Source organism: Micromonospora sp. KC207 (assembly GCF_004348615.1).
Classification (GTDB): domain Bacteria; phylum Actinomycetota; class Actinomycetes; order Mycobacteriales; family Micromonosporaceae; genus Micromonospora.
In genome coordinates this window covers 1-45,530 of record NZ_SMKJ01000010.1, presented here as the reverse complement: position 1 = coordinate 45,530, position 45,530 = coordinate 1, and the positions used below count along the sequence as shown (strand labels likewise).

Sequence of the window (45,530 nt, the reverse complement as noted above, 5' to 3'; positions counted from 1 at the left end):
GGTGATGTCGTTGCCCGCCGCCGACGCCCAACCTGCTGACCTGCAGGAATGGGCCCGCCTGGAATGGCACATCGAGAACCGGCTGCACTGGGTCCGCGACGTGACCTTCCACGAGGACGCCCACCGGCCCGCACCGGCAACGGACCCGCCGTAGCAGCGGTTCTACGTAACACCGCCATCGGATTCCACCGCGGCAACGGCGAGACCAACATCGCCAGAGCCACCCGACGCGCCAACCGCCGCCCCCACGACCTGATCACCACCGTGACCAGCAGCTACCCGACTACGCAATGACCCTGCTCCCTCCGGCGCCTCCGCGGCCACCGTCAAGTTTGGCAGCCCCTGCGACGACAAGGATCCGCAAACCTACACGGCGGTCGTGGGAATCGGGAGCGGCAGTTGTTACCAGGATGCGATCACAGCGGCGTCGAGCACCTATGTCGAGCTTCGGTACAGCCCATGGTGCCGAACCGCGTGGGCGCGGCAGACAGGAAGTATCGGTTACATGAGCGGAGTTTTGGTCCAGAGCTACTACACCGACGGACGCCTGCGCGCGACGTACGACAAAATCCCCGGGTACGACGGACCGTGGTCCAGCATGGCGGACGACAAGGGCCTGTGGCCCGCGCTTGCTGGCATATCTACGACTCGGAGATCGATCAGGTCAACGACAAGAAGACCATCGTGTACTGCACCAGCAAGTACTGATTTTCCCGGCGAGCGTTCCGATGGCGTGTGCAGTCGTCGGGACATCCGACCGTCCAGGTCCGCACGGCCTACGGCGGATCCACCGCCAACCCGCCGGGCCGGTTGCGCTCCCATGGCTTGACCATACACTTCAAGTCTCTTGACGGGCATCGAGCAGTGGCTATGATTGGTATGACCTTGGGCTAGGGTCGCACCAATACTGCACGGGGGCACGAATTGGAATTCGCATTCCTTGGTCCATTAACAATCAAGTCAGGATCATTGACACTGTCGTACTCAGGGCCACGTAACAAGAGTCTCCTTGCGGCTCTGTTGCTCGACGTCAACCGGGCGGTCTCCGTCGACCGGTTGATCGACGTCGTCTGGGATCACCCCCCGGAGACCGCGCGCCAGCAGGTCCAGAACCGGATCGGCCGACTCCGCACCCTGCTTGCGCGAACGCCCGGCCAGGGGATCCGCAACGCCGGGGGTGGCTACCTGTTGGAGGTCCGCGAAGAGCAGGTCGACGGGCTCAGGTTCCGCCGGTTGTGCGCCGAAGCCGACCAGGCCCGACGACTCGGCGAACTCGATCGCGCAGCCGAACGTCTCCACAGCGGCCTCGGTCTCTGGCAGGGCTCCGCCTTCCAAGACGTCAACTCCCTGACGTTACGCGGAGACGTGATTGGATGGGAGGAGGCCCGACTGAATGCCGTCGAAAGCCTGGTGGAGGTCGAGTTCAGCCGACAGCGACACAGCAGCGTCATAGTCGACCTGCATAACTGGGTTCAGCGCTACCCGTACCACGAGGGTCTGCACTGCCGCTTGGCCGAGGCGCTCCACGCCGGATCACGCACGGGCGAGGCCCTGCGTGTGCTGCAGCAGCTGAGGCTCCGTCTCACCCGGGAACTCGGCCTCGACGCCTGCGCCGCCGTCCAGAGCCTCCAGTGTCGTCTGCTCCGAAGGACACCGGACGCGGATGAGCCCGCACAGGCGCGGGCCGTCCACTTGGCCTCGCCGAATACGACGCGGGTATCACGGCTGCTAGGGAGCGCCATCCCGTTCGCCTGAAGGAGAAGCTCGGGCGGCGGGCCGAAGGAATTCGCACAGCCCGCCGCCCGATCAGGGTCAAACTTCGTCTCAGTACTTGCCCGTCCACCAGGTGGTCGGGCCGGCCGAGGCCTCGGCCCGAGCGAGCAGGCCAGCGTCATTGACCATCAGCGTGTAGTAGGATCCAGCGAATCCGCTGTAGGAGGTCCGGACCGCGCCGCTGGTGTAGTAGCTCCTGACCGTCGGGTAGTAGAAGTCCGAGCTGACCCGGGCCCAGGCCGTCCGGCATCTCGGGCTGTACCGGAGTTCGAGGTTGATGCCATCGGTGTTCGTTTCGGGGGAAGTGGCATCGTCAGCGCAGTAGTGGTAGCAGGTGCTACAGCCACTGTAGTAAATCTTGAAAGTTGCGGGATTCTTGCCATCGCAGGTGGAGCCGCAGCCGGTCGCCAACAGTTCGGCATCCGAGATCATCGTCCCCTCCTGCGGGTCGAGGCTCTCGGGGGTGACCACGGCGGAGCCCTGCGTCATACCGTGCGGCATGGACGTCGCGGCACTCGCCGCCGGTGGCGCGATCACTCCGGCCGAGAGACAGAGCGCCAGCACGGCACCCAGCTGAACGATTCTTCTTCCGAGCAAGGTGTACCTCCCAAGACGTCAACTGCCGCAATGCTGCCCCGGGCTCTCACCGGCGATTCATCCTTCTCTCACCGGTACCGCACGAACGGCGGCAGAAAGCGGAACGGCGGCCGACGTTAGGTCCGGCCGCCGTTCACGATGTGGTCACCCCTCAGCTACTCCCGTGTGCGGGGTACGAGCGTGGGCAGGTTGCCGCCTCCGCCGGGACCCGGGCCGGTCGGGTTACCGCCTCCCGGATCGGTCGGAGTTTCGGGGGTATCGGGATTGCCAGGGTTGTTGCCGGGGCCAGGGTTGTTGCCGGGGCCCCGCCGGCAGAAGATGTCCAGCGGGTTACAGTTCGGCTCTTCGGGGGCGGGCGGCGGGGCCGGCTCGGTGCCGTTGCCGGCATCCTGGTCGCCCATCCCGGTGGCAGACGGCAGGCTCTCCCTGTCCTTGCCGTTCAGGGCCGCGTTCATGTACCGCTGCCAGATGGCACCGGGCAGCTTGGAGCCGCCGATGTCATTGCCGTCCTTGTCGATGATCTGGGGCTTCTTCGGGTCCCTGCTGCCCACCCAGACGGCGGTGGCGAGCTGCGGAGTGTACCCGACCATCCAGGCGTGCGCGTTGTGCCTGCTGTCGTACTCCCAGGTGCCGGTCTTGGCGGCGGCCTCCCGGCCGCCATCCAGGGACCGGTTGTTGGGACCGGGGATCTGCTTGAGAACGCCCGTCACCTCCTTGGCGACGTCGGCGCGGATCCGCTGCTGCGGCTTGAGCTTCTCGCTCGCGACCATCTCCCACTTGCCGGTGTCGACGTTCTGCTTCTCCACCTTGATTACGAAGTGGGCCTTGTTGTACTTGCCGTCGTTCGCGAGCGTCGCCAGCCCGTTGGCGTGGTCGAGCACTGTGACGGGGTACTGGCCGTAGCCAATCACGCGGTCGAACTTGCTGGGCGCGAGATCCTTCGGGTCGTTCTTGTTGAGGTCGTACGCCTTCGGCGGGTCGACGGTCCAGATCGTGGAAACGCCAGCCTGCTTGGCCATGTCCAGCACGGTCGACGGCTTGATCTTCTCGGTGACGTGGAAGAAGGGCACGTTGTACGACTGGATGGTGGAGAACTCCAGCGTGCACCACTTGCCACAGGTGCGGCTCACGTCCCGGCCAGCGTTCTGCACCGGGGAATCGAAGCCCTCAGGCTTGAACGGGGTGGCGTCCCAGTGCGACTTCACCGAGATGCCGGCGTTCACCGCCGCAGCCAGAGTGTAGACCTTGAACGACGAACCGGGCTGGTGCCCGCCGACGAGGTCGCCGTTCTTGTCGGTGTTCTTGCCGGCGTAGTCGAAGTCCGCGCCGCTGTCACCGCCGTAGTAGGCGAGCACGCGGCCGGAGTTCGGCTCGATCGAGACGACCGCCGCCATCAGGTTTTTGGGCTGGTCACTGAGCTCCGAGTTCTTCTTGGCCCGCATCGCGGTGTTCTCGGCAGCGGTCTGGAGCTTCGGGTCGATCGTGGTCTGGATGCGGTAGCCGCCGTCGCGCAGCGCGTCTACGCAGCTGATCTTGCCTGCCGCCCCACTGTCGGAGCAGATACCCCACTGCTCCATTTCCTGCCGCACATAGTTGATCACATTGCCGCGAGGGGTCGCCACGCCGAACGCCGTCGAGCCGGCCTTCTTCGGGCTGAGCGTCTTCGGGTACTCGGCGTCGGTGGGCCGCTGCGGCTTGTTCGGCGCGTTGATCCAGCCCTCGGCGGCCATGCCGTCGAGCACGTACGTCCACCGCGACTTGGCGTCGACCGGGTTGACGGCCGGGTCGTACCCCTTGTGGGTGTCGCTCGCGACCGGTTGCTTGATCAGCGCGGCAAGCACCGCGGCCTGGGCCACTGTGAGCTGCTTGGTTTGCACGCCGAAGTAGGTTTGAGCGGCGGCCTCGATGCCGTACGCGCCGCGCCCGAAGTAGATCACGTTCAGGTAGTGCTCCATGATCTCGGGCTTGCTGTACTTCTCGTTCAGCTTGGAGGCGAGGATCGCCTCCTTGACCTTCCGGGCGTACGAATCTTCCTTCAGGTTCTCGTAGGCGTTACGGGCGTACTGCTGGGTGATCGTCGAAGCACCTTGTTTGTCGCCGCCGGAGATGTTGTTCCAGGCCGCGCGGGCGATGCCCTTGTAGTCGACGCCGGAGTGCCGATAGAAGTTGCGGTCCTCGGCCGCGGCCACCGCATCCTGCACGTGCTGCGGGATTTCAGTAATCTTGACAAGCTGACGGTTCTCGCTGCCGAGCTTGGCCAGGACCGTCTTGTTGTCCTTCGCGTACACGGTCGTGGAGAGCGGCAGGGGGACCTGTGCGGGCAACACCACGGTCGTCGAGTAGTAGGTGAAGCCGACGACGCCGATGCCGGCGAGCATAATGAGGACTGCGAAGCCGGCGATCATGATGTTGATCCGGCGACGCTTCTTCGCCCGCGCGCTCGCGCCCGGGTCGCCCGCGCCCCGGCCGCTCCGTCCGCCGCTTGGGCGCCCCGGCCCCCCAGGGCCAGCGGGACCACCGGGGCCGCCAGAGACGGAAGCCACCCCGGCCCGGCCGACGGAGGCCCGGCCGGCGAGCCCGCCGACGGCCGCCGAGCCGACGCTGGCCCGGCCCGCCGGCGAGACGGGTGCCGGGGAGACCGGCACCGAGGCGCGGCCCGCGCCGGCCCGGCCGGCTGTCGGCCCGCCCGGGGCCGGGGAGACGGGCACCGAGGCGCGGCCAGGCACCGCGCGCCCGACCGAGGCCGAGCCCACCGACGCAGAGCCCACCGATGCCGAGCCGGAGGCGCCACCGGCACGCGGCGGCACGGGTGCGGAGCCGCCTACCGAGGCGCGGCCCCCTGCGGCCGGGCCGCGGGGCGGGACGGAGGCACGGCCCGGCTGCGCCGGAGCCTCTGACCAGCTACCACGGGCGTCGTCGCCGCGACGGTACGCGTCGGCCGAGCCCGCGCCGGGGTCGCCGTTGGCGCCCGGTATCTGGGCCCGCCCGCGCGAGGAGCTGGGATCGCCGTACGAGTTCATTCCTCACACCCTGCCGGTCGCGGTGGGACGCGGTCGCGCCGCCACCGGGTTGCCGTGAGCTGAAACACGCGACGCCTCCGCCCGAACGGGTCGGGCCGAGCGCATCACTTCCGGATCAATCGGACCTATCAGGCCAAAAAGCTGTCGGTCGTCCCGCCTCCTCCACACCGGACCAACCGAGTCAGCTGGATTCACCGTTGCGCCTCTCGCCTCCGCCGAATGGCCGGACCGGTGCCCGGGGCCGTGGCGGCCGAAGCACCGGCAGCGCCGGGACCCGCCCCGTCCTCCGCGCCATCAGCCAGCCCGTCCCGGCCCAGCAGGAACTGCTCGACGAGGTGGTTCCAGCCGCAACCGAGGCACACCTCCACCACGAAGACCTGGAACTCACTCAGCGTCATCGCGAGAACGGGCAACTCGGCAAGGGTACGCGCCTGCCCGGCGGACTGCTTGAGTTCGTCGCCGTAGATGTAGTGGACGTGGGTGAGGTTCTCGCTGCGGCAGATCGGGCAGCGCTCCTCGGTGGGTTCACCGTGGAAGCGGGCTGCGTTCTTGAGGTACGGCGATGCGTCGCAGACGTCGTACGTGCCGACCCGGCCGGCGAGCAGCTCACGCAGCACCGCTCGCTTCCGAAGCGAGTAGTCGACGACCTGGCGCTGCGTACGCATGCGGAGAAGGGTACGCGGTCCGGCCCGGCGAGGCGACCGCCGTCACATTCAGTGACCCCAGGAATTCGGCGTGGGGTTTGCCCTGATCCTGGGTGAGCCGCTAACGTGCGATGTATCGGACCGATACATCGCGGTGGTTGCACCTCCGCGTCGAGGTGAGAAGGGATGGCCCGTGCTCGATCTCGCCATCCTCGGCCTCCTCCAGGAGTCCCCGATGCACGGCTACGAGCTTCGCAAGGAGCTCACGGCCAAGCTGGGCGCGATCCGTGCGGCGATCAGCTACGGCTCGCTCTACCCGACCCTGCGCCGGTTGCAGGCGGCAGGGTGGATCACCGAAGCCGCCGAGACGCCCGCGACCGCCGAGGAGGTTCCCGCACTGACCAGCCGACGGGGCCGGGTGGTCTACAAGATCACTGCGGAGGGCAAGGAACGCTTCGCCCAGCTCATCGCACAGGCTGGTCCCGAGACGTACGACGACACGGGCTTCGGCATGCACTTCGCGTTCTTCGCCCGCACGGACCAGGCGACCCGGCTCCGCATCCTGGAGGGTCGCCGCCGCAAGATCGAGGAGCGTCGCGAAGGGCTTCGCGACGTGCTGGGCCGGGCGGCCGAGCGCCTCGACGCGTACACCCTGGAACTTCAGCGCCATGGCCTCGATGCCTGTGAGCGCGAGGTCCGCTGGCTGGAGGAGCTCATCGCCAACGAGCGCTCCGGCCGTGCCCCGACGGTCCCGGAGAGCGGGACAGCCGGCGGCCGACGAGATAACGACAGCCCGCCTCCGCCTGGAGAGTCCAGGAAAGAGCGGCCGTGATGAAGAAGAAGGAGGCAGACGCTATGGGCTCCGTCCGCGTCGCCATCGTCGGTGTGGGGAACTGCGCCTCGTCCCTCGTACAGGGCGTGGAGTACTACCGCAACGCCGACCCGAACGACCGCGTCCCGGGTCTCATGCACGTCACCTTCGGCGACTACCACGTCTCGGACGTGGAGTTCGTCGCGGCGTTCGACGTGGACGCCAAGAAGGTGGGCATGGACCTCGCGGAGGCGATCGTCGCCAGCGAAAACAACACGATCAAGCTCTGCGACGTGCCGCCGACCGGCGTCAGCGTGCAGCGCGGCCCGACCTTCGACGGCCTGGGCCAGTACTACCGCGAGATCGTCGAGGAGTCGGACGCCGAGCCGGTCGACGTGGCCAAGGCGCTGCGCGACGCCCAGGTCGACGTCGTCGTCTCCTACCTGCCGGTCGGCTCCGAGCAGGCCGACAAGTTCTACGCCCAGGCCGCGATCGACGCCGGCTGCGCGTTCGTCAACGCCCTGCCGGTCTTCATCGCCTCCGACCCCGAGTGGGCCAAGAAGTTCGAGGACGCGGGCCTGCCGATCGTCGGCGACGACATCAAGAGCCAGGTCGGGGCCACCATCGTGCACCGGGCCCTGGCGAAGCTCTTCGAGGACCGTGGGGTCGAGCTGCTGCGCACGTACCAGCTCAACTTCGGCGGCAACATGGACTTCATGAACATGCTGGAGCGCAACCGGCTGGTCTCGAAGAAGATCTCGAAGACCCAGTCCGTGACGTCCCAGATCCCGCACGAGATGGTCAAGAGCGACGTGCACATCGGCCCGTCGGACCACGTGCCGTGGCTCGACGACCGCAAGTGGGCGTACATCCGCCTGGAGGGCCGCTCCTTCGGCGACACCCCGCTCAACGCGGAGCTGAAGCTGGAGGTGTGGGACTCGCCGAACTCGGCCGGCGTCATCATCGACGCCGTCCGGGCCGCGAAGATCGCCCTGGACCGGAAGATCGGCGGCCCGATCCTGTCGGCCTCGTCGTACTTCATGAAGTCCCCGCCGGTGCAGTACGCCGACCACGACGCGCACGCCGCCGTCGAGGCGTTCATCGTCGGCGAGGTCGAGCGCTGACGCGCTGACCACGCAGCGGGCCGGTGCCCGCACCAGCACGGCGAGGGCCGGGTCCGTCGGGACCCGGCCCTCCGTGGTCGTTCAGGCCGGCAATCTCCGCCGGGACGCGGCCGCCGTCTCCGCGCTTCGACGCAGGCCGTAGCGGTCAGGACCAGGCCCGGCGCAGAGCGACGCCGGCCTCCAGCTCCAGCAGCTTCACCTTGCGGGGCAGGCCGCCGCCGAACCCGACCAGCTTCGCCCCCGCGCCCACGATCCGGTGGCAGGGGACGATCACGGGGGCCGGGTTGCGGTTGCAGGCCATGCCGACCGCCCGCGCCGCCCCCGGGTCCCCGACCACTCGGGCCACCTCGCCGTAGGTCGACGTCTCCCCGTACGGGATGCGGGTCATCTCCCGCCACACCGCGCGCTCGAACTCGGAGCCCCGGCGCACCGCCACCGGCACCGTGAACTCGGTCAGCTCCCCCGCGAAGTACGCCCGCAGCTCGGCCACGGCCCGGCCGGACAGCTCGTCGCCGGGGACCTCGACGGCCGTCTCCACCCGCCCGAAGTGCGCGCCACACACGGCGTCGTCTTCGGTGGCCACGGAGAACTCGCCGATCGGGGAGTCGAGCACAGTCCAACGCATGCCCCATCCTCCCCCGCCGGTGCGACACGCCCGCGATCCGCCCGCCCGGCGAGATCCTTGCCTCGAGCAGCCACGCCCGCAATGCGACATCGTCGCCGCGCTCGGCGGCCTGCCACACCCGAGCCTCGGCGCCGGCGTCGTCACCGAGCCGTCCCACCGCGTGCGCTGTGGCAGAATCGCCGGGCGCGGCTCAATGCAGATGTGAATGTCGTTCAGCGAGGGAGGGCCGTGGCGAAGTGAGTCGAGAAGGATGAGCTGCCGGCCGGGTCGGAACCGTAGGAGAAACGCTAGTGGGGTCGACTGCATCACACAGCCTGGGAAAATCGCTCCCCGGCTATGTGGCAGCCGCTCTCGGCCTCGCGGGTGTCTTGTATCGGGCGATACTGACGGCGCTGGACGTTCCGCCAGCCAATAGCGACGAGGGTACTGCCGGTCTGGCCGCCCTGCACATCGGAGAAGGCCGGCACTGGCCGACTTTCTTCTACGGCCAGGACTACATGGGCACCTTCTACTCCTATCTTGCGGCCCCCTTGATCCAGGCTCTCGGAACACACTGGTGGGTACTTCGTCTGCCGGCACTCGCAATGTATGCCGCCTTCCTTGTTCTCGTCTTCCGGCTGACGCGCACCCTCTACACTCCCTGGTTCGCCGTCTTCGTCATGGCGGTCATGGCGTTCGGGTCTGACCGGGTGGTCAAAGATCAGATCATCGGAGCCGGCGGCTATTCCGATGTGGCCACCGCTGCCGCCGGGCTCATGCTGGCATCTGCACTTCTGGCTCTCCAGCCGGACAAGCGGAAGACGACATACGCCGTTTGGGGCCTGCTGGCCGGTTACATCGTCTGGACCCACTGGCTTGCCCTGCCGTATGTTGCCGCTGCTGTGCTACTCGTGGCATGGGCGGGCCGATCAGAGCTGACGATGCGTCGGGCATCCCTGGCAGTTTCCGGATTCGTCCTCGGCGCAGCGCCGTTGATCTGGTTCAACCTTCGCTCCGACCACCCCAACTCGTTTTCGGTGTTGCTGTCTCTCAGTGGCACGACCGAGTCGGCCGCGTGGTCGGACAGGTTGCACGGTGCGGTCCTCCTCGGCCTTCCTCTCAGTTCCGGGATGTGCGCGCCGAGTCGCTGTGCGGCCTGGCAGATGTGGTGGGGGCCGGCCTACCTGATTCTGCTGGTAGTGGCAGCGATCATCGCCGTCGTGGCGATACGGCGAGCCGACGCCGGTGAACGTCGTCTGCATGCCGGTCGGCTTGCGCTCGTCGCCGGCGCCGCGATGACCCTGGCCGCGTATACCGCGAGTTCCTCGTCGGCGACGACCCCAGTCGAGAGCGCCCGCTACCTTCACTACGCGATGGTGTCGCTGCCGGCAGTTCTCTGGCCGCTGTGGATCGGCACGAGTTCCCTGGTCGGCAGGGTGGGGGCCAACATCTCCGACGGCAAGGGCGCACCCCAACGAAGTGTGGCCGGCCCGAGCAGGCGTGGCGTCGTCCTGGCCGTCGGCTGTACGGCACTCACCTGTGCGATCTTCGCTGGCCTACTGGTCGCTACCGGGCAGTTGATCGCCCACCGCCCCCACTACGCTGCTGAAGCCGACGATGAACAGCGACTCTTGGACCATCTGCGCGCAGGTGGCATCACGCACGTCTATTCCGGGTACTGGACGTGCAACCGGCTTGCCTACCGCAGTCGGGAGCAGGTCCGCTGCGCGGTCCTCGACGAGAACCTCACGCCCGGGTTCGACCGTTACCGACCGTATCGTAACCAGGTCCGGCAGTCGGAGCAGGTGGCCTACGTCCTGCCTGAATCAAGCGCCATGTCGGACAATTTCGCCCAATCTGCCCGTCCACCGGGGGTCGAAGTGGTTTCTCGACATGAGATCGCGGGCTACCAGATATACCTCTGCCGGCAGAGGCCGGAGCGGAACTGACCAAGCATCTCCGATGGGCTGGCAGGGTGTGATCGCGACTCAACAGGCGGGTGACCGGCGACGAGGTCCACGGCGCTGACTCTGCACCACGCCGGATGACCTTGCGCAGCGTCGATACCGTGCAGGTCGTGGCCACGGGAACGCTCATCTTTCTGATCATCGGCGGGGCGGGCGTCGGCGTGCTGGCGCTGGCCCTGCTCGGCACCGAGCTGTTCCAGTTCAGTCATCCCGGCGTCGACGGTCCGGTTGCCCTGGAGACGGTCGCCGGGTTCGTCGGCGCGTTCGGCTTCGGCGCGGCGATCGTCAACGAGCTGCTCGGTTCGCGTACCCCCGGGATGGTCGCGGCGGCGGTGGCCGGTGGCGCGGTCGCGGCGGTGCCCACGGCGTGGGTCGCGGCCCGGCTGAGCCGGGCGGCCCGCACCATGCGCACCGACCCCACGCCCACCCGCCACCACCTCGTCGGCGCGCTCGGCCTGGTCGTGACCCCGATCCCCGTGGACGGCTACGGCGAGGTCCGGGTCCGGGTCGCCGGCCAGCCGGTCAAGCTCAACGCCCGCGCCGCCCGGCCGATCGGGATGGGCGAACAGGTCTTCGTGGTGGAGGCCCTGAGCGAGACCAGCGTGCACGTCGAGACCTACTGACCTACCGAACCCCCCTCCCTTTTCGCAGAGCGGAAGTCGCATGCCCCTCCTCATCGCCATCGGCGGCGCGGTGCTCCTCGTCGTCGTCCTCATCCTGTTCGTGCTGTCCCGGATCAAGGTCGCCGGACCCAACGAGGCGTTCATCGTCACCGGCCGCAAGGGTCGGACCACCGAGACCGCCGACGGCGGTCGGTCCACCGACATGTCCGGCCAGAAGGTCGTCCTCGGCGCGTCGGTCTTCGTGCTGCCCGTGGTGCAGAAGCTCCAGTCGCTGGACCTGTCCAGCCGGCGCATCGACGTCGGCATCAAGGGCGCGGTGAGCAAGCAGGGCATCCGGGCCGAGCTGCACGGCGTCGCCATCGTCAAGGTCGGCGGCACCGAGGACGCGATCCGGGCCGCCGCGCAGCGCTTCCTGCACCAGCAGGACGAGATCGACAACTTCACCCGCGAGGTGCTCGCCGGCGCGCTCCGTTCGATCGTCGGCCGCCTCACCATCGAGGAGGTCATCCGGGACCGGGCGGCGTTCGCCAGCGCGGTGGCCGAGGAAGCCGAGCACTCGATGACCAACCAGGGGCTGGTGCTGGACACCTTCCAGCTCCAGGACATCGTGGCCGAGGGGTCGTACCTGCAGGACCTGGGGCGGCCGGAGGCGGCCCGGGTGCTCAAGGACGCCGCGATCGCCGAGGCCCGGGCCCGGCAGCAGGCCGAGCAGGAGCGGCTGCTCGCCGAGGAGGCCATCGCCGAGGCCAACCGGAACCTGTCGCTGAAGCAGGCCGCGATCCAGGCGGAGATCGACGCCGCGAAGGCCAAGTCGGCGGCGGCCGGCCCGCTCGCCCAGGCCGAACGGGACCAGGCGATCCTCTCCGAGCAGCAGAAGGTGGCCGAGCGCAACGCCGAGCTGAAGCAGCGTCAGCTCGACACCGAGGTGCGCAAGCCGGCCGACGCCGCCCGGTACAAGGTGGAGCAGGAGGCCGAGGCGGCCCGCAACGCGGCGGTGCTCAACGCCGACGCGCAGCGGCAGGCCACCATCGCCGCCGCGCAGGCCGTCGCCGAGCAGTCCCGGCTCACCGGTGAGGGCGAGCGGGCCCGCCGGGCCGCGCTGGCCGAGGCGAACGCCATCGAGGGCGCCAAGGAGGGCGAGGCCGAGCAGCGCCGGCGTTCCGCGATCGCCGAGGCGGTCGAGCGGGAGGGCCAGGCCGAGGCCGCGGCCATCCTGGCCCGGGGCCAGGCCGAGGCCGAGGCGATGGCCCGCAAGGCCGAGGCGTTCGCCGCGTACGGGGAGGCTGCGGTGCTGGACCTGCTGGTCCGGGTGCTGCCGCAGGTGGTCGAGGCCGCCAGCGCGCCGATCGGCGCGATCGACAAGCTGACGGTGATCTCCACCGACGGGGCGTCCTCGCTGACGAAGTCGGTGGCGAGCAACGTGGCGCAGGGCCTCCAGCTCGGCACCGACCTGACGGGCATCGACCTGGCCGGCCTGCTCGCCAAGCTCGGCGCGACGCGGAACGCCGACACCGACCGGGCCATGGTGGACGGGACCGCCGTCGACCGCTGATCCGCGAACACGAAACCGGCCGGGCCCGTCGCGGGTCCGGCCGGCTTTGCTTTCGGGTCCGGGAGAAAAGGCCGGCGCCCGCCGGACCGTCCCCGATGTGGGGGCGGTGCCGACGGGCGCCGGGTAGTGCGTGGTCTGTCAGGCGAGCGCGATGGTGAACTGCTCCCAGGAGCTGACCGAGGTGCTCTTGGCGATCAGCGGCTTGCTGCCGCCGCTGTCGGCCTTGACGATCAGGCTGTTCGCGTTCGCGTAAAGGTGGACGGTGCCGTCCGGGTGGTGCCAGCCGACGAAGAACGCCTCCCAGTCGCCGACCGAGCCGGCCTTCGCCAGCAGCGGCTGGGAGCCGCCGCTCTGCGCCGTCACGTACTTGTTGTTGACCAGCGCGCGGAGGGCGACCCAGCCGGAGCCGAGGTCGACCAGCTCGTACTTCTCCCACGCGCCGACCGAGGTGCTCCGGGCCAGCAGCGGCTTGCTGCCGGCGCCGTCGGCCGCCACGAACTTGCCGTTCGCCTTGGCCTTCACGCTGACGACCGGGTTCGGCGCCTCCAGGTCGAACTTCTCCCACGCGCCGATCGCGGTGCTCTTGGCGATCAGCGGCTTGCTGCCCGCGCCGTCGGCCGCCACGTACTTGCCGTTGACCTGCGCCTTGAGGCTGATGCTGCCGTCGGTGTTGTTGACGAGCTGGAACTTCTCCCACGCGCCGATCGCGGTGCTCTTGGCGATCAGCGGCTTGCTGCCCGCGCCGTCGGCCGCCACGTACTTGCCGTTGGCCTTCGACTTGAGGGCGACCAGGCCGGTGCCGGCGGAGACGACGTCGAACTTCTCCCACCCGCCGAGCTGCCAGCTGCGGGCGATCAGCGGCTTGGAGCCGCCGCTCTCGGCCACGACGAGGGAGTCGTTGACCCGGGCCCGTAGGCCGACGTTGGTGCGGGTCACCGGGGCCGCGCCGACGTGCGCGAGCCGGTCGATGCTGCCCGCCGGGCCGAGCACCGCGCCGGAGACGCCGTTGGTGACGACGGCGTTGCGCACCTGCTGCGGGCTCCAGCCCGGGTTCTGCGCGAGCAACTGCGCGGCGATGCCGGCCACGTGCGGCGCGGCCATCGACGTGCCGTTGCTCGTCGCCGTCGCGGCGGTGCCGCCGATCCAGGTCGAGATGATGCCGACGCCGGGGCCGAACGTGTCCAGGCAGGTCCCGTAGTTCGAGAAGCCGGCCATCATGTCGACCCGGTCGGTCGCGCCGACGGTGATGGCGGCCGGCGCGCGGGCCGGCGAGTACGCGCAGGCGTCGTCGGCCTCGTTGCCGGCGGCGACGACGTAGCTGATGCCCTTGCCGATGGAAATGGCGATCGCGTCGTCGAGTGCCGGGTCCACGTCCCCGCCGAGGCTCATGTTCGCCACCGCGGGCTTCTGGGCGTTGTTGGTCACCCAGTCGATCCCGGCGATGACCTCCTCGGTCGAGCCGAAGCCCGCGCAGTCGAGCACGCGGACCGCGACCAGGTCGACGTCCTTGGCGACGCCGTAGGTGGTGCCGCCCACGGTGCCCGCAACGTGGGTGCCGTGGCCGTTGCAGTCGGCGGCGTCGCCGCCGTCGATCGCGTCGACCCCGTAGCTGGCCCGGCCACCGAAGTCCTGGTGGTTGATGTTGATGCCGCTGTCGATGATGTACGCGGTGACGCCGCTCGACGACGGGTACGTGTAGGACTTGCTCAGCGCAGGGGTGGTCTGGTCGATCCGGTCCAGACCCCACGACGGCGGGTTGGTCTGGGTGCCGCTCGCCGAGTACCTGCGGACCGGCTCGACGTACGCGACGTCCGGGTCGGCCGCCAGCCGCTTCGCCTGGGCGGGGGTGAGCTGCGCGGAGTAGCCGCGCAGGGCCCCGGTGAAGACCTTCCGCACCGTGCCGCCGTTGGCCTTCGCCAGGGCCTTGACGGTGCTGCGGGTGGTGCTCGCGCCGGCCTTGCCGTTCTTCAGCTTCACGATGTAGCGGCCCGGCACGACGCCCCTGGCCGCGGCGTCGCGCGACTGCGACCGCTTCGGAGCGGTCAGGTTCGGCCGTACCGGGTTGCCGGCGGCGTCCAGGTTGGACGCTTCCGCTCCGGCCGTCTCCGGGCTGACCTGGGGGGTCGGGTCGGCCATCGCCGCGCTGGCGGTGGTGGCGCAGACGATAGAGGTCACGGAGGCGAGAGCGAGCCCGGCCACCGCTGAGCGGCGCAGTACGCCACGACGAATCAAAGAGATCTCCCCGTTGCAGGCATCGGCCATCCATCCCGGATGGCCGAGGAACAATGAATCCGGCCTCACACTGAGATGGACAGGAGGCCACGATGATGTTGCATCATCATGGACGGCGGCCGAGCCGAATCGCCTCAACCGATCGGTCGATACGCTGCCGTCGCGTCGTCAAATTCCCGACTCGACGGGCGGATCGGAGCCGCCGCGCCCCGACGCACTCCGCTATCAGCCGTCGATGCCCTGTTCCCGGGCCCAGCGCAGCAACTCCGCCTCGGCCTCGTCGCGGTCCAGCGGGCCGCGCTCCAGGCGCAGCTCCTTGAGGTGCTTCCAGGCCCGCCCCACCATCGGCCCCGGCGGCACGCCGAGCAGCTCCATGATGGCGTTGCCGTCCAGATCGGGGCGGACCCGGGCGAGGTCCTCCTCGGCGGCGATCCGGGCGATCCGCTCCTCCAGCGCGTCGTAGTCGGCCGCCAGGGCCGCCGCCTTGCGCCGGTTGCGGGTGGTGCAGTCCGAGCGGGTCAGCTTGTGCAGCCGGGCCAGCAGGTCGCCGGCGTCGGTGACGTACCGGCGCACCGCCGAGTCCGTCCACTCGCCCCGGCCGTACCCGTAGAAGCGCAGGTGCAGGCCGACCAGCTTGACCACCTGGGCGGTGACGTCCTTCGGGTACCGCATGGCCTTCATCCGGGCCTTGGTCAGCCGGGCGCCGACCACCTCGTGGTGGTGGAAGCTGACCCGGCCGTCCGACCCGACAGCCTTGGTGGCCGGCTTGCCGACGTCGTGCATGAGCGCGGCCATCCGCAGGACGAAGTCACACCCGTCGGTCTCGTACGACACGGCGTTGGCGACCACGGTCAGCGTGTGCTCGTAGACGTCCTTGTGCTGGGCGTGCTCGTCGATCTCCAGTTTGAGCCCGGTCAGCTCGGGCAGGAAGCGCTCGGCAAGACCGGTGTCGACCAGCAGCCGCAGGCCGGTGATCGGGTCCGCGCCGCAGAGCAGCTTGGTGAACTCGTCGCGGATCCGCTCCGCGGTGATCCGGTCGAGGTCGGCGGCCATCGCGGCCATCGCGGCGCGCACGTCGGGGTGCACGGCGAAGCGGAGCTGGGCGGTGAACCGGGCGGCCCGCAGCATCCGCAGCGGGTCGTCGCCGAACGACTCGGCGGGGGTGCCGGGGGTGCGGATCACCCGGGCCGCCAAGTCGTCGAGGCCCCCATGCGGATCGGTGAACCGGTGCTCGGGCAGGCTCACGGCCATCGCGTTGATGGTGAAGTCGCGGCGCCTGAGGTCCTCGGCGAGGCTGGTGCCGTACTCCACGATCGGGTTGCGGCTGACCTGGTCGTACGCCTCGGCGCGGAAGGTGGTGATCTCCAGCCGGAGCCCGTCGCGCTGGCAGCCGATGGTGCCGAACTCGCGCCCGGTCTCCCAGATCGACTCGGCCCAGCCCTTGACGATCCGCAGGGTCTGGTCGGGGTGGGCGTCGGTGCAGAAGTCGAGGTCGTCACCGAGGCGCCCGAGCAGGGCGTCGCGCACCGAACCGCCCACCAGGTGCAGCTCGCGGCCGGCGTCGGCGAACCGGCGGCCCAGCTCGTCGGCGACCGGGGAGACGCGGAGCAGTTCGGCGACGGCGTTGCGCTGCGCGGCGGTGAGCTCGCGGCTGTCGGCGGCGTGGGGTGCGGAGGCTTCGGACATGGGAGCGCCAGCCTATCGGGCCCGCCCGGGGCCTGGTCCGCCGGGCGCGGATGACAGGCGGTTGTTGACTATGGTCATGGGGTGCGGGCCGGTGCCCGGCTCCGACGTACCCGGGAGGCTGGAGATGAGCGGCGGTCTGTACCGCAGCGCGAACGCCGCGCAGGGCGGCGGCCGGCCCCCGGGCGACGACGCCACCTTCATCTCGGCGGAGCCGCTGAACCAGCCCTCGATCGAGTCGACCGCGCCGCCGCAGGAGCAGGTCGCGGAGGCCAGCGCCGCGACGAACAGCGCGGTGATGGCGGTCGGCAGCCTGGTCAGCCGGGGCACGGGCTTCCTGCGCACGCTGGCGCTCACCGCCGCGCTGGGTGGTGCGCTGGTCGGCGACGCGTACACCACGGCGCAGATCCTGCCGGGGATGGTCTACGAGTTCCTGCTCGGCGGCATCCTCACCAGCGTCCTGATCCCGGTGCTGGTCCGCCGCCGCAAGGCCGACGCGGACCAGGGGCAGGCGTACGCCCAGCGGCTGCTGACCCTCGCGGTGCTCACCCTGGCCGCCGCGGCGCTGCTCGCCGTCGTGGGCGCGTCGCTGCTGACCTCGCTGTACGCGAGCGACAAGTCCAGCGGCGACTACCAGAAGCTGGTCACCGCCCTGTCGTACCTGATGCTGCCGATGATCTTCTTCACCGGCCTCAGCGCGCTGATCAGCGCGGTGCTCAACACCCGGGGGCACTTCGCCGCCCCGATGTGGGCACCGATCCTGAACAACATCGTGGTGATCTCCACCGCCGGTATCTACATCGCCGTCTTCGGCGCGGAGATCGTCGAGCCGGAGGAGATGACCACCGGGCGGGTCCTGCTGATCGGCGGCGGCACCCTGCTCGGGGTGGCGGTCCAGGCGGCCGGGCTGCTGCCGGCCCTGCGCAAGGTGGGCTTCCGCTGGCGGCCGAGGTTCGACTTCCGGGCCCTGGGCCTGGGCGAGCTGGGCCGGCTCGGTGCCTGGATGTTCTGCTACGTGGCGGTCAGCCAGGTCGGCCTGATCGTCCTGTTCAACCTGCTCAACCGCGCCGGCCGGGAGAACGCCGCCGGCCCGCTGATCTACAACAACGTCTTCCTGCTGCTGATGATGGCGCACGGCATCATCGCCGTGTCGATCATCACGGCGCTGATGCCCCGGATGAGCGCCGCCGCCGCCGACGGCCGGTACGCCGACCTCGCCGCCGACCTGTCCCGGGGCACCCGGACGGTGACCGCGGTGCTCGCCCCCATCGCGGTCTGCTACGCGGTGCTCGCCGGCCCGCTGTCGGTGGCGCTGTTCCGCTACGGCGCGTTCAGCGACGAGAACGCCACCGCCACCTCGCTGGTCCTGCTGGTGGCCGCGCTGGCCCTGGTGCCGTTCGCGATCAGCCAGCTCTTCACCTTCGCCTTCTACGCGCTTCCGGACACCCGCACTCCGGCGCTGGTCAACATTCCGGTGGTGGCGCTGCGGATCGGCGTGCAGATCGGGCTCTTCGCCGCCTTCTCCGCCACCTTCGCGGCGGCCGGGATGATGATCGGCAACGCGGTTTCCTACCTCGCCGCCGCCGTGTTCTCCGCCATGCTGCTGCGGCCCCGGATCGGCCGGATCGGGCTCGGCGGAATCATGCGGACCCTCGGCAAGGTGCTGGTGGCCGCGCTGGGTGCCGCGCTGGCCGGCCTGCTCGTGGTCAACCTGCTGCCGGGCGGCGACACGCTGAGCTGGTTGCAGGCCGCCTTCCGGCTGGTTGTCGGGGGCGCGGTAATCGCCGGGACGTACCTCGGGCTGGCCATGGTGCTGCGGATCGGCGAGATCACCGAGGTGGTCGGAATGGTCCGCCGCCGCCTCGGCCGCTGACCGCGGCCCCGGGGCCACCCGATCGACCGGCCGCCGAACACGGAGTGTGACCAATGATCACCAGGCTGGGGATACCCCTGTGGATAACTCAGCGATTCGCCGGCCAGCAACCGTAAGGGCCTGTGGACAACCAACCGTAAAGCTGAGCATGGCGGTCCGTTCGGCGGGAATCCGGCGACGTCGCCCCCGGTCGCCACACCGGCGGGCCCCTGCAACGACTACTTGCCGTCAACCTCTAGATTGGCTAGTACATGTGCCAGCAACGCGGCTGACAACGGTCGTAACCGGACAAGCGCGGCCAGTCCCGGCACCTCAGCCGGGTACGCCGGGAAGATGACATGTCGGGGAGACCGGCAACCCGGGTAAGGTCGCTCTCGACGGGTACGGCTGACTCCGGCGCTCCGCGTCGACACCGTCGGCCGGTACTCAACAGGCAGAGCGGGAAGCCAGATGCCCAGCAGCGCGGGTCCATCGATCGACACGATCACCGAGGGAGGACGGGTGACCCAGGTCGGCGAGGGTCGGCAGGCGGAGGAGAGCGCTCCGCCGGTCATGACCTTCGGTGCTCCCACGGCCGGTGAGATCCTCGCCGAGCGGTACGAGCTGGTCGAGCACATCAACAACGACAGCGCGGGCCGGCTGGTCTGGCGCGGGGTCGACGTGGTGCTGCGCCGTCCGGTCGCGGTCGTGCTGCGCTACCCGGGCGGCGATTCGGCCACCGAGATGCTTCAGGCGGCCGTCGCGGCCAGCCGGGTGATCCACCCCAACCTGGTCGGCGTGTACGACGCGATCGACGAGGCCGAGCGGGCGTACGTGGTCCGCGAATGGGTGGACGGGCAGTCCCTGCGGGAGATGGTCGCCGACGGCCCCCTCGACCCGGGCCGGACGACGGCGATCGGCAACGCCGTGGCCAGCGCCCTGGCCGCCGTGCACGCCACCGGCATGGTGCACGGCAACGTGCACCCCGGCACGGTCATGATCAGCGACGAGGGCCGGGTGGTCCTGGCCGACGCCCGCACCGACGGCGCCGACAGCCAGGAGAACGACGTCCGCGCGATCGGCGGCATCCTCTACTTCGCCCTGACCGGGCACTGGCCGCACACCGAGGCCCCGCTGCACGGCGCCACCGCCGGGCACGGCCGGGCCGCGATCCCGGACGCCGTGCGGGACGCCAGCGGCGCGATCGCCGCGCCCCGCCAGGTCCGGGCCGGCGTGCCGGCCTACCTCGACGACCTCACCATGGACCTGCTCGATGCCGGGATCGCCCCGCCGCCGTCGGACGTGCTCTCGGCCGAGCTGGCCCGGCTGGACATCCCGGTGGAGGACGAGCCCTACCTGGAGCCCACCGGGCCGCTGCGGTTCGCCGCCGACAACGGGGACGAGCCGTCGCCGCTGGCCTCGGTCGGCGGGCGGAAGGTCGCCATCGGCATCGCCGGCCTGCTGGCGGTCGCCCTCGTCGGCCTACTCATCGGCATCAGCATCCTCGGCAACGACGACGAGACCCCGCAGACCGAGCCGGTCGCTCGGCCGTCCAGCAGCGCCCCGGCCGCCGAAGCCACCCCCGCCGCCGCGGTGCGCAAGCTGTCGGTGACCGAGGTCCGCATCGTCGACCCGGACAGCAGGCTCCGCGACGAGCTGGGCGGCGCCGAGAAGGTGATCGACGGCGACGAGGACGAGGGCTGGGACACCGACACCTACACCCAGTCGAACTTCGGCAACCGCAAGCGCGGCATGGGCGTCTGGATCGACCTCGGCGAGGAGCGCACCGTCAAGTCGGTGCAGGTGAGCCTCTCCGCGACCGGGGCCTCCGCCCAACTGTACGCGGGCACCATCGACCCGCCGCCCACGTCCTCGGGCGACAAGGAGCTGTTCGACAGCTACAAGAGGAACCCGATCGGGCAGCCCTTCGAGCAGCACGACGGCACCACGATGACCTTCAACGGCTTCGACGCCGACTCGAAGTACCGCTACCTGCTGTTCTGGATCACCGATCTGCCCTCGAACGACCGGGGCTACCAGGTCGGCGTCCAGGAAGTCACGGTCCAGGGGTCGTGAACCGGGGCCCGGCGACGGGGCACCGCACCGATCAGGCGCGGTGATGGACGGTCACGGCGAGCGCACGAGCGACCTCGACCTGCTGCGCGCCCACGTCGCCGGCGACCGGGACGCCTTCACCGAGCTGTTCCACCGGCACCGGGACCGGCTCTGGGCCGTGGCCCTGCGTACCATCGGCGACCGCGAGGAGGCCGCCGACGCCCTTCAGGACGCGCTGCTGTCCGCCCATCGGGCCGCAGCCCGATTCCGGGGCGACTCGGCGGTGACCACCTGGCTGCACCGGATCGTGACGAACGCCTGCCTGGACCGGATCCGCCGCCGGCAGGCGCACCCCACCGTCCCGCTGCCCGACGGCACGCACGGCGGCCCGTTCGCCGGCGGCCCGGAGCCGGCCGCTCCCGTCCAGGACCACGACACCGCCCTGGTGGTCCGGCAGGCGCTCGCCGAGCTGCCCGCCGAGCAGCGGGCGGCGCTGATCCTGTTCGACGTGCAGGGCTACCCCGTGGCCGAGGTCGCCCGCATCCTCGACGTGGCTGAGGGGACGGTCAAGAGCCGTTGCGCCCGGGGCCGCGCCCGACTCGCCGTGGCCCTCGGGCACCTACGTACGGGTGCCCTCCCCGACGACCCGGCCACCGACGCCACCGGCAGGTCGGGCCAGCCGCCCGGCCGGCCCGTACGGCTGGCCGCGCCACGCGCCGGCACCGACGGCTACGACGCCCCGGACGTGCCCGTCGTCACGCGGGGGAACCCCCGGCCGACCGACGGCGTCCGATCAGGGTCGGGGCATTCCCGGCACGTCGCCAACCAGGAGGAATCGTGACTGCTGGGGGGTTCAGGGAGGTCGACCACGACCTGCTCGCCGACTACCTCGGCGGCGCCCTGGACGGCACCCCGGACAAGGCGATGGTGGCCCGGCTGGTCGCCGAGGAACCGGCCTGGGCCGCAGCACACGACGCGCTGGTGCCGGCCCTGGCCCGGGTCGCCGACGCCCTCGCCGCCTGGGCCGAGCCGGCACCGCAGCTGCCGCCGGCCGTCGCCGACCGGATCGCCGCCGCGCTGGCCGGCGCCGGCCCCGGCACGCCGCCCCGCGCCACCGACCAACCGACCCGAGTGGAGCTCGCCGACCAGGTACGGGCCGGCCGGGTGCCCGCCCAGCCCGGCGGAGGCACGCGTTGGCCCGCCGGCGGCCCCCGCTCGACCAGCGGACGCCCCGGCCGCCGCGGGCGGCGCTGGGCCCGGCTCGCCGGGCCGGTGGCACTGGCGGCGGCCTCCGTCGTGGCCGTCGGGCTGGGGCTCAACCAGGTGGTCTCCGGGGGCAGCGACCAGAGCGACGGCGCGGCCGGGCAGGCGATCAGCGCCCAGGCGGAGGCGGGCGGCGCGTTCGCCCTCACCGGCGAGCCGCAGCGCTCGGGCACCGACTGGACGCCGGAGGCGCTGTCCGCCGACGACAGGCCACAAACCCAGGTCAGCAAGCCGGCCGAGTCGTCGTTCGGCGCAGGGCCGGACGCGCCGGCCCAGAGCGGCGGCGGTGACCGGCTGCCCGCCGCCGGGGGCCTGAATCGGCTCACCGGCAACACCGCCCTGGCCGACTGCCTCGCGGCGGTCAGCGCCGAGCACGGGGCCGGTCCGCTCACCGTCGACCTCGTCGACTACGCCCGTTTCCAGGGCAACCCGGCGCTGGTCCTACGCTTCGTCGACCCCTCCGGGGCGCGCTGGGCGTGGGTGAGCGGCCCGGAGTGTGGGGTGCCCGGGTCCGGTGCCGACACCCGCTACCAGACGCGGGTAGGGTGAGGCCGCGGTCCGCCGGGCGACCAGCGGGGCGGGCTGCGGCCGATTCACGAGTGCCGTTCTTCCACGTGACGTGACCCACGGATGCCCTGCTCGGGAATCCCCACTTCGTACGATGACGTTCTGCAAGTCAGTAGTCGGCGTCCGTGCGGCGTCGACGCTCCGACCGGCATCGGTGCGCGTGCCGATGGCGACCACACACATCGGGAGACGGCAGTGGACGAGGTCCGCAACCTGATCATCATCGGCTCCGGGCCGGCCGGTTACACGGCGGCGGTCTATGCCGCGCGCGCCAACCTCAAGCCCCTGGTCATCGAGGGCGTGCAGTCCGGTGGTGCGCTGATGACGACCACCGAGGTGGAGAACTTCCCCGGCTTCGCCGACGGCATCCTCGGCCCCGAGCTGATGGACAACATGCGCAAGCAGGCCGAGCGGTTCGGTGCCGAGTTCCTGACCGACGACGTGACCCGGGTCGAGCTGAAGGACACCGGCAGCATCGGCTCCGGCGCGGTGAGCACCGTGTGGGTCGGCGAGACCGCGTACCGGGCGAAGGCCGTCATCCTCTCCACCGGCTCGGCCTGGCGTCCGCTGGGCGTGCCGGGCGAGCAGAAGTACCTGGGCCATGGCGTCTCGTCCTGCGCCACCTGTGACGGCTTCTTCTTTCGCAACCAGCACATCGTGGTCGTCGGTGGCGGCGACTCGGCGATGGAGGAGGCCAGCTTCCTCACCCGGTTCGCCGAGTCGGTCACCATCATCCACCGGCGCGATTCGTTCCGCGCCAGCAAGATCATGGCCGAGCGGGCGCTGGGCAACGAGAAGATCAAGGTCGAGTGGAACTCGGTGGTCGAAGAGGTCCTCGGCGAGGACGGCAAGGTCACCGGCGTCCGTGTCCGCAACGTGCACAGCGGGGAGAGCAAGGTCCTCGACGTGACCGGCGTTTTCGTGGCGATCGGCCACGACCCGCGCAGCGAACTCTTCCGCGACCAGGTGGAGCTGGACGACGAGGGGTACGTCAAGGTGCAGGCCCCCAGCACCCGGACCAGCATCCCGGGCGTGTTCGCGGCCGGCGACGTGGTGGACCACACCTACCGGCAGGCCATCACCGCGGCCGGCACCGGCTGCGCCGCTGCCCTCGACGCCGAGCGCTTCATCGCCACTATCGAGGGCTGAGCCGTCGCGCCGGGGTTTCCCGGGCAGCACGCCGGTGTGCACTTAACGACTCGAAGGAACAAAACGTAGTCCCCGAGGAGGGTCATAGTGGGAGCGACAAAGGCGGTCACCGACGCGAGCTTCGCCATCGACGTGTTGAAGTCCGACAAGCCGGTGCTCGTCGACTTCTGGGCGGAGTGGTGCGCACCGTGCCGTAAGGTCTCGCCGCTGCTGGAGGAGATCGCCGGCGAGATGGGCGACCAGATCAGCATCGTCAAGCTCAACATCGACGAGAACCCGGAGACGGCGCGCGCGTACCGGGTGATGTCGGTGCCGACCCTGACCGTGTTCAAGAACGGCGAGCCGGTCCAGTCGATCGCCGGCGCCAAGCCGAAGGGCGAGCTGGTCAAGCTGATCCAGTCCGCGCTCTGACCGACGCGGCGCGAAACCCCGTACCCCAACGGGTGCGGGGTTTCGGCTTCCCGGCCGTGACCTGCGCGGACCCTGCCACCTCGGCCGGCCGGACCGCATAACCTCAACCCCGGGGGCGGCCGACGACCGGCCACGCCGCGCCCGGTGGGCGTCGTGTCGCGGCCCCACCTCCCGCAGCGCGGGAGCCGTCGCCGGCGACCGTGCGAAGGGGGCGAGCGTGCGTCCGATCCGACCCGGTGACCGCGGACCGGCGGTGAGCGAGATCCGCGCCGTCCTGACCGGCCTCGACCTGCTCACGCCCGGGTCCTCGGCCGCCGACGAGTTCGACACCGAGACGGAGCGCGCCGTGCGGGCGTTCCAGCAGTCCCGGGGGCTCAGCGTCGACGGACGGGTCGGCGCGGAGACCTGGCGCGCCCTGGACGCCGCCCGCTGGCGGCTCGGCGCGCGCACCCTCTACCACGCGGTGCCGGAGCCGCTGACCGGCGAGGACGTCCGGTCGTTGCAGGAGCGCCTGCTGGAGATGGGATACGACGTGGGCCGCGCCGACGCCGTCTACGGCGTACGCACCTCGCGGGCGGTGGCCCAGTTCCAGCGCGAGATGGGGCTCAAGCCGGACGGCTCCTGCGGCCCGCACACCATGGGCGTGTTGCGCAGGTTGGGGCGGAAGGTGGTGGGTGGCCGGCCGCAGTGGCTACGCGAGTCCGACGCGATCCGGCAGGCCGGCCCGACCCTGGTCGGCCGGACCGTCGTCATCGACCCCGGGCACGGCGGCACCGACCCGGGGGTGGTGGTGCCCGACGGCCCGCTGCGCTGGACCGAGGCCGACCTGGTGTACGACCTGGCCAGTCGGCTGGAGGGGCGGCTCGCGGCGGCCGGCGTGCGGGTGCAGCTCACCCGGGGGCCGGCACCGAAGAGCTGCCTATCGGACCCGGAGCGGGCCCAGCTCGCCAACTCCCTCGGCGCGGACGTGTTCATCTCGCTGCACACCGACGGCCACCCCAACCCCGAGGCGGAGGGGGTGGCGACCTACCACTACGGCACCGACAACGGGGTGACCTCGGCCACCGGCGAGCGGCTGGCCGGGCTGGTGCAGCGGGAGATCGTGGCGCGCACCGGCCTGCGGGACTGCCGTACGCACGCCAAGACGTGGGAGCTGCTGCGGCTGACCCGGATGCCGGCGGTGCGGGTGGAGGTGGGCTACCTGACATCGCCCACAGACCGGGGGCGGCTGGTCGACCCCCGGTTCCGGGACCGGCTGGTCGAGGCGATCGTGGCCGCCGTCCAGCGCATGTACTTCCCGATCGAACGGGACGTCCCGACCGGCTCGATCGACGTGAGCACGCTACGCGCGGCGGTCGCCGCCGGCCGGGTGGGCGCGGGCTGAGGGCACCCGGCACGTCGAGCCGTCAGCCGCCGGTGGAGCGGGTGGCCGGGGCGGGCCGGACCGGTCGGAGCAGGGTCTCCGGGCTCATCGAGCCGAGCAGCTTCTCCAAGGCGTACTCGACGTCGGACTTCCAGCTCAGCGCGGTGCGCAGCTCCAGCCGCAGCCGGGGATAGCGGGGATGCGGGCGGACCGTCTTGAAGCCCACCGACAGGAAGAAGTCGGCGGGGGCCACGCAACTGCCCGCCAGGTCGCCCTCGTCGCCGAACTTGGCGTCCCCGAACGCCTCGATCGCCTTGATGCCGCGCTTGGTGAGGTCCCGGGCGACGCCCTGCACCAGCATCCGGCCGAGCCCGCCGCCGGCGAAGGGTGCGACCACGTGCGCGGTCATCAGCAACGCCGCGTCGGCGGAGACCGGGGAGGTGGGGAACGCCATCGCCCGCGGCACGTAGGCCGGCGGGGCGTACATGACAAATCCGGCAGGCATGCCGTCGACGTACGCGAGCTTGCCGCAGGAGCCCCACTCCAGCAGTGTCTGCGAGACCCAGGCCTCCTTCTCCAGCCCCGGGTCGCCGGCGGCGCACGCCCGGTCGGCCGCTACCGGATCAAGCTCCCAGTAGACGCACTGCCGGCATGGACGAGGCAGGTCTTCCAGGGTGTCGAGGGTCAAGCTGACCAGACGTCGCGACATTGGCGCATCTCCACAATAGGCTCGGAGGCGAGAACGGCGCGGAACGCCGCCGCCATCGGTTCCTCCGACGAGCGATCGTACGCCGCCGGGCGGCCGTACGGGAGGGGACGCGCGAAACACCCCGCAGCGCCCACCCGGGCCTGCCTCGCAGCCACGCGGCCGGTCCGGGATGTGGACGGCCGGCATATGGAAGGGCCGGTACGGGCCGGGAAGGTCTACCATCGGTGGTCTGCGTCCCGCCGCCATGGTCTGCGGTGTCCCGGGTACCCGGGGGCGGGAGCCGCCGACACGCGATCGAGGTGATGTCATGACCGGCACGACGCTCGACGACTACACCGACCGGTACGCCCGGCGCGTCCGGGGCATGACCGCCTCGGAGATCCGCGCGCTGTTCGCGGTGGCCAGCCGGCCGGAGGTGGTCTCCCTCGCCGGCGGCGCGCCCTACATCGCCGCGCTGCCGCTGGACGCGGTGGGCGAGATGCTCGGCCGGCTCGGCTCCGAGCACGGCGTCACCACTCTCCAGTACGGCATCGGGCAGGGCACCCTGGAGCTGCGCGAACGGATCTGCGAGGTGATGGCCCTCTCCGGCATCGACGCGGCGTGCGGGGCCTCCCCGGAGGACGTGGTGGTGACCGTCGGCGGGCAGCAGGCGCTCGACCTGGTGGCCCGGCTCTTCCTGGATCCGGGTGACGTGGTGCTCGCCGAGGGGCCGACCTACGTCGGCGCGCTCGGGGTGTTCCAGGCCGCCCAGGCCCAGGTCGTGCACGTGCCGATGGACGAAGACGGGCTGATCCCTGAGGCGCTGGAGACGGCGGTCGCGGAGCTGGCCCGCGCCGGCCGACGGGTGAAGTTCCTGTACACCATTCCCACGTACCAGAACCCGATGGGCGTGACGCTCAGCGAGGAACGGCGCGAACGGGTCCTCGACATCTGCGAGCGCGCGGGTCTGCTGGTGATCGAGGACGACCCGTACGGGCAGCTCGGTTTCGAGGGCGACGCGCCGCGACCGCTGCGGGCCCGGCGGCGCGACGGGGTCTTCTACCTCAGCACGTTCTCCAAGACCTTCGCCCCGGGGCTGCGGGTGGGCTGGATCCTGGCCCCGCACGCGGTGCGCGACAAACTGGTCATCGCCAGCGAGGCGAACATCCTCTGCCCCAGCGGGTACGCCCAGGCCGCCGTCTCGACCTACCTGGGGACGATGCCGTGGCGCGAGCAGCTCAAGGTGTACCGGGAGGTCTACCGGGAGCGCCGCGACGCCCTGCTGGCCGCGCTGGAAGACCTGATGCCGGCGGGCACCACCTGGACCAGGCCCGGCGGTGGCCTCTTCGTCTGGGCGACCCTGCCCGACGGCCTGGACTCCAAGGCGATGATGCCGCGCGCGATCACGGCCCGGGTGGCCTACGTGCCGGGCACCGGCTTCTACGCCGACGGTGCCGGCACCGGCAACATGCGGCTGAACTTCTCCTTCCCGCCCCCGGAGCGGATCCGGGAGGGGGTGCGCCGGCTGGCCGGCGTGATGGAGCAGGACATCGCCATGCGCCGGGTCTTCGGCGGCACCGTCGGCCGTCCCGGTGTGCGGCGCGGGCAGGCCGGCGCGGACACCCCGGGACCCGACTTGGCATGATTCCGGCATGGCTGCGATCCCTGCCGAGCGAATCACCGTGACCCACCCCGCCAGCACCGCCGAGCTGCACGTGCTGGTGCTCGCCGGTGGGCTCTCCTACGAGCGGGACGTCTCGCTCCGGTCCGGCCGCCGGGTGCTGGACGCGCTCCGCGCCGTCGGCGTGGAGGCGGAGCTGCGGGACGCCGACGTCGCCCTGCTGCCCGCCCTGGTCGCCGACCCGCCGGACGCCGTCGTGATCGCCCTGCACGGCGCGACCGGCGAGGACGGCTCGCTGCGCGGCGTGCTCGACCTCTGCGACGTCCCGTACGTCGGCTGCGACGCCCGCGCGTCCCGCGTCGCCTGGGACAAGCCGTCGGCGAAGGCGGTGCTCCGCGAGGCCGGCATCCCCACCCCGGACTGGGTGGCCCTGCCGCACGATCGCTTCTCCGAGCTGGGCGCGGTGGCGGTGCTGGACCGCATCGTCGACCGGCTCGGGCTGCCGCTGATGGTGAAGCCGGCGCAGGGTGGCTCCGGCCTGGGCGCCGCCGTGGTCCGGGACGCCGCGTCGCTGCCGGCCGCGATGGTCGGTTGTTTCGCGTACGACTCGACGGCGCTGGTCGAGCGGTACGTCCCCGGGATGGACGTGGCGGTGTCGGTGGTCGACCTCGGGGAGGGTGCGCAGGCGCTGCCCGCCGTGGAGATCGTGCCCCGCAACGGCGTGTACGACTACGCGGCCCGATACACAGCCGGCCGGACCACCTGGCACGCCCCCGCCCGGCTCGACCCGGAGGTCGCCGACACGGTGGCCCGGGTGGCCGTGGCGGCCCATACCGCGCTGGGGTTGCGCGACATCTCCCGGGTCGACCTGATCGTGGACGCCGACGGCCAGCCGCACGTGCTGGAGGTCAACGTCTCGCCGGGGATGACCGAGACGTCACTGCTGCCGCTCGCCGTCCAGGCCGCCGGCTTGGACTTCGGTCGGCTGCTCGGGTCCCTGGTGAGCCGGGCCGCCGCCCGGCGCGCCTGACCGCTTCCCCTCGCCGTCCCATCAGGCGGCGTCGGTCGCTTCCTTCCCGCAGGCGCGGCGTCGGGGTCGGGTTACCGGTCGCCCGCCGGCCCACCGGTCGACGGGCCCACTTCGGGCTGATCGATCTCGTCGACCTCCGGCTCCGGAATCTCCTCGGCGGCCTCGATCACGCCGACGCCGTCCTCTTCGTTCGCGGCGGCGGAGGACGCCTGCGCGCCGATGCTCGATGGCGCCTGCCACAGAATGCGGGGCGGCTCGGCCAGCGGACGGCCGCCGAACTCGGCCAGCCAGGCCGCCACCATGGCCAGGTTCTCCCGCCACTGCTGCTCTGAGATGGGCGGGAGGATGGAGTCCCACAGCGACAGGAACGTGCCCCGCAACTGGAGCCGCCCGTACGGCCGGGCCAGGAACCACAGGTGCAGGTGGGCAGAGCCGTCACCCCACCGGTTCACGTGGACCCGGGCGACCCCGTCGAGAGAGCGGATGGCCTTCTCCAGCCGTACCGTCATCACACCCAGCTCGGCGGCGAGGAGGTTGGGCAGGTCGCCCAGGTCGAGGTGGGAGCGGGACTCCAGGATCAGCACCATCGGCAGCCCGGTCGGCCGGTCCATGGCGCGGACCCGCCACCGCTCGCCGACCCAGATGTACGCGTCGTCGGGCGCGGTGCAGGCGGTGCACTCCCGGCTCCCCTCGCCCTTACGCGGGGGTTCCACCGGAACGGGATCCTCAAGGTGCTTGACCCGAAAGTCGCCCTCGAAGGGGAAGGAAGGCCAGGAGGTGAAGTCGGGGACTAAGGGAGGGGTGTCGTGCACGACGCTGACCCTAACCGAGGGAGCAACCTCTGTCCCTACCTGATTCGTCCAGCGCCGGGGTCGGGCCCAGCCCCGGACGGGGGCCGTTCAGACGCCGGGCGGTGATCGGCACGCCGGGAGTCGTTCGATCCCAAGGGCGGCCCCGCAACGTTGTCCACACGTTATCCACAGGCTGCCGAACCCACCACCACCGCCCGTCATCCACAGGCTGACACCCTGTTTCACGCGGGGTTTCACGTGAAACAGGGTGGGGCTGTGGAAAACCGCTGTGGATAACTATGCGTCCCTCGGACGGAAGTTGTGCACAGCCTTCGGTTCCCTCGTTTCTAACGAGTCGACGGGCTGCGCGTCGCTGCCTGGACGCCCGAGACACCGACTGATCCGCCGCTTCCTGGGGGCGCCATCGCCGGACCTCACCCCGATTCGACGGCGCCGGCCCTCACCTCCATTCGACGGCGGCGCGGCCCGGAGATGCCGGAAGCCTGGGGCTCCCGGCCAACGCTGTGCCTTCTCGGCCCACCCGGAGCCGCCACAGGTCCTCATGAGCCCACACCCGGTCATGGAACAGGTCCTTGGCGCGCACGCCTGGGCGGAAGGAGTGGGCCGCCGGACTGAGGGGCCCGTAGCGGCCCGAGTCAGGCCGCGGGGTGTCGGGCTGTGGGTGCGGGGCCCGCAACGATGCAGCGGCCGTCCTGGCTGGCTGCGGCAGCTCGCCAGTGCGAGCGCCAGCCACTCGGATCTCCGCTTCTCGTCGAACTCGTGTGGACGACCCCTGCGGCCCTCGGTTCCCCCCCTTCCGGGTGCGGGCCCCCGTTTCACGTGGAACCGGGCGTCGATGAGCCGTCCGGCGTCAAGACCCGGGCGGCGCGTTTCACGTGGAACAAGAAGTGGTGCGACCTGGCGGTGCGTCGGACGGATCGGCAGGGACGGCTCCCGGGTGCGGCCTCGACGCCTCCGGTCGGCGTGTTTCACGTGGAACCGGCCCAGTGGCACGCCCACAAATCCCGTCCAGGCCAGCATGCCTGTCCGTCCCCCGCTGAGGTCCACCCTTGGGTGAGGTGGGAGGACAGCGGAATCGCCGGGGTGAGCGGTGCGCCCCCGGTGTCGACGAGCGCGCCTCCAGCCCACTGGAGCGAGGGCCGATCCCGCGCCAACCCGGAGAACTCGGAGTCCCGGATAACCAGCGCAGCCCGTCCGGAGAGGACGGGACAGGTTTCACGTGGAACAGGGCGGAGCGCTGCGAGCGCCGTCCCGACATGCGTGGCAGCGCCACGGCGATCGGTTCCCGCCACGCCCTATCGTGTCTCTCCCCCTCGCAGTGGGCCCGGTGGGCGGCGTTGCGCTGAGAGGCGTACCCGCCCGGCGGGCCGCTCCGGCGGCGCGCTGTGCATCCGTCCCAGCCGCGTCGGCCCGGGCCGCCGAGAGGGTTCCGACGAGGGGAGGTCGCGGACGCACCGACGTCGGTCCGCACCCCGCACCCCGGTTGATTTCCGTGGACGCCGTCAGTGGCGATCCGCGATGGGGCCGGGGGATCGACCGGCTCGGAAACGACGTCGGCCGCGTCGTCCTCATCTGGACGGCGCGGCCGGCGACTGACGTGGGCGACTCAGTCCTCGGGATCTTCCTCCTGGACGACCCCGATGATGCCGACGATCCGCTCCAGGTCGTCGACCGTGGCGAACTCAATAGTGATCTTGCCCTTACTCCGGCCTATGTCCACCTTCACCCGGGTGTCGAAGCGATCGGAGAGCCGGTCCGCGAGATCCGTGAGGGCCGGGGCGTGCGGCTTGGTCCGCCGCTTCGCGGCTGGGGCCTTGGCCGGCCCGTCCGCGAGCGCCAGGGCGACGATTTCCTCCGTCGAGCGGACGGAGATCCCCTCGGCGACGATGCGTGCGGCAAGCTGTTCCTGCGCCTGCGCCTCGTCCAGGCTCAGCAGCGCGCGAGCGTGGCCGGCAGAGAGCAATCCTGCGGCTACCCGGCGCTGCACCTGGGCGGGCAGGTTCAGCAACCGGATGGTGTTGGAGATCTGCGGCCGGCTCCGGCCAATCCGCCGGGCCAACTCCTCGTGGGTCGCGCCGAACTCCTCCAGGAGTTGCTGGTACGCGGCGGCCTCCTCCAGCGGGTTGAGGTTGGCCCGGTGAATGTTCTCCAGTAGCGCGTCACGGAGCATGGCGTCGTCGCGGGTGTCCCGGACGATGGCGGGGATGTTCTCCCGGCCGACCGCCTGGGCTGCCCGCCACCGACGCTCGCCCATGACGAGTTCGTACTTCTCGCCATCGAGCGCCCGCACCACGATCGGCTGAAGGAAGCCAACCTCCTGGATGGAGGTCTTCAGCTCCTCCAGGGCCTCCTCGTCGAAGACCTGACGGGGCTGCTTCGGGTTGGGCACGATCGCGTCGACCGGGATCTCAGCGAACCGGGCGCCGGGCACCGGGCTGAGCTGAGGCTCGGAGGGCTGCACGACTGCCGGCGAGGCAATGTCGACTGGTGCCACCGCAGGGGTCGGGGCGAGCACCTCGCCGGCGTCGGGCATCGCCGTCATCGCCTCGGCGGGCTGGACCGGACCGGTGGGGATCAGCGCCCCGAGCCCTCGACCCAGACCACCCCGAGGACGGTTCTTCATACGACGCCTCCCAGCGACTCGTCCGCACTACGCATTCCGGCTCACCGGCTCCTTGACCCCACGCTCGGCGATCTCCTGGGCGGCCTCGAAGTAACTCGTCGCCCCCCGTGAACCGGGATCGTAGGTCATGACCGACTGGCCGTAGCTCGGCGCCTCGGAGACTCGCACGTTCCGGGGGATCACCGCCTGGAGGACCTTGTCGCCGAAGTGGTTCCGGACATCCTGCTCCACGGCGTCGGCGAGTCGGGTACGCCGGTCGTACATGGTGAGCAGGATGGTGGAGACCTCAAGCCTGGGGTTGAGGTGCTGGCGGACCAGGTTGATGTTATTGATCAACTGGTTCAGGCCCTCCAACGCGTAGTACTCGCACTGAATGGGGATCAGCACCTCCTGCGCGGCCACCAACGCGTTGACGGTGAGTAGGCCGAGCGATGGCGGGCAGTCGATGAAGACGTAGTCGAAGTGGCCGGGGTAGGCGTCGATCGCCCGGGACAGCCGCGACTCGCGCGCCACCACAGACACCAACTCGATCTCGGCACCCGCCAGGTCGATCGTGGCCGGCACGCACCACAGGTTGGGGATACCTTCGACGCCCTGAGCCACCTCCTCCAGGGGGACGCTGTTGATCAGGCAGTCGTAGACGTCCGGCACGCCGGTGTGGTGCGGGACGTTCAGCCCGGTCGACGCGTTGCCCTGCGGGTCGAGGTCGACCACGAGGACCCGGTTGCCGTGCAGGGCGAGCGCCACCGCCAGGTTCACCGTGGTCGTGGTCTTCCCCACGCCGCCCTTCTGGTTGGCGACGCACATCACCCGGGGGCGTTCCGGACGGGGCATGGTCACCTCGCCACTCGGATTAAGGATCTGCACGGCGCGCATAGCCTCCATAGCCAACGGTGGGTCATCCTCTTCGCGCGTCGGGGTTTCACGTGAAACGTACGCGGCATCCGCCGGATCGGCCTCATAGGCCCCGGCCGGCAGGGCCGGCGTGTCGGCAGAAACAGCGGCCACCGGGGCCGCATCGGGCACCGCGTACGGTGCGGGTTGCTGGGGCAGGGCGGAGGTGAGCCGATGCGGCGACTCGACGCGAACGGGGAGCCCCGTGTCGGAACGTTCGACTACCGGGGATCCGGGGTGACTGCCACTGCCGTAGACCGTCCCGGACGCCTGCGCCCGGGGAGTGGTAACGCCTGTGCCGGCGGTGGAGACATCGCGGCGCGACGCGGGATCGCGGTCGGCCGGATGCGCCGCCGCGCCTCGGGGATCGCCGGGCCAGCCGTGCTCGTCGGTTTCACGTGAAACGGGGTCCGCCGCGAAACGCTCTCCGCGACCGTTCACCGGTGGATCGTCGTACCTGCCGTCGTCATGCACCTGTCATCCCTACCCGCTCCGGATGGTCGGTCCGCACCCCGTCGTCTTGGCCACGCTCGTTAGCACCACGGAGCGTACGGCCCGGCGGGAGCGGCCGGGACCCCCTCGGGGCCAGATGCCGCCCGCTCCACACTATCGACGCGCGGTCAGCCTACGGCGGACGGGCGCGGCCGGTCCACGTCGGGTTTCCAGGCCGGCGTGGACCCGCACCCGTATAAACGACCCGACCTGCGGCGGGAGGCCGGCGCGATAAGAGAAAGCCGATTCAGCGGCCCCGGCGGCGTCCGCCGGCCGAGCGCTTCGCCGCCGACTTGACGCGGGGCTGGTTCACCACCCGCTCGCGCACGATCTCCACCACCGTCGCCGGCGGCTCGATGATGCCGACTCCGCAGCGCTGCACGGTCGGCTCACCCCCACCCAGCTTCGCGACGGCCCCGGCGTGCTCCGCGATCTCGTCGGCGGCGGACGCACCCTTCAAAGCCACCAGCCGCCCGCCGCGCACCGTCAGCGGCAGGCACCAGGCGGCGAGCCGGTCGAGCGGGGCCACGGCGCGGGCGGTGACGATGTCCGCGCTGAAGGGACCGACCCCGGTGGAGCCGGTGGCCGCCTCCTCGGCCCGCCCCCGGAAGACCCGCACCGACTTCGCCAGGCCCAGCTCCTCGACCACCTCGACGAGGAACGAGGTACGTCGGGCCAGCGGCTCGACCAGCGTGACGGTCAGGTCGGGCCGCGCGATGGCCAATACCAGCCCGGGCAGCCCGGCACCCGACCCGACGTCGAGCACCGACGCGTCCGGCGGGATCCGTTCGGCCACGGCGGCGCAGTTGAGCAGGTGCCGGTCCCAGATCCGCGGTGCTTCCCGCGGACCGATGAGGCCACGGACCACCCCGTCGGTGGCGAGCAGTTCCGCGTACGCGGCGGCGAGTTCCAGCCGATCGCCGAAGAGGGTCCGGGCGGCCTCCGCCAACTCCGGCGGCAGCGTCGCGACGGTCGGACCCGGTGCCTTTCCGACCACAGGTGCCGACGGGTGCTCGGGACCCGGTGCCGTCACGCAGGGAGACGACGCGGCATCGGCGTCGGGTGCCATGGCGGGTACTTCGTCGGCCTGTCCCGGCTGGACAGGCGACGGCCCGGGCGGCATGCCACCCGGGCCGGACACGGCGGAAGCCGTGGTGTCGTCGCGTGTCACCGAATCAGTCCGCCGGCCGGACGACGATGCGGCGGTTCGGCTCGACGCCCTCGGACTCGCTCTCCACACCGCTCATCGCGTTGACGACGTCGTGGACGCACTTGCGCTCGAACGCGGACATCGGTTCGAGCCGCACCGGCTCCCCGTACTCCTTGACCTTCTCCACCGCGTTCCTGGCGACGGCGGCCAGCTCCTTGCGCCGGGTGGCGCGGTACCCGCCGACGTCGAGCAGCAGCCGGCTCGGGGTACCGGTCTGCCGGAACACCGCCAGCCGGGCCAACTCCTGGAGCGCCTCCAGGGTGGCCCCGCGCTGCCCGACCAGGTTCTGCAGCCGACCGCCGACCACCTCGACGACCGGGCGCCCGCCGGACACCAGCTCGTCGATGTCCCCGTCGTAGTCGAGAATGTCGAGCAGTCCTTCGACGTAGTCCGCCGCGATCTCGCTCTGCCGGAACAGCTCGCTCTCGGCCGGCACTTTCTTCTCCCGCACGGCGGCCCCGGTGTCGGCCTCCTCCGCCTCCGTGTCGTCGGTGGCCTCGATCGGCGTGCTCTCCTCGTCCACTGACTTGTCAGCGCTGGGGATGCTGGTCTCGGTCACGGTCTCATCTCCGTACTCGCTCGGCCGGACCGTCGGGTCCGCTGGTTCCCCGGGGCCGGCGGGAGATCGCCGGTGCCCACGGGCACGTCTGTACGGGCGGCTGTCGCCCGCGACCACGCTGCGCGCGGCGGGATCGGCCCGGCGCTGCCCCACGGGCGGCTGCCAAGGGCCTGGTTCCGTCCGCGCCGGGTCGGCGCGGACGGGAAGGCGTCAGCCCTGGCGCTTGGCCGGGCGGCTCTTCTTCGGGTTGGCCGGCTTGGAGCCCGGCTTCGGGCCAGCGACCTTCGGCGCGGCCGGGGTCTGCTTGGCCGGGGCCGGTGCGGCCTTGCGGCCGAACAGGCCGGTGGCCCTGGCCGGCTGGACCGGGCTGCCGGGCTTGGCACCGGTGTGGCCCGGGGTGGGCGGCGGCGGGTACTTACGCAGCACCCACTGCTGCTGGCCGAGGGTGAACAGGTTGTTCGTGACCCAGTAGATGATCACACCGATCGGGAAGATCGCGCCGGAGACGAGCAGTGACAGCGGGATGCCGTAGAGCATCAGGCGCTGGATCATCTTCTGCTGCGGGTCCTCCGCCCAGCCCGTCTTGAGGATCATCTGGCGGCTGGTGAGGTAGGTGGTGCCCATCATCACCAGGACCAGGATGCCGGCGATCACCTTCACGGTGGTGCCGTTGGCCCCGAGGCGGGCCAGCTCGTCGGCGGTCGAGCCGAACTTGCCGGCGATCGGGGCGGTGAAGAGGTTGGCCCTTGAGGCGCTGTCGAACTGGTCGACCGCCCAGCCGTAGAGGGTCTTCTTGTCCTCCGACTTGAACGGGTCGAGGCGGCGCAGCACGTGGAAGAGGCCGAGGAAGACCGGGATCTGGAGGAACATCGGAAGGCAGCCCATGAGCGGGTTGGCCTTTTCCTTCCGGTAGAGCTCCATCATTTCCTTCTGGAGCGTCTCCCGGTCACCCTTGTGCTTCTCCTGGAGCTCCTTCACCCTGGGCTGGAGCGCCTGCATGGCCCGCTGGGACTTGATCTGTTTGACGAAGACCGGGAACAGGATCACCCGCACGGTGACCACCAGGAAGACGATGGCCAGGATCCAGGCCCAGTTCGTCCCGATCACCGCGTCGACCGGCACTCCGATGGCGTCCCAGGCTGAGTGCCAGGTCAGCAGGATCCACGAGATCGCGTAGTAGATCCAGTCCAGACTGAACAATTCTCAGACTCCAGTCACTTCGGCACGGCGGCGACCGCCCGGCTCGGGCACCGGGTCGTGTCCACCAGGGTGAAAGGGGTGGCAGCGCAACAACCGTCGGACCGTCAGGCCGGCCCCCCGGATCGCGCCGTGCCGGGCCACGGCCTCAAGGGCGTACGCACTGCACGACGGGTAGAACCGACAGCGGGCCGGCAGCGCCGGGCTTATCCAACGACGGTACGCGATGATGGGCCGGCTCAGCACCCGGGCACCCAGGCTCGTCGGGCGTGACGCGGCGGAATCCCTGCTCATCGGGGCCGTCGCCCCCGGGGGGTACGGGCTGCGGCGACAGCCGCGTCGAGGTCGGCCCCGAGCCGGGCGTACGACGCCTCGGCCGCAGCCGGGAGCGCGCGTACGACCAGGGTGCTGCCCTCGGGCAAGGCCGTGAGCCGCTCGCGGACCAGATGCCGGAGCCGGCGCCGGACCGTGTTACGGACGACGGCTGGGCCGACGGCCTTGGACACGACGAAGCCGGCGCGGGTCGGTGCGGAGGTGTTCTCCGCACCGGTGGCCCGCGCCGGCTCCGTCGAGGTGCCCGTTGGTGTCCCCGGTGTGGCGGGCAGGGTCAGGTGGACGACGACCACGCCACGGCCGGCCCGGCGGCCAGCCCGGACCGCTGCGGCGAAGTCGCTGCTGCGCCGCAGTCGTTGCGCGGCCGCCAGCACGACTGCCCACGTCCCCCGGACCGGCCCCGGTCGGCCTCAGGCCGACAGGCGGGCGCGGCCCTTGGCGCGACGGGTCGAGAGGATGGCGCGGCCGGCCCGGGTGCGCATGCGCAGCCGGAAGCCGTGGGTCTTCGCGCGCCGGCGGTTGTTCGGCTGGTAGGTGCGCTTGCTCACGTCAGGCTCTCCGTTTTCGTACGCCCCGGGCGCAGGACCGCCGGGGTCGTGTGGTGGTCCAGGCCACCTAGGCGGTGGCCCCCGATCGGTGCTGCCCGGCGGCGCGGGACCTCGGCGATGAGAGGGAGGCGACCGCGGACAGCAAGCACGCACCACCCTAGCAGAGGGCGGCAGAGCAGCCGCTCCAGCCTACGCAGAGGGACAATGAGCGTCAAACGTCTCGCCAGGGCCCCGCAAGCCCGCTGACCACGACCGAAGCGCTGCTTTTCACTGATGTCGCCAAGGGCGCCACCGCGTCGACGGTTGAAGGCCCCGCCCCCACGCTGTTAGCGTGCCCGTTTGCGGTCGGCGTCGTCGCCCCGTCATCGTCGGGCAAGACGGTGTCGTCGTCGAGCAAGACTGGCTCGGGCAAGACCCGACCAGGCAGTGAATCGTTCGGCACGGTGAAACCCGCTTCAGCGCGCCCGTCCAGACAGGGGGCAGGTCCCACCCGCCTCGGGCGGGGGGCCACAATCGGTCAGTACACACAGGCTGTGGATAACTTGTGGATGACGGCCGGTGAGTCGTCCGGCTGGACCACAGCGGCGGTCGGGAGCAGAAGCGAGGGGGGTGGCACGACGGTGGCCGGTACGACCGACCTAGCCGCGGTGTGGACGGCGACCACGGACGAACTCGCCGACGAGATCATCTCCGCGCAGCAGCGCGCGTACCTGCGACTCACCCGGCTCCGCGCGATCGTGGAGGACACCGCGCTGCTCTCCGTGCCGGACGCCTTCACCCGCGACGTGATCGAGTCCCGGCTGCGACCGGCCATCACCGAGGCGCTGACCCGGCGACTGGGCCGCCCGATCCAGGTGGCGGTGACCGTCCGGGTCGCCGAGGACCCCTCGGGCCGCCCCGCCGGCACGGTCTACCGCAGCACCCCGGAGGCCGGCCCGGGCGAACAGCCCACGCTCGACGCGGCCGTGGGTTTCGACACCCCGCCGGTGTTCGACCCGCGCCGCTACGACGGGTCCGGGGTCAACCGGCACGAACCCGAGCTGATCTTTCCTGTTCCGGCCTACCCTGGCCGCGCCGAGCCGGACAGCGCCGACCACGCCCGGCCGCCCCACCCGGACCGCGACGGTGCCGCCGGGCAGCCCGAGCGCGGGGGGGCGGAGCCGGGGCCGGAGGGGGCGCCGCTCTCGGTCGAGGACGAGCACCGGCCGGGACTCATCCCGACCGCCCGGGAGACCCAGGAGCCCCTGTTCGGCTCCGCCTTCGCCGAGCCGCTGCTGCCGGGCTCGGACCGGCGCGGCTTCGAGGAGCAGCCCCGGATCGAGGCCGCCGGCGCAGCCCGGCCCTTCGAGCCCCGGTACTCGGCCGGTGCCGGGCCGGTCCCCCAGCGGCTGCCGCGCGACGGCGGCACGGACAGCGGGCCGGGTCGCAGTGGCATGAATCACCGCCCGGGTGGCCGGGACGACCGCCGGGTCCCCGGCGGCGTGGAGACCGGCGGGAACCGGCTCAACCCGAAGTACATGTTCGAGACGTTCGTCATCGGCTCGTCCAACCGGTTCGCGCACGCCGCGTCCGTCGCGGTCGCCGAGTCTCCGGCGAAGGCGTACAACCCGCTGTTCATCTACGGCAGCTCCGGGCTCGGCAAGACCCACCTGCTGCACGCCATCGGCCACTACGCCACGACGCTGGGCAACGCCCGCTCGGTCCGGTACGTCTCGACCGAGGAGTTCACCAACGACTTCATCAACTCGGTACGCGACGACAAGACGAGCGCGTTCCAGCGTCGCTACCGCGACGTCGACATCCTGCTGATCGACGACATCCAGTTCCTGGAGAACCGCGAGCGGACCCAGGAGGAGTTCTTCCACACCTTCAACACCCTGCACAACGCCAACAAGCAGATCGTGGTCACCTCCGACCGGTCGCCGAAGCAGCTCGCGACGCTGGAGGATCGGCTGCGGACCCGGTTCGAGTGGGGGCTGCTGGCCGACATCCAGCCGCCCGACCTGGAGACCCGGATCGCGATCCTGCAGAAGAAGGCGGCCCAGGAGCGGCTCTACGCGCCGCCGGACGTGCTGGAGTTCATCGCGTCCCGGGTGTCGAACTCGATCCGGGAACTGGAGGGGGCGCTGATCCGGGTCACCGCGTTCGCCAGCCTCACCCGGTCGACCGTCGAGCTGTCGCTGGCCGAGGAGGTGCTGCGGGACTTCATCCCCGACGGCGCCGGCCCGGAAATCACCGCCGACCAGATCATGGTTTCCACCGCCGACTACTTCGGGGTCAGCCTGGAGGACCTGCGCGGGCACTCCCGCTCCCGGGTGCTGGTCAACGCGCGTCAGGTGGCCATGTACCTGTGCCGGGAGCTGACCGACCTGTCCCTGCCCCGGATCGGGCAGGCATTCGGCGGCCGGGACCACACGACGGTCATGCACGCCGACCGGAAGATCCGCCAGCAGATGGCGGAGCGTCGCTCGCTCTACAACCAGATCGCCGAGCTGACCAACCGGATCAAGCAGACCACCTAGCCGTACTCCGCCGCGCCCGCAGGGACGGGCGTAGCGGAGTACGGCTACCGACGCCCGGCCGACCACGGCCGGGCGTTCTCTACGTCTCGGGGGCGTTCTCACGCCCCGGAAAGCGGCAGAAGCCTCGGGTCCACCAGTGGCTGACTCGAAGTCCACCACCGGGGGCTGACAGGTGACCCCGGTCACTTTCGGCCCCCCGGGCCGTCGTCCACAGGCCGGCCGGGTCGCCTCGCGTTGACCCTCGACCCGGTGCAGCCCCCAGGATCGGGGCGTGCCCACTCACCTTGTCCACACGTTGTCCACAACCGGTTGTCCACCGACGGTGGACAACTACGGTCCGTCCGAGCCCGATTACCCACAGGCTGTGGACAAACCCTGGGGACGACGCTGTGGACGGCTGGGGACGGCTGGGGACAACCCGCCCGGTTACCCACAGGACGAGGGTCACCTGTGAGCTCCCTGTTGAAGGTTCTGGGGACAACGACGGAAAGGCCGGCGCGCCCCGTCCACAGGACTGGGGAGAAAGTCGGTGGATAACCGGTGGATAACCGGTGGACGGCGGTGGACAACTCGGTGGATCGGGCGGCCTGTGGATGACCGGGGCGGTTTCACCCCGGGTTCTCCACAGGCTAACCACCGGTACATAACGTGGTTGACCTGCGCAGACATGGGTTTTCCACAGTTTGCACAGGTGCTACGAAGACGACGAGTTTGTTCTTCTATGAGAACAAAAACCAATCATCACCGTTGGACTTCCTGTGGATCGGGCCGGAACGGCCGGAGACAGTCGCTCCGGCACCGGCGCGATTCACGGGGTCGGGCGCACAGCCGATGCCCGCGCGCCCTAAGGTGCGATGGGTACCCGCACGGTCGGGCGGGACTTTGGGCAGCGGTCGGCATGAGAGAGTTGTCGCTGACGTCGACGCGGAGGCATTGATGAAGTTCCGAGTGGAGCGCGACGCGCTCGCCGAGGCCGTGGCGTGGACCGCAAAGAGCCTGCCCAACCGGCCGTCCGTGCCGGTGCTCGCCGGCGTGATGCTCCGGGTGACCGACGGCAACCTGCAGGTCTCCGGCTTCGACTACGAGGTCTCCAGCCAGGTGACGGTCGAGGTGCAGGGTGATGCCGACGGGGCCGCCCTGGTTTCCGGCCGGTTGCTCGCCGAGATCACCAAGGCGCTCCCCGCGAAGCCGGTGGACATCGCCGCGGTCGGTGCGCACCTGGAGCTGGTCTGTGGAAGCGCGCGGTTCACCCTGCCCACCATGCCGGTGGAGGACTACCCGGCCCTGCCTGACATGCCGGAGAGCGCCGGCACGGTCGACGCCGCCGCGTTCGCCTCGGCCGTCGCCCAGGTCGCCGTGGCCGCCGGCCGGGACGAAACGCTGCCGATGATGACCGGCGTCCGTATCGAGCTGTCCGGCGGCAACCTGGCCATGCTCGCCACCGACCGGTACCGTCTCGCCCTGCGCGAGATGGAGTGGCACCCGGACGACCCCGAGGTGAGCATCAACGCCCTGGTGCCGGCCCGGACCCTGAACGACACCGCCAAGGCCCTCGGCCCGCTCGGCGGTCAGGTGACGATGGCGCTGTCGCAGGGCGCGGCGGGCGAGGGCATGATCGGCTTCTCCGGCGGCACCCGGCGCACCACCAGCCGGCTGCTCGACGGCGCCAACTACCCGCCGGTGCGCTCGCTCTTCCCCGCCAGCCACAACGCGGAGGCCCGCCTGGCGGTGAGCACCCTCATCGAGGTCGTGAAGCGGGTGGCGCTGGTCGCCGAGCGCACCACCCCCGTGCTGCTCAGCTTCAGCTCCGACGGCCTTGTCGTGGAGGCCGGCGGCACCGAGGAGGCGCGGGCCAGCGAGGCGATGGAGGCCACCTTCACCGGCGACCCGCTGACCATCGGCTTCAACCCGCAGTACCTCATCGACGGTCTGGCCAACCTCGGCGCCCAGTTCGCGCTGCTCTCGTTCGTCGACGCCTTCAAGCCGGCAGTGATTTCGCCCGCCGGCGAGGATGGCGAGGTAATCCCTGGGTACCGGTACCTCATCATGCCGATTCGCGTCTCCCGCTGATCGCGCATCCCGACCCAGACGCAGCGGAGGTAGGAACACATGCAGCTCGGCCTGGTAGGACTCGGCCGGATGGGTGGCAACATGCGCGAGCGGTTGCGCGCCGCCGGCCACGAGGTGATCGGCTACGACCGCAACGCCGACCGCAGTGACGTCGCGAGCATGGCTGAGCTGGCGGAGAAGCTCGACGCCCCACGGGCGATCTGGGTGATGGTTCCGGCCGGCGTCACCGACACCACCATCGACGCCCTCGCCGAGATGCTGGGTGCGGGCGACATCCTCATCGACGGCGGAAACTCGCGGTTCAGCGACGACGCCCCCCGGGCCGAACGGCTCGCCGAGCACGGCATCGGGTACCTCGACGTCGGTGTCTCCGGCGGCGTCTGGGGCAAGGAGAACGGGTACGGCCTGATGGTCGGCGGCGCGCAGGAGCACGTCGACCGACTGATGCCCATCTTCGAGGCGCTCAAGCCGGCCGGCGAGTTCGGCTTCGTGCACGCCGGCCCGGTCGGCGCAGGCCACTACGCCAAGATGGTGCACAACGGCATCGAGTACGGCCTCATGCACGCCTACGCCGAGGGCTACGAGCTGCTGACCAAGTCCGAGATGGTCACCAACGTGCCGGGCGTGTTCAAGTCCTGGCGCGAGGGCACCGTGGTCCAGTCCTGGCTGCTCGACCTGCTCGACCGGGCACTGGACGAGGACCCGGACCTGTCCGACCTGAGCGGCTACACCGAGGACACCGGCGAGGGCCGGTGGACCGTCGACGAGGCCATTCGCCTGGCCGTGCCGCTGAACGTCATCGCGGCCTCGCTGTTCGCCCGGTTCACCTCCCGGCAGGACGACTCGCCCGCGATGAAGGCCGTCGCCGCGCTGCGCCAGCAGTTCGGTGGCCACGCCGTTCACAAGCGCTGAGCGGCGTTCGCAGCCCGTGTACGTCCGCCGGCTCGAACTGGTCGACTTCCGTTCCTACGAGCGGGTCGGCGTCGACCTTGAGCCCGGCCCCAACATCCTGATCGGCGCCAACGGCACCGGCAAGACCAACCTCGTCGAGGCGCTCGGTTACGTGGCGACCCTGGACTCGCACCGGGTCGCCACGGACGCCCCGCTGGTACGGCTGGGCGCCACGTCCGCCGTGATCCGCTGCGCGGTGGTGCACGACGGCCGGGAACTGCTGGTCGAGCTGGAGATCGTCCCGGGCAAGGCCAACCGGGCCCGGCTGGGGCGCTCACCGGCCCGGCGGGCCCGCGACGTTCTCGGCGCGCTGCGGCTGGTGCTCTTTGCCCCGGAGGATCTGGAACTCGTCCGTGGCGATCCGGCGGAGCGCCGCCGCTACCTCGACGACCTGCTGGTCAGCCGGCAACCCCGGTACGCCGGGGTGCGCGCCGACTACGAGCGGGTGATCAAACAGCGCAACGCCCTGCTGCGCACCTCGTATCTGGCCCGCAAGACCGGCGGGACGCGCGGCGGGGACCTGTCGACCCTCGCCGTCTGGGACACCCATTTGGCCCGGCACGGGGCCGAACTGCTCGCCGGCAGGCTGGAGCTGGTCGCCGCGCTCGGCCCGCACGTCACCAAGGCGTACGACGCGGTCGCCGCCGACAGGGGCGCGGCGGGGATCGCGTACCGACCGTCGGTGGAGCTGACCGACCCGGTGGCGGACCGGGCGGCGCTGGCCGAGGCGCTGCTCGCGGCACTGGCGGAGTCCCGGTCCGCCGAGGTGGAACGCGGCACCACTCTGGTCGGGCCGCACCGCGACGACCTGGCCCTCACCCTCGGCCCGCTGCCCGCCAAGGGGTACGCCAGCCACGGCGAGTCCTGGTCGTTTGCCCTGGCCCTGCGGCTGGCCGGGTACGATCTGCTCCGCTGCGACGGTGTCGAGCCGGTGCTGGTGCTCGACGACGTCTTCGCCGAGCTCGACGCGGGCCGCCGGGAGCGGCTGGCGGGGCTGGTCGGCGGGGCGAGCCAGCTGCTGGTGACCTGTGCCGTGGACGACGACGTGCCGGCCGCCCTGCGCGGCGTCCGGTACCAGGTGGGCGAGGGGGCGGTGCGCCGTGCCGGATGAGCGGGAGCTGCCGCCGGCCCGGCTCGGGCCCCGTACCCCCGCAGAGGGATCTGGCGGCCCTGCGGCCCTGCGTGGCGACGGCGCACGCCGCGGCGGAGGACGCGACGCCGGGCGGGCGGCCGACGGGGCCGGGCGGGCGGACGGCCCGGCCGCCGATGGTGGCGGCGACCCACCCACCGGGTCAGCCGGGCCGGAGCTGGCCCGGGCGGTACTGGACGCCGCGAAGGCCCGGCGCGCGGCGGCGACCAAGACCCGCCGGCGCAGCGTGGTATCGGGCGACGGCGAGGGCGGCCGGCGGCTGCGCGGCTACTCCGGCCCCGGGCCGGACCCCCGCGACCCGCAGCCGTTGGGCGTCGTGCTGGGCCGGCTGATGAAGGCGCGCGGCTGGGAGCAGCCGGCGGCCGAGGCGACGGTGTTCGGCGCGTGGGAGCGGGTTGTCGGCCCCGAGGTCGCGCAGAACAGCCGCCCGGTGAAGCTGGAGAACGGTGAGCTGACCGTCGAAGCCCGGTCCACCGCGTGGGCGACGCAGCTGCGACTGCTCGCCGCCTCCCTGCTCCGGCAGATCGCCAGCGAGGTGGGCCACAACGTGGTGCGCAAGTTGCACATCCACGGTCCGGCCGCGCCGTCCTGGTCCCGGGGGCCGCGCCGGGTTCGGGGCCGAGGCCCCCGCGACACCTATGGCTGACCCCGGCCGAGTCGCCCGGGCTGGCCGCGCACAACTTGGCACCCGGTCCGGCACCAAGCCGCGCCCGGCCCGGCGCTTGCCGCGCGATGTCGCCGACGTGGCGGTCTCCGGGCGGCCGGGGCACCGCCACGTCGGCGAGCCGGGTTCGAGCACGCAGGACGCAGGCTGACCATGCGCCGGGCGGGAGCGTTCCGGTGGGGCCGGTGGGCTACTGGGTGGGCACCCGGTCAGGCATCGGCGTAGACGGCGAAGCCCCGGTCGGCGCAGCGGCGGTAGAAGGCTGCCAGCACGCCCAGTTCGGCGCAGGTGAAGTCCCACTGCGGCGGGTCGCCGTTCTCGTCGCGCAGCGCGTCCAGGCGGGTGTCGAGCCAGCGTAGCTGCTGCTCGGCGAGGCGACCGTCGGCGAGCAGCCCGCGCAGCACGGCGCTGACCGAGTCGAAGGTGACGTTCTCCCCGTGTGGGCGATGCCCGGCCACGAAGCGTTCGATCCCACCGGCGATCCAGGCGCAGCCGTCGGGGTCGATCACCGGGTCCTCGTCCTCGGCGGCGGCCTCCGTGGCGTAGAGCACATTCTCCAGCCCGAGCAGCAGGTCGACCAGTTCCGTGTAGGCGGTCGCCCGGACCGTGCCGGTCTTGGCGATGTGTTCCGCGAGGGCCGCCGTCGGCGCGGAGATTCGCGGCAAATCGACGATCTCGCCGAAATCGACGAACTCGGCCGGTGCGACCGGGTCGTAGAAGCGGCCGGTCCGCGGCCAGTGCACCGCGACGTTGTCCAGCCCCATCTGGCGTCACCCCTTGAGAGCACGTGTCGAAGCGTTCGGGTCGATCGTCCGGTTCCGACCGGAAAAGATCAAGACCAGCCACGCTGGGCGCCGCAAACCTACGCCCACTCCC

37 protein-coding genes and 1 pseudogene are annotated in these 45,530 nt (G+C 71.1%); 21 read left to right on the top strand and 17 right to left on the bottom strand.

The window, feature by feature from the left end:
* Positions 1-355: 355 nt before the first annotated feature.
* Together E1258_RS35640 and E1258_RS02495 are read left to right on the top strand one after the other, a co-directional pair.
* Positions 356-478 (top strand): annotated as a pseudogene (locus E1258_RS35640) (DUF2690 domain-containing protein); the annotation flags it as partial.
* Positions 479-924: 446 nt separating this feature from the next.
* Positions 925-1,755: an AfsR/SARP family transcriptional regulator gene (locus E1258_RS02495; protein WP_132396410.1), complete on the top strand. Its 831-nt coding sequence runs from the start codon at positions 925-927 to the stop codon at positions 1,753-1,755.
* Positions 1,756-1,824: 69 nt separating this feature from the next.
* Here E1258_RS02495 and E1258_RS02490 read toward each other — a convergent pair whose 3' ends face one another.
* From E1258_RS02490 to E1258_RS02480, 3 genes are all read right to left on the bottom strand, one after another.
* Positions 1,825-2,337, bottom strand: a complete 513-nt coding sequence (locus tag E1258_RS02490) for a DUF2690 domain-containing protein (RefSeq protein ID WP_132396408.1) — start codon at positions 2,335-2,337, stop codon at positions 1,825-1,827.
* Between the two features lie 188 nt (positions 2,338-2,525).
* Positions 2,526-5,390 (bottom strand): transglycosylase domain-containing protein, encoded by a 2,865-nt coding sequence (locus tag E1258_RS02485; protein ID WP_132396406.1) that lies wholly within the window; start codon positions 5,388-5,390, stop codon positions 2,526-2,528.
* A 191-nt stretch (positions 5,391-5,581) separates the two neighbouring features.
* Positions 5,582-6,055, bottom strand: a complete 474-nt coding sequence (locus E1258_RS02480) for a DUF5318 domain-containing protein (protein ID WP_132396404.1) — start codon at positions 6,053-6,055, stop codon at positions 5,582-5,584.
* Positions 6,056-6,227: 172 nt separating this feature from the next.
* On the opposite strand from E1258_RS02480, the gene E1258_RS02475 reads away from it, so the two are divergent.
* Positions 6,228-6,866 (top strand): PadR family transcriptional regulator, encoded by a 639-nt coding sequence (locus E1258_RS02475; protein ID WP_132396402.1) that lies wholly within the window; start codon positions 6,228-6,230, stop codon positions 6,864-6,866.
* A gap of 23 nt (positions 6,867-6,889) precedes the next feature.
* Positions 6,890-7,969 (top strand): inositol-3-phosphate synthase, encoded by a 1,080-nt coding sequence (locus E1258_RS02470; RefSeq protein WP_132396400.1) that lies wholly within the window; start codon positions 6,890-6,892, stop codon positions 7,967-7,969.
* Positions 7,970-8,114: 145 nt separating this feature from the next.
* Here the strand turns inward: E1258_RS02470 and E1258_RS02465 are convergent, their stop codons facing one another.
* Positions 8,115-8,594 (bottom strand): methylated-DNA--[protein]-cysteine S-methyltransferase, encoded by a 480-nt coding sequence (locus E1258_RS02465; RefSeq protein ID WP_132396398.1) that lies wholly within the window; start codon positions 8,592-8,594, stop codon positions 8,115-8,117.
* Between the two features lie 338 nt (positions 8,595-8,932).
* On the opposite strand from E1258_RS02465, the gene E1258_RS02460 reads away from it, so the two are divergent.
* The 3 genes from E1258_RS02460 to E1258_RS02450 all read left to right on the top strand — a co-directional run bounded on the left by E1258_RS02460 (position 8,933) and on the right by E1258_RS02450 (position 12,715).
* The gene (locus E1258_RS02460) at positions 8,933-10,522 is read left to right on the top strand and encodes a hypothetical protein (protein WP_132396396.1); all 1,590 of its coding nucleotides are present in this window, start codon (positions 8,933-8,935) and stop codon (positions 10,520-10,522) included.
* Between the two features lie 95 nt (positions 10,523-10,617).
* Positions 10,618-11,163: a hypothetical protein gene (locus E1258_RS02455; protein ID WP_132396394.1), complete on the top strand. Its 546-nt coding sequence runs from the start codon at positions 10,618-10,620 to the stop codon at positions 11,161-11,163.
* A 40-nt stretch (positions 11,164-11,203) separates the two neighbouring features.
* On the top strand, positions 11,204-12,715 hold the full coding sequence (locus E1258_RS02450) for a flotillin family protein (protein ID WP_036373508.1): 1,512 nt from the start codon (positions 11,204-11,206) through the stop codon (positions 12,713-12,715).
* A 138-nt stretch (positions 12,716-12,853) separates the two neighbouring features.
* Here the strand turns inward: E1258_RS02450 and E1258_RS02445 are convergent, their stop codons facing one another.
* Positions 12,854-14,947, bottom strand: coding sequence for a S8 family serine peptidase (locus E1258_RS02445; RefSeq protein WP_305847260.1), 2,094 nt, complete (start codon positions 14,945-14,947; stop codon positions 12,854-12,856).
* A gap of 225 nt (positions 14,948-15,172) precedes the next feature.
* Positions 15,173-16,633 (bottom strand): CCA tRNA nucleotidyltransferase, encoded by a 1,461-nt coding sequence (locus tag E1258_RS02440; protein ID WP_132396392.1) that lies wholly within the window; start codon positions 16,631-16,633, stop codon positions 15,173-15,175.
* 124 nt (positions 16,634-16,757) lie between these two features.
* Between E1258_RS02440 and murJ the strand changes: the two genes are divergently transcribed.
* From murJ to E1258_RS02405, 7 genes are all read left to right on the top strand, one after another.
* Positions 16,758-18,503: a murein biosynthesis integral membrane protein MurJ gene (gene murJ, locus E1258_RS02435; protein ID WP_132396390.1), complete on the top strand. Its 1,746-nt coding sequence runs from the start codon at positions 16,758-16,760 to the stop codon at positions 18,501-18,503.
* A gap of 450 nt (positions 18,504-18,953) precedes the next feature.
* Entirely contained in the window at positions 18,954-20,558 is a 1,605-nt protein-coding gene (locus E1258_RS02430; protein WP_132396388.1) for a protein kinase family protein, read from the top strand.
* A 43-nt stretch (positions 20,559-20,601) separates the two neighbouring features.
* On the top strand, positions 20,602-21,378 hold the full coding sequence (sigM, locus tag E1258_RS02425) for an RNA polymerase sigma factor SigM (RefSeq protein ID WP_132396386.1): 777 nt from the start codon (positions 20,602-20,604) through the stop codon (positions 21,376-21,378).
* Positions 21,375-22,349: a hypothetical protein gene (locus E1258_RS02420; protein ID WP_132396384.1), complete on the top strand. Its 975-nt coding sequence runs from the start codon at positions 21,375-21,377 to the stop codon at positions 22,347-22,349. The genes sigM and E1258_RS02420 overlap by 4 nt, the downstream gene beginning before the upstream one ends.
* Positions 22,350-22,562: 213 nt before the next feature.
* Complete coding sequence (trxB, locus tag E1258_RS02415) at positions 22,563-23,516, top strand: thioredoxin-disulfide reductase (RefSeq protein ID WP_132396382.1); 954 nt, start codon at positions 22,563-22,565, stop codon at positions 23,514-23,516.
* An 87-nt stretch (positions 23,517-23,603) separates the two neighbouring features.
* Positions 23,604-23,927 (top strand): thioredoxin, encoded by a 324-nt coding sequence (trxA, locus tag E1258_RS02410; protein ID WP_132396380.1) that lies wholly within the window; start codon positions 23,604-23,606, stop codon positions 23,925-23,927.
* 217 nt (positions 23,928-24,144) lie between these two features.
* Positions 24,145-25,311: an N-acetylmuramoyl-L-alanine amidase gene (locus E1258_RS02405; RefSeq protein WP_132396379.1), complete on the top strand. Its 1,167-nt coding sequence runs from the start codon at positions 24,145-24,147 to the stop codon at positions 25,309-25,311.
* A 22-nt stretch (positions 25,312-25,333) separates the two neighbouring features.
* On the opposite strand, the gene E1258_RS02400 is transcribed toward E1258_RS02405, so the two are convergent.
* Positions 25,334-25,999 (bottom strand): GNAT family N-acetyltransferase, encoded by a 666-nt coding sequence (locus E1258_RS02400; RefSeq protein WP_132396377.1) that lies wholly within the window; start codon positions 25,997-25,999, stop codon positions 25,334-25,336.
* A gap of 307 nt (positions 26,000-26,306) precedes the next feature.
* Here E1258_RS02400 and E1258_RS02395 point away from each other — a divergent pair, with 307 nt between their 5' ends.
* Positions 26,307-27,623, top strand: a complete 1,317-nt coding sequence (locus E1258_RS02395; RefSeq protein WP_132396375.1) for a PLP-dependent aminotransferase family protein — start codon at positions 26,307-26,309, stop codon at positions 27,621-27,623.
* Between the two features lie 7 nt (positions 27,624-27,630).
* Complete coding sequence (locus E1258_RS02390) at positions 27,631-28,629, top strand: D-alanine--D-alanine ligase (protein WP_132396373.1); 999 nt, start codon at positions 27,631-27,633, stop codon at positions 28,627-28,629.
* Positions 28,630-28,700: 71 nt separating this feature from the next.
* On the opposite strand, the gene E1258_RS02385 is transcribed toward E1258_RS02390, so the two are convergent.
* The 9 genes from E1258_RS02385 to rpmH all read right to left on the bottom strand — a co-directional run bounded on the left by E1258_RS02385 (position 28,701) and on the right by rpmH (position 37,297).
* Positions 28,701-29,342 (bottom strand): hypothetical protein, encoded by a 642-nt coding sequence (locus tag E1258_RS02385; RefSeq protein WP_371688553.1) that lies wholly within the window; start codon positions 29,340-29,342, stop codon positions 28,701-28,703.
* Positions 29,343-31,047: 1,705 nt separating this feature from the next.
* Entirely contained in the window at positions 31,048-32,064 is a 1,017-nt protein-coding gene (locus tag E1258_RS02380) for a ParB/RepB/Spo0J family partition protein (protein WP_007073817.1), read from the bottom strand.
* A gap of 27 nt (positions 32,065-32,091) precedes the next feature.
* Positions 32,092-33,432, bottom strand: coding sequence for a ParA family protein (locus E1258_RS35520; protein ID WP_132396371.1), 1,341 nt, complete (start codon positions 33,430-33,432; stop codon positions 32,092-32,094).
* Between the two features lie 265 nt (positions 33,433-33,697).
* Entirely contained in the window at positions 33,698-34,573 is an 876-nt protein-coding gene (gene rsmG / locus E1258_RS02370) for a 16S rRNA (guanine(527)-N(7))-methyltransferase RsmG (protein ID WP_371688555.1), read from the bottom strand.
* 52 nt (positions 34,574-34,625) lie between these two features.
* Positions 34,626-35,219 carry a R3H domain-containing nucleic acid-binding protein gene (locus E1258_RS02365; protein WP_132396369.1) on the bottom strand — a complete coding sequence of 198 codons (594 nt, stop codon included), beginning with the start codon at positions 35,217-35,219 and terminating at the stop codon, positions 34,626-34,628.
* A gap of 210 nt (positions 35,220-35,429) precedes the next feature.
* On the bottom strand, positions 35,430-36,419 hold the full coding sequence (yidC, locus tag E1258_RS02360) for a membrane protein insertase YidC (RefSeq protein WP_132396368.1): 990 nt from the start codon (positions 36,417-36,419) through the stop codon (positions 35,430-35,432).
* Between the two features lie 3 nt (positions 36,420-36,422).
* Positions 36,423-36,710 (bottom strand): membrane protein insertion efficiency factor YidD, encoded by a 288-nt coding sequence (gene yidD / locus E1258_RS02355; protein ID WP_132396367.1) that lies wholly within the window; start codon positions 36,708-36,710, stop codon positions 36,423-36,425.
* Entirely contained in the window at positions 36,707-37,123 is a 417-nt protein-coding gene (gene rnpA / locus E1258_RS02350) for a ribonuclease P protein component (RefSeq protein WP_132396366.1), read from the bottom strand. The genes yidD and rnpA overlap by 4 nt, the downstream gene beginning before the upstream one ends.
* Positions 37,124-37,159: 36 nt before the next feature.
* The gene (gene rpmH, locus E1258_RS02345; protein ID WP_007073824.1) at positions 37,160-37,297 is read right to left on the bottom strand and encodes a 50S ribosomal protein L34; all 138 of its coding nucleotides are present in this window, start codon (positions 37,295-37,297) and stop codon (positions 37,160-37,162) included.
* 548 nt (positions 37,298-37,845) lie between these two features.
* On the opposite strand from rpmH, the gene dnaA reads away from it, so the two are divergent.
* The 5 genes from dnaA (at position 37,846) to E1258_RS02320 (ending at position 44,636) form a co-directional block, all read left to right on the top strand.
* Positions 37,846-39,819, top strand: coding sequence for a chromosomal replication initiator protein DnaA (gene dnaA, locus E1258_RS02340; RefSeq protein WP_243715126.1), 1,974 nt, complete (start codon positions 37,846-37,848; stop codon positions 39,817-39,819).
* A 936-nt stretch (positions 39,820-40,755) separates the two neighbouring features.
* Positions 40,756-41,889: a DNA polymerase III subunit beta gene (dnaN, locus tag E1258_RS02335; protein WP_132396364.1), complete on the top strand. Its 1,134-nt coding sequence runs from the start codon at positions 40,756-40,758 to the stop codon at positions 41,887-41,889.
* Between the two features lie 39 nt (positions 41,890-41,928).
* Positions 41,929-42,801: a phosphogluconate dehydrogenase (NAD(+)-dependent, decarboxylating) gene (gene gnd / locus E1258_RS02330; protein WP_007073827.1), complete on the top strand. Its 873-nt coding sequence runs from the start codon at positions 41,929-41,931 to the stop codon at positions 42,799-42,801.
* A gap of 16 nt (positions 42,802-42,817) precedes the next feature.
* Entirely contained in the window at positions 42,818-43,951 is a 1,134-nt protein-coding gene (gene recF / locus E1258_RS02325) for a DNA replication/repair protein RecF (RefSeq protein WP_132396412.1), read from the top strand.
* Positions 43,952-44,018: 67 nt separating this feature from the next.
* Positions 44,019-44,636, top strand: a complete 618-nt coding sequence (locus E1258_RS02320; RefSeq protein ID WP_371688554.1) for a DUF721 domain-containing protein — start codon at positions 44,019-44,021, stop codon at positions 44,634-44,636.
* Between the two features lie 227 nt (positions 44,637-44,863).
* Here E1258_RS02320 and E1258_RS02315 read toward each other — a convergent pair whose 3' ends face one another.
* A complete protein-coding gene (locus E1258_RS02315; RefSeq protein ID WP_132396362.1) occupies positions 44,864-45,418 on the bottom strand; it encodes a hypothetical protein in 555 nt (184 codons plus the stop codon).
* Positions 45,419-45,530 lie beyond the last annotated feature (112 nt).

Excerpts from the sequence above, each read along its gene's own strand:
- murJ (WP_132396390.1), top strand. The coding sequence starts at position 16,758 with ATGAGCGGCGGTCTGTACCGCAGCGCGAACGCCGCGCAGGGCGGCGGC.
- E1258_RS02395 (WP_132396375.1), top strand. The coding sequence starts at position 26,307 with ATGACCGGCACGACGCTCGACGACTACACCGACCGGTACGCCCGGCGC.
- E1258_RS02465 (WP_132396398.1), bottom strand. The coding sequence starts at position 8,594 with ATGCGTTGGACTGTGCTCGACTCCCCGATCGGCGAGTTCTCCGTGGCC.
- E1258_RS02315 (WP_132396362.1), bottom strand. The coding sequence starts at position 45,418 with ATGGGGCTGGACAACGTCGCGGTGCACTGGCCGCGGACCGGCCGCTTC.
- dnaN (WP_132396364.1), top strand. The coding sequence starts at position 40,756 with ATGAAGTTCCGAGTGGAGCGCGACGCGCTCGCCGAGGCCGTGGCGTGG.
- dnaA (WP_243715126.1), top strand. The coding sequence starts at position 37,846 with ATGACGGCCGGTGAGTCGTCCGGCTGGACCACAGCGGCGGTCGGGAGC.
- yidD (WP_132396367.1), bottom strand. The coding sequence starts at position 36,710 with ATGAGCAGGGATTCCGCCGCGTCACGCCCGACGAGCCTGGGTGCCCGG.
- E1258_RS02485 (WP_132396406.1), bottom strand. The coding sequence starts at position 5,390 with ATGAACTCGTACGGCGATCCCAGCTCCTCGCGCGGGCGGGCCCAGATA.
- E1258_RS02480 (WP_132396404.1), bottom strand. The coding sequence starts at position 6,055 with ATGCGTACGCAGCGCCAGGTCGTCGACTACTCGCTTCGGAAGCGAGCG.
- E1258_RS02450 (WP_036373508.1), top strand. The coding sequence starts at position 11,204 with ATGCCCCTCCTCATCGCCATCGGCGGCGCGGTGCTCCTCGTCGTCGTC.
- E1258_RS02380 (WP_007073817.1), bottom strand. The coding sequence starts at position 32,064 with ATGAAGAACCGTCCTCGGGGTGGTCTGGGTCGAGGGCTCGGGGCGCTG.
- E1258_RS02390 (WP_132396373.1), top strand. The coding sequence starts at position 27,631 with ATGGCTGCGATCCCTGCCGAGCGAATCACCGTGACCCACCCCGCCAGC.
- E1258_RS02470 (WP_132396400.1), top strand. The coding sequence starts at position 6,890 with ATGGGCTCCGTCCGCGTCGCCATCGTCGGTGTGGGGAACTGCGCCTCG.
- E1258_RS02400 (WP_132396377.1), bottom strand. The coding sequence starts at position 25,999 with ATGTCGCGACGTCTGGTCAGCTTGACCCTCGACACCCTGGAAGACCTG.
- E1258_RS02440 (WP_132396392.1), bottom strand. The coding sequence starts at position 16,633 with ATGTCCGAAGCCTCCGCACCCCACGCCGCCGACAGCCGCGAGCTCACC.
- gnd (WP_007073827.1), top strand. The coding sequence starts at position 41,929 with ATGCAGCTCGGCCTGGTAGGACTCGGCCGGATGGGTGGCAACATGCGC.
- E1258_RS02455 (WP_132396394.1), top strand. The coding sequence starts at position 10,618 with ATGACCTTGCGCAGCGTCGATACCGTGCAGGTCGTGGCCACGGGAACG.
- rsmG (WP_371688555.1), bottom strand. The coding sequence starts at position 34,573 with ATGCCGCCCGGGCCGTCGCCTGTCCAGCCGGGACAGGCCGACGAAGTA.
- sigM (WP_132396386.1), top strand. The coding sequence starts at position 20,602 with ATGGACGGTCACGGCGAGCGCACGAGCGACCTCGACCTGCTGCGCGCC.
- E1258_RS02430 (WP_132396388.1), top strand. The coding sequence starts at position 18,954 with ATGCCCAGCAGCGCGGGTCCATCGATCGACACGATCACCGAGGGAGGA.